At 39.7% G+C, this 57,671-nt stretch carries 49 protein-coding genes, 1 other RNA gene and 1 riboswitch (1 of these 51 running past the window's edge); of the genes, 15 read left to right on the forward strand and 35 right to left on the reverse strand.

Translation table 11 applies throughout. From position 1 onward, the window contains the following. The 17 genes from QM406_RS01630 to QM406_RS01710 all read right to left on the reverse strand — a co-directional run. On the reverse strand, positions 1-4,049 hold a 4,049-nt coding region (locus QM406_RS01630; protein ID WP_414273224.1), incomplete at its 3' end, for a Rib/alpha-like domain-containing protein. A gap of 692 nt (positions 4,050-4,741) precedes the next feature. Further along, complete coding sequence (locus QM406_RS01635) at positions 4,742-4,963, reverse strand: hypothetical protein (RefSeq protein ID WP_049549518.1); 222 nt, start codon at positions 4,961-4,963, stop codon at positions 4,742-4,744. Between the two features lie 198 nt (positions 4,964-5,161). Beyond that, complete coding sequence (locus QM406_RS01640) at positions 5,162-5,821, reverse strand: DNA alkylation repair protein (protein WP_414273225.1); 660 nt, start codon at positions 5,819-5,821, stop codon at positions 5,162-5,164. Beyond that, positions 5,822-6,454, reverse strand: coding sequence for a response regulator (locus tag QM406_RS01645; RefSeq protein ID WP_414273226.1), 633 nt, complete (start codon positions 6,452-6,454; stop codon positions 5,822-5,824). It abuts the gene before it with no gap. Positions 6,455-6,472: 18 nt separating this feature from the next. Beyond that, positions 6,473-7,462 (reverse strand): sensor histidine kinase, encoded by a 990-nt coding sequence (locus tag QM406_RS01650; protein ID WP_414273227.1) that lies wholly within the window; start codon positions 7,460-7,462, stop codon positions 6,473-6,475. Next, positions 7,459-8,157, reverse strand: coding sequence for a cell wall-active antibiotics response protein LiaF (gene liaF / locus QM406_RS01655; protein WP_414273228.1), 699 nt, complete (start codon positions 8,155-8,157; stop codon positions 7,459-7,461). Before liaF ends, QM406_RS01650 begins: the two co-directional genes overlap by 4 nt. A gap of 94 nt (positions 8,158-8,251) precedes the next feature. Then, positions 8,252-9,253, reverse strand: a complete 1,002-nt coding sequence (gene fni, locus QM406_RS01660) for a type 2 isopentenyl-diphosphate Delta-isomerase (RefSeq protein WP_248034635.1) — start codon at positions 9,251-9,253, stop codon at positions 8,252-8,254. After that, positions 9,231-10,244, reverse strand: coding sequence for a phosphomevalonate kinase (locus tag QM406_RS01665; protein ID WP_414273229.1), 1,014 nt, complete (start codon positions 10,242-10,244; stop codon positions 9,231-9,233). Before QM406_RS01665 ends, fni begins: the two co-directional genes overlap by 23 nt. Next, complete coding sequence (gene mvaD / locus QM406_RS01670) at positions 10,231-11,184, reverse strand: diphosphomevalonate decarboxylase (RefSeq protein ID WP_414273230.1); 954 nt, start codon at positions 11,182-11,184, stop codon at positions 10,231-10,233. Before mvaD ends, QM406_RS01665 begins: the two co-directional genes overlap by 14 nt. Beyond that, complete coding sequence (mvk, locus tag QM406_RS01675) at positions 11,166-12,044, reverse strand: mevalonate kinase (protein WP_414273231.1); 879 nt, start codon at positions 12,042-12,044, stop codon at positions 11,166-11,168. Before mvk ends, mvaD begins: the two co-directional genes overlap by 19 nt. A 205-nt stretch (positions 12,045-12,249) precedes the next feature. After that, the gene (locus QM406_RS01680; RefSeq protein WP_414273232.1) at positions 12,250-12,939 is read right to left on the reverse strand and encodes a response regulator transcription factor; all 690 of its coding nucleotides are present in this window, start codon (positions 12,937-12,939) and stop codon (positions 12,250-12,252) included. Positions 12,940-12,950: 11 nt separating this feature from the next. After that, the gene (gene gndA / locus QM406_RS01685; protein WP_003017375.1) at positions 12,951-14,375 is read right to left on the reverse strand and encodes an NADP-dependent phosphogluconate dehydrogenase; all 1,425 of its coding nucleotides are present in this window, start codon (positions 14,373-14,375) and stop codon (positions 12,951-12,953) included. A 76-nt stretch (positions 14,376-14,451) separates the two neighbouring features. Then, a complete protein-coding gene (gene mapZ / locus QM406_RS01690) occupies positions 14,452-15,915 on the reverse strand; it encodes a cell division site-positioning protein MapZ (protein ID WP_414273233.1) in 1,464 nt (487 codons plus the stop codon). A 12-nt stretch (positions 15,916-15,927) separates the two neighbouring features. Further along, positions 15,928-17,085, reverse strand: coding sequence for a THUMP domain-containing class I SAM-dependent RNA methyltransferase (locus QM406_RS01695; protein ID WP_414273234.1), 1,158 nt, complete (start codon positions 17,083-17,085; stop codon positions 15,928-15,930). An 81-nt stretch (positions 17,086-17,166) separates the two neighbouring features. After that, positions 17,167-17,547, reverse strand: an RNA gene (gene rnpB / locus QM406_RS01700) — RNase P RNA component class B. An 18-nt stretch (positions 17,548-17,565) separates the two neighbouring features. Then, positions 17,566-17,895 carry a cell division regulator GpsB gene (gene gpsB, locus QM406_RS01705; protein WP_311522587.1) on the reverse strand — a complete coding sequence of 110 codons (330 nt, stop codon included), beginning with the start codon at positions 17,893-17,895 and terminating at the stop codon, positions 17,566-17,568. A gap of 69 nt (positions 17,896-17,964) precedes the next feature. Further along, positions 17,965-18,492 carry a DUF1273 domain-containing protein gene (locus QM406_RS01710; RefSeq protein WP_414273235.1) on the reverse strand — a complete coding sequence of 176 codons (528 nt, stop codon included), beginning with the start codon at positions 18,490-18,492 and terminating at the stop codon, positions 17,965-17,967. Between the two features lie 67 nt (positions 18,493-18,559). Here QM406_RS01710 and recU point away from each other — a divergent pair, with 67 nt between their 5' ends. Together recU and pbp1a are read left to right on the forward strand one after the other, a co-directional pair. Continuing rightward, entirely contained in the window at positions 18,560-19,156 is a 597-nt protein-coding gene (gene recU / locus QM406_RS01715) for a Holliday junction resolvase RecU (protein ID WP_414273236.1), read from the forward strand. Further along, positions 19,153-21,315, forward strand: a complete 2,163-nt coding sequence (gene pbp1a, locus QM406_RS01720; RefSeq protein WP_414273237.1) for a penicillin-binding protein PBP1A — start codon at positions 19,153-19,155, stop codon at positions 21,313-21,315. Before recU ends, pbp1a begins: the two co-directional genes overlap by 4 nt. A 339-nt stretch (positions 21,316-21,654) precedes the next feature. Here pbp1a and QM406_RS01725 read toward each other — a convergent pair whose 3' ends face one another. Further along, positions 21,655-23,637 (reverse strand): peptide ABC transporter substrate-binding protein, encoded by a 1,983-nt coding sequence (locus tag QM406_RS01725; RefSeq protein ID WP_248034647.1) that lies wholly within the window; start codon positions 23,635-23,637, stop codon positions 21,655-21,657. A 202-nt stretch (positions 23,638-23,839) separates the two neighbouring features. Between QM406_RS01725 and QM406_RS01730 the strand changes: the two genes are divergently transcribed. After that, on the forward strand, positions 23,840-24,322 hold the full coding sequence (locus QM406_RS01730; protein ID WP_000032544.1) for an S-ribosylhomocysteine lyase: 483 nt from the start codon (positions 23,840-23,842) through the stop codon (positions 24,320-24,322). Positions 24,323-24,377: 55 nt separating this feature from the next. Here QM406_RS01730 and QM406_RS01735 read toward each other — a convergent pair whose 3' ends face one another. Continuing rightward, positions 24,378-26,480: an AAA family ATPase gene (locus QM406_RS01735; RefSeq protein WP_414273238.1), complete on the reverse strand. Its 2,103-nt coding sequence runs from the start codon at positions 26,478-26,480 to the stop codon at positions 24,378-24,380. 404 nt (positions 26,481-26,884) lie between these two features. Beyond that, positions 26,885-29,200 (reverse strand): formate C-acetyltransferase, encoded by a 2,316-nt coding sequence (gene pflB, locus QM406_RS01740; protein ID WP_000260625.1) that lies wholly within the window; start codon positions 29,198-29,200, stop codon positions 26,885-26,887. 237 nt (positions 29,201-29,437) lie between these two features. Between pflB and dinB the strand changes: the two genes are divergently transcribed. After that, positions 29,438-30,499, forward strand: a complete 1,062-nt coding sequence (dinB, locus tag QM406_RS01745; protein ID WP_153225775.1) for a DNA polymerase IV — start codon at positions 29,438-29,440, stop codon at positions 30,497-30,499. 34 nt (positions 30,500-30,533) lie between these two features. On the opposite strand, the gene QM406_RS01750 is transcribed toward dinB, so the two are convergent. Next, the gene (locus QM406_RS01750) at positions 30,534-31,379 is read right to left on the reverse strand and encodes an undecaprenyl-diphosphate phosphatase (protein WP_153225776.1); all 846 of its coding nucleotides are present in this window, start codon (positions 31,377-31,379) and stop codon (positions 30,534-30,536) included. A gap of 61 nt (positions 31,380-31,440) precedes the next feature. Beyond that, entirely contained in the window at positions 31,441-33,333 is a 1,893-nt protein-coding gene (locus QM406_RS01755; protein ID WP_414273239.1) for a DUF2207 family protein, read from the reverse strand. 130 nt (positions 33,334-33,463) lie between these two features. On the opposite strand from QM406_RS01755, the gene QM406_RS01760 reads away from it, so the two are divergent. After that, positions 33,464-35,029, forward strand: coding sequence for an ABC transporter substrate-binding protein/permease (locus QM406_RS01760; protein ID WP_414273240.1), 1,566 nt, complete (start codon positions 33,464-33,466; stop codon positions 35,027-35,029). Beyond that, positions 35,029-35,769 carry an amino acid ABC transporter ATP-binding protein gene (locus tag QM406_RS01765; protein WP_000081949.1) on the forward strand — a complete coding sequence of 247 codons (741 nt, stop codon included), beginning with the start codon at positions 35,029-35,031 and terminating at the stop codon, positions 35,767-35,769. The genes QM406_RS01760 and QM406_RS01765 overlap by 1 nt, the downstream gene beginning before the upstream one ends. Before the next feature lie 458 nt (positions 35,770-36,227). Here QM406_RS01765 and QM406_RS01770 read toward each other — a convergent pair whose 3' ends face one another. The 13 genes from QM406_RS01770 to QM406_RS01830 all read right to left on the reverse strand — a co-directional run bounded on the left by QM406_RS01770 (position 36,228) and on the right by QM406_RS01830 (position 46,770). After that, positions 36,228-36,443 carry a hypothetical protein gene (locus tag QM406_RS01770; protein WP_001140700.1) on the reverse strand — a complete coding sequence of 72 codons (216 nt, stop codon included), beginning with the start codon at positions 36,441-36,443 and terminating at the stop codon, positions 36,228-36,230. A 105-nt stretch (positions 36,444-36,548) separates the two neighbouring features. Further along, positions 36,549-37,445 carry an SPFH domain-containing protein gene (locus QM406_RS01775; protein ID WP_000243418.1) on the reverse strand — a complete coding sequence of 299 codons (897 nt, stop codon included), beginning with the start codon at positions 37,443-37,445 and terminating at the stop codon, positions 36,549-36,551. An 82-nt stretch (positions 37,446-37,527) separates the two neighbouring features. Next, positions 37,528-38,778, reverse strand: a complete 1,251-nt coding sequence (gene ilvA / locus QM406_RS01780; protein WP_414273241.1) for a threonine ammonia-lyase IlvA — start codon at positions 38,776-38,778, stop codon at positions 37,528-37,530. Positions 38,779-38,858: 80 nt separating this feature from the next. Continuing rightward, the gene (gene ilvC / locus QM406_RS01785) at positions 38,859-39,881 is read right to left on the reverse strand and encodes a ketol-acid reductoisomerase (protein ID WP_045763621.1); all 1,023 of its coding nucleotides are present in this window, start codon (positions 39,879-39,881) and stop codon (positions 38,859-38,861) included. Between the two features lie 65 nt (positions 39,882-39,946). Then, positions 39,947-40,423: an acetolactate synthase small subunit gene (gene ilvN, locus QM406_RS01790; protein WP_001253809.1), complete on the reverse strand. Its 477-nt coding sequence runs from the start codon at positions 40,421-40,423 to the stop codon at positions 39,947-39,949. After that, a complete protein-coding gene (locus tag QM406_RS01795; protein WP_281335139.1) occupies positions 40,416-42,116 on the reverse strand; it encodes an acetolactate synthase large subunit in 1,701 nt (566 codons plus the stop codon). Before QM406_RS01795 ends, ilvN begins: the two co-directional genes overlap by 8 nt. A 212-nt stretch (positions 42,117-42,328) precedes the next feature. Further along, positions 42,329-43,018: a 50S ribosomal protein L1 gene (rplA, locus tag QM406_RS01800; protein WP_001085672.1), complete on the reverse strand. Its 690-nt coding sequence runs from the start codon at positions 43,016-43,018 to the stop codon at positions 42,329-42,331. A gap of 96 nt (positions 43,019-43,114) precedes the next feature. Next, positions 43,115-43,540: a 50S ribosomal protein L11 gene (gene rplK / locus QM406_RS01805; protein ID WP_001085808.1), complete on the reverse strand. Its 426-nt coding sequence runs from the start codon at positions 43,538-43,540 to the stop codon at positions 43,115-43,117. A gap of 193 nt (positions 43,541-43,733) precedes the next feature. Beyond that, positions 43,734-44,216: a GNAT family N-acetyltransferase gene (locus QM406_RS01810; protein WP_414273242.1), complete on the reverse strand. Its 483-nt coding sequence runs from the start codon at positions 44,214-44,216 to the stop codon at positions 43,734-43,736. Continuing rightward, positions 44,191-44,610, reverse strand: coding sequence for a chromosome partitioning protein ParB (locus QM406_RS01815; RefSeq protein ID WP_414273243.1), 420 nt, complete (start codon positions 44,608-44,610; stop codon positions 44,191-44,193). The genes QM406_RS01810 and QM406_RS01815 overlap by 26 nt, the downstream gene beginning before the upstream one ends. A 27-nt stretch (positions 44,611-44,637) precedes the next feature. Continuing rightward, positions 44,638-45,288 (reverse strand): phosphatase PAP2 family protein, encoded by a 651-nt coding sequence (locus tag QM406_RS01820; protein ID WP_414273244.1) that lies wholly within the window; start codon positions 45,286-45,288, stop codon positions 44,638-44,640. Next, entirely contained in the window at positions 45,278-45,841 is a 564-nt protein-coding gene (locus QM406_RS01825; protein WP_045763707.1) for an ECF transporter S component, read from the reverse strand. The genes QM406_RS01820 and QM406_RS01825 overlap by 11 nt, the downstream gene beginning before the upstream one ends. Before the next feature lie 158 nt (positions 45,842-45,999). Continuing rightward, positions 46,000-46,218, reverse strand: a riboswitch (FMN riboswitch). A gap of 48 nt (positions 46,219-46,266) precedes the next feature. Beyond that, entirely contained in the window at positions 46,267-46,770 is a 504-nt protein-coding gene (locus tag QM406_RS01830) for a tRNA (cytidine(34)-2'-O)-methyltransferase (RefSeq protein WP_045763706.1), read from the reverse strand. A gap of 393 nt (positions 46,771-47,163) precedes the next feature. Between QM406_RS01830 and trkA the strand changes: the two genes are divergently transcribed. The 9 genes from trkA to QM406_RS01875 all read left to right on the forward strand — a co-directional run. Beyond that, positions 47,164-48,513, forward strand: a complete 1,350-nt coding sequence (trkA, locus tag QM406_RS01835) for a Trk system potassium transporter TrkA (protein ID WP_049527343.1) — start codon at positions 47,164-47,166, stop codon at positions 48,511-48,513. Between the two features lie 3 nt (positions 48,514-48,516). Beyond that, a complete protein-coding gene (locus QM406_RS01840) occupies positions 48,517-49,956 on the forward strand; it encodes a TrkH family potassium uptake protein (RefSeq protein ID WP_414273245.1) in 1,440 nt (479 codons plus the stop codon). A gap of 163 nt (positions 49,957-50,119) precedes the next feature. Beyond that, positions 50,120-50,752 carry a hypothetical protein gene (locus QM406_RS01845; RefSeq protein WP_281335143.1) on the forward strand — a complete coding sequence of 211 codons (633 nt, stop codon included), beginning with the start codon at positions 50,120-50,122 and terminating at the stop codon, positions 50,750-50,752. 61 nt (positions 50,753-50,813) lie between these two features. Beyond that, positions 50,814-51,506, forward strand: a complete 693-nt coding sequence (locus QM406_RS01850; RefSeq protein ID WP_075232049.1) for a CPBP family intramembrane glutamic endopeptidase — start codon at positions 50,814-50,816, stop codon at positions 51,504-51,506. Between the two features lie 357 nt (positions 51,507-51,863). Continuing rightward, positions 51,864-53,093, forward strand: a complete 1,230-nt coding sequence (gene arcA, locus QM406_RS01855; RefSeq protein WP_371559028.1) for an arginine deiminase — start codon at positions 51,864-51,866, stop codon at positions 53,091-53,093. 67 nt (positions 53,094-53,160) lie between these two features. Further along, on the forward strand, positions 53,161-54,174 hold the full coding sequence (argF, locus tag QM406_RS01860) for an ornithine carbamoyltransferase (protein WP_315640906.1): 1,014 nt from the start codon (positions 53,161-53,163) through the stop codon (positions 54,172-54,174). 258 nt (positions 54,175-54,432) lie between these two features. Next, positions 54,433-55,380, forward strand: a complete 948-nt coding sequence (gene arcC / locus QM406_RS01865) for a carbamate kinase (protein WP_414273246.1) — start codon at positions 54,433-54,435, stop codon at positions 55,378-55,380. Positions 55,381-55,450: 70 nt separating this feature from the next. Then, entirely contained in the window at positions 55,451-56,959 is a 1,509-nt protein-coding gene (locus QM406_RS01870; RefSeq protein WP_414273247.1) for a YfcC family protein, read from the forward strand. 17 nt (positions 56,960-56,976) lie between these two features. Then, positions 56,977-57,671: the 5' portion of a dipeptidase gene (locus QM406_RS01875; RefSeq protein ID WP_414273248.1), read on the forward strand. It continues 634 nt past the right edge of the window; 695 of the gene's 1,329 nt are visible here — the first part of the coding sequence; its start codon is at positions 56,977-56,979; the stop codon falls past the right edge of the window.

Here is a 57,671-nt window from a genome sequence, read left to right on the forward strand (position 1 = left end):
TTACCGATTGAATCTTCTGCTTTTGGTTCAGTTCCTTTATCTACAGTTTGAGCTTTTGGTGTTGGCTCGTTCTTATCTGCATCTGTTGGTTTTGAACTTGGGTCTGTAACAGTTACTTTAACTGGAACTTCTTCCTTAGAACCATCTGGGTAAGTTACAACTGCTGTCGCAGGTTTTTCACCTGGTGTTGTTGTATCTACTGGATCCTTGAAGGCTACTGTTGTACCCTTAGGAAGATCTTTCAAGTTACCGATTGAATCTTCTGCTTTTGGTTCAGTTCCTTTATCTACAGTTTGAGCTTTTGGTGTTGGCTCGTTCTTATCTGCATCTGTTGGTTTTTTAGTTACAAATTCTGTTAGTGGTTTTTTATCTGTAGAACCATCTGTGTAGGTTACGACAAGATTTCCATCTGCATCTTTTGTGACTGATTTAATCTTACCATCTTTATTAACTGGAGTATCTTTTGCGATATTCGCATCGTCATTGTTCTTGTTGTACTCAAGTTGAAGTTTTTCTTTGATTTTATCTAACTCAGCGTCTGTTACTTTCGTTGGATCTGCTACAGTAACTTTTTCAGTTGGAGTAGCAATGTCATATTTTTGAGTTTGGCCCTTAAGCATGACACGGAATGCACCTGGGTCAGTTGGGTTTGAAGCACTTGTTGCTCCATTCTCAATTTTCGCACCATCTGTATCCGTTGCAGTTGCATAACGCCATCCTAAAGCTACACCTTTTGGATTTTCACCTCTAGTGGCAGCATCTAAGTCGTTTTGTGTAAATTTCCCTTCTGGTGCTGGAGTACCTGAATAAGTAATGACTGCTGGTGTTTCTGCTGTTGCTGGAGTTTCAGTAGAGATAACATTTGCTTTAAATCCAAATTGAGTGTTAATTTTATTTGCTTCACCTTCAACTGGTTTAAATGCTTGGTTTCCTCCAGCGTTTACAGTAGCACTTGCAATTTTTCCGCTATCATCTTTGAATTTGATATCGAATGAGTTTGCTTCTCCACCGTATACATAAACTTCTTTAGTAGCTTTATTAGAGTAAGGAATCTCTACTGTTGGAGCTACGTTGTCACGTGCAGGAGTTGTTGTATCTTTCGTTACAAATTCTGACAATGGTTTCTTATCTTGAGAACCATCTTTATAGGTTACAACAAGATTTCCATCAGCATCTTTTTCGACTGATTTAATCTTAGCATCTTTGTCAGCTACAGGTTGACCTTTTTTATCTGCCAAGTTAGCATCATCATTGGTTTTAGAGTACTCAAGTTGGAGTTTCTCTTTGATTTTAGCTAAGTCGTCATCTGTTACATTCGTTGGGTCTGCTACAGCAACTTTTTCTGTTGGAGCTACAATGTCATATTTTTGAGTTTGTCCCTTAAGCATGACACGGAATGCACCTGGGTCAGTTGGGTTTGAAGCACTTGTTGCTCCATTCTCAATTTTCGCACCATCTGTATCCGTTGCAGTTGCATAACGCCATCCTAAAGCTACACCTTTTGGATTTTCACCTCTAGTGGCAGCATCTAAGTCGTTTTGTGTAAATTTCCCTTCTGGTGCTGGAGTACCTGAATAAGTAATGACTGCTGGTGCATCTGCTGTTGCTGGTGTTTCAGCAGAGATAACATTTGCTTTAAATCCAAATTGAGTGTTAATTTTATTTGCTTCACCTTCAACTGGTTTAAATGCTTGGTTTCCTCCAGCGTTTACAGTAGCACTTGCAATTTTTCCACTATCATCTTTGAATTTGATATCGAATGAGTTTGCTTCTCCACCATAGACATAAACTTCTTTTTCAGCTTTATTAGAGTAAGGAATTTCTACTGTTGGTGCTACGTTGTCACGTGCAGGAGTGACAACTACAGTAACTTCAATCTCATCTGACTCTTTACCTTGGCTATCAACAGCTTTATACTTAACTGTATAAGTGCCTGGAGTATTTGTGTCAACTGTCTTAGTTGCTGTGTTACCATTTACTGAGACAACTTCAGCATGAACCTTATCACCTAGGGTTGCTTGAGCATCATCTTCTTTATCTGCTACTGTCACAAGAGATGCAAGGTCAAGTTGAGCACCTTGAGCAACAGTTTTTTTGTTTCCTTCAACTGCTGATGCAATAGTTGGAGCTTGGTTTTCTACTGAGCGTGGTTGCCAGTCAGCCACACTTGAGAAGCCACCCTCTACCACGTTTGAGATTGCTGCTACTTCTGTACCTGCAATCTTGTCAGCCATGGTAAGAACGATCGTATCTTGGAACTTACCGTGCTCAACTGATTTGACAGTTGCCTTATCTGATTTTTGTGATGTCCATGCAGATGAGGCATTATCACGTTTGACTGGAATCTCAACAGTCTCTCCAGCAGTATTTGTATAGCGCATGTAGGCAATTCCTGCATCATGAGGAACCTTAAGAGTAACCTCTTTTTGTCCTGCTACAACTGCAGCTTGGTTAGTAGTCAAGCTTGAAGGTTCAACAGTTGTTACACCAACAGATACTGGTACAGTACGACGGCTACTTTCTTCACCGTTAACTACTTGGCTTACCTCTACTGTTTGACGTGGTTTGATAGTTGTACCATCACCTTGGTTGTTGTTCAAGGCTGTTGGAAGCTCACCTGTAGTCCAGTTACCGCTACTGTCAACAGTGACATTGCCGATGTTTTGCTCTTGACCATCGATATAAATCTTAATAGTTGCACCTGGAACCCCTGTTCCTGAAAGAGTGCTTGAAGTTGAAGCTACAGTTTGAACAGGAACGTTGACAGAGGTGTTGGTCAAGTTTGGAGTCACACTTGGTGCAGCAACCTGACTAACCAGTTGCTTATCATATTTACCTGAGATAGCATACCAGTTGTTTCGTGGTAAGCCTGTTTTAGATTCAACTCCAGCAATATAAGAAATGGTCTGTGATGGGTCTTCAACTACAGTACGGTACTTAATAGTAACCATGCGCGCCTTAGTGTTGTTACCATAACTAAGGACATAAACCTTTTTAGTGTTGTTCATGACACCGCTAAGACCATTTACGTTGTTGTAGTCTCCCCCAACGGTATTCTTGACACGCCACTCAAGTTTATTACCAGCATCGATAAACTGCTGACCTTCTGCAGACGGCGAACCACCTGGTGTAACATTTCCATCCACCCAGCCATCGCGGGGGCCGTAAGCGCCGTTGTTATATTCTGTCACAACTTTATAAGGATCAGATACATTTTTAGGGATTGTAAAGTAGTAGTATCCTCCCATCTTATCGTACTGAGCCTCGTTAAAGGTTACCGTCCACTCCAAGACTGGACGACCTTGACCAGATGGGTCTGTAGCCACTGTTTTTCCATCGACTACCTCATAGTCTCCCAGCTGTCTGTACTCGATCTTAGCACGTTGAGTTGGATCTCCATCGTTTACTGTAGCAGTTCTGTCTTTATAAACGTACTTGATGTCTTTCTCTTCCGAAGAGCGATCTTGAGCACGTTCTTGTCCTGCTGCTCGACGGCTTCTTGACTTAGGTTGAGTGGCTGAAGTTTCTGCTGGAGCTGCCACTTTAACAGTTTGACTTGCTGTCAAGTTTGCAGTTGAACCATCTGCAAAAGTAACAACTACTGATCCATCTGCTTGGATTTGAACATCAGTCGCAGTAGGATTTTCCCCCTTAACAGCTTCCACTACATTTGCTTTTTCTTCATCTGTCAAAGCTGAAGAATTTGCAACTACTGTCAATGAAGGAAGCTGAACTCCATCTGCTTCCTTAGCTGTTTTTGCTGAGGTAGCTTCTGAACTTGTAGGATGTTCGGCAACCACTGGTGAAGTTGTTGATACCTCCACTGCTGGTGCTTTATACGTTCCTACTTCGTCACTAGAGCTTGCTTCAGCAGCTGAGTTGGCAGTTTTAGTCTCTACCTCCCCAGTATCAGCTGTGTCGGCCTTAACCGTTGGAGCTACCAAGGCTGCACCAACTGCAAAGACAAGCGAACAACCAAAAAGGAAATGTTTTCCTTTTTTAATCATACGCCAGTTCTTCTGCTCTGCATTTTTACGATTAAAATACATCACATTATCTCCTTTGTTTAAAAATAACTGCATGTCTTTTACATACAATTCAATTATACATCTCTTCTAGAAAATAGTCAATTAAAACAATTTTTGAACTTTCAAGTATTTTATAAACCCAAAACTACATATACACTGCCTTTTATCACTTAATATAGTTATCTAAAAATTAAGTAAAACAGGATTCTACACACACAGTTTTCTTCACTGGACCTTTTAAGACACAAAATTTCAAAAAAACAGAAAATTTACATTAAGTTTTCAGAATGAAAGAAAAAATATATGAATGGAGTTTTTATCAAAGAACATGAGTAACCCTAAATATTCTTGAATCTTTTACTACTCAAGAAAAATCAACCTACACTTTTTATTGACAAACCACTTAAGAAAGATGCTAGTCCAAGTATATATTTTTAACAAGACAATCGATAGACCTTCTTATGTTCTAGGAGGGTAAGGAAAGAGTTTTTAATGAATCCCATACTATAGGTGATCGCACACTAAAAATTTTTGCTTTTTTTGATTTTATAGGCTTAAAATGGTGTTTTCTTTTAAAAATTATGAGATAGCACCGAGGGATGCCATCGATTACACCTGTGAGAGTCAAATATAGTAGATTGAAATAAGATATGAACAAAGAGATTAGAAAAGTCAAAGTAATTTCTAGAAATATTTTTAGCAGTCATAGTGTACTATTCCAGATTCAATCCACTATAAAAGGACTTATACTCTTCGAAAATCTCTTCAAACCACGTCAGCTTCACCTTGCCGTAGGTATGGTTACTGACTTCGTCAGTTCTATCCACAACCTCAAAACAGTGTTTTGAGCTGACTTCGTCAGTTCTATCTGCAACCTCAAAGCAGTGCTTTGAGCAACCTGCGGCTAGCTTCCTAGTTTGCTCTTTGATTTTCATTGAGTATTAGTCTTCTAGCATACTGAACTAAATCCTTGGTCTAAATCATTTGTCTCTTTTTGCAGTCTGAACAACAGCGCTAGGCTCATTTGACAGACATCCTTCTCGAGATGATACTCTCTACTATTCTTGTTGTTAACAAGTTCTACTAGCTACCGCCTATTATGGTTTTTTCAAGTCAGAACCGAGTTTTCAGGACTACTTGAGATACTTGCTTGCTTCTTTGATACTAAGTTCAGCCATTCTTTTCTTGTTTTTTTCGATGAAACTTGCTACCCATTCTGGATTGGTCTTAGAGTAGTCTCTCAGAGCCCAGCCAACGGCTTTATTGATAAAAAATTCTGTCTGGTTCAGATTGTTTAGTAGGATTTTTTCCATCAGTCGGACATTTGTTTTTTCTTTTCTTAACAACTGGTGATCAATAGCGACTCGTCTCAGCCAGATATTGTCTGATAGGCTCCATTGGAGGATGATTTCTCCTAATTCCGGCTTGTCATATACCAAACTTCCTACTACTCGATCTAGAATATCTATCGTATCCCACCAGGATTTTGTCACGATTAACTGCTCTAGCTTAGACAAATCGGTGTCCTTTAGATAAGACTGCATGTTTTTCAAATAATTGGCAGCCACATACTGGTATTCTCTTGGCTCCTTTTTCCAGCAAGTGTCCACAAAATCCCAATCGATGATCTTTGTTTTTTTCTCGCTTGGAAAGTATTTTCTATAGAGCGCATTTCTTTCAGGTGCCGCAATACCTAGAAAGGAAAATTGCTGGCGCATATAGGCTTCCATAGGCCCTGCCTTTTTCGGATCTTTTGCCGCTTCTAGCTCCACAAGTAAATCTGCTAAACTCATCTAAAAATCCTCATGCCCTACCAAGTGATGCTGAAAGGCATAGACTGCTGCCTGGGTGCGGTCGCTAACCTGAAGTTTAGCAAGGATGTTTGAAACATGAGTTTTTACAGTTTTGAGGGAAATAAACAATTCATCTGCGATCCGCTGATTTTCATAGCCCTTTGCAATTAGTTGAAGGACATCGCGTTCACGCGCAGTTAATTCTTCGTGAAGTTCCATATGATTGCGGTGGTATTCTACTTTCTTACTCACCTCTTGTTCGATGGCTAGCTCTCCAACCGCCACCTTACGAACAGCGTGTAACAATTCATCTGCACTGGACGTCTTGAGCATATATCCTCTAGCCCCAGCATTCAAAACCGGCATGATTTTTTCATTGTCTAGGTAAGAAGTCACAATCAAGATTTTAGCCTCCGGCCATTCTTTGAGAATAGCTAGAGTTGCATCAATCCCATTGACTTCAGGCATGACAATATCCATGACAATCACATCTGGCCGAAGCTTCAAAGCCATGGAAATTCCTTCCGCACCATTGGTTGCTTCTCCTACAACCTCTACATCATCTTGTAGTTCAAAATAACTTTTTAAACCCAGACGCACCATTTGGTGGTCATCTACCAATAATAGTTTCATTTTATTTCCTTTTGTTAGTCAATCAAGCAAGGGGATCCGAATATCCACTGCCAAACCCTGCTTGGGAGCTGTTAATAATTGTATAGTCCCAGCCATATCTTCCACCCGTTCTTTGATATTGCGTAAACCATAGCTTAATTCATCAACATCATCTAGCTGAAAACCTCGACCATTGTCTACTACCTTTAACTGCAAGCCTGTTTCCGTTTGATAAAGATAAACATCTAGACAAGAAGCTTGGGCATGACGGAGAGTATTACTAATCAATTCTTGGACGATACGAAAGACATGCTCCTCAATCTTTTTAGGTAATTCGTCTACCTGATATTTAAAACTGACTTTGAGTTCACTTTTTTCTTCCAATTCTTTGAGAAGCAACTGAATCCCCTCAACCAGACTCTTTTGTTCCAGTTCTATCGGTCGCAAATGTAAGAGTAGGATACGCAAATCTCTCTGGGCTGTCTCCAAAATAGCTGTCACACTCTGGAGTTGTGTCTGCATCTTCTCTTTGTCTAATCTGGAAGCTTGTTGACTGAGTCCTGATAAAATCATATGGGCAGCAAAAATTTCTTGGCTAACCGTATCATGCAAGTCACGCGCGATTCGCTTACGCTCCTTTTCAATAGTCACTTCTTCTTTGAGCAAGGCCTGATTGTCAGCTTTTTGAATGGCTTCTGTCAATAAACCAAGTTTGCCTGATAAGTTTTTAAAACTTGCATCTAAGTCAGCATCCCCAAGAATTTTAATATCTTTGCCAGCCAACAGATTCTTAAGATTTGCTTGGATTTTTCTACGTGAAATCTCGTCAACCATTGTCCAAAACAAGACCAATAAAAAGGCTAGAGCAAGACTAAACATCAAAGCTAGAAATAGGACTTTTTCTGTCTTTTCTAAATCTTGGAAGAGAGAAGTCCATTCCAAATCTAAGACCTTAAAAATGCTTCGAAATAGAAAAGCAACAAAGAGAAATGAGGTGAGACCAATTAAAATATAGGGTTGCTTTTTCATCCTCTCACCACCTCAACATCTCCAACCATAGTTGTCAAAAGAATCTTAACACTCTTGGGACTCTTGAGATAATCTCTGGTTTCTTGATGAAATTGCTCATTACGCAAAGCACGTTTAGGCTGGTCAAAAAAGGTTAAATCTCCGTACAGAGAATTGACACTTAGACTGACTTCAACATCCACTGGTACGATAATTCTAGTCGTACCGACCAGTTTTCTCAAGATGATGACATTATCATGATTGCTCAAAATCACGTGCTCTAGATGAATGGTATCCTTCCCCATAAGGCGAAAGAGATTGATATCATCAAAACGACAGGTCTGATAGCTTGAGAAGTGATGAAGATTTCCAAACCAACGATTTTTCTCCTTCTTTACGGTCACAACATCTTCAAAGACCAGATTGGTGTCTTCTCTTTCCTGATTCATCATAGGATAAAGCAAGAAGAGACTATAAATCAAAGCCACAAAGATAGCCATGATGACAAAGGGATTGAGCATGATGATAAAGAAAAATAGAATGCTCACTGCCACTAAAATGAAGTTATTCCCCTGTCTACCAGTATAGTATCGAATCAGCAGTAAAAACAAGAGCAAGATCAGCAGAAAACGGGAAAAATGCTCTGATACCATCATAATCAGAGCTCCTGTCAATAAACAAGCTTCAATAAATAGAAAAATTTGAAATTTTCGCATGTATCCGTCCTCTCTATTTTATTGTATCACAAAACCAAAATGTCACATCAGTCTGAGGAATGATAAAAAGACCGGGACCAAAATCCCGACCTCCTTATAGTTGATCTTTTGCTTCTTTTAATTTTCCATACAGGAGATAGTCAACCTCTTGCAAATCCTCAATTCTTTTACAATTAAGGGCGCACATAATCAAACGTAGGTCTTCCTTCCAGCTTTCAACAATAGAGATAACGACATCTACTGGGTAGTTTTCGACCAACTCTAACATGGTGCGTGATAGCCCAACTGCCTTTGCTCCAAAGACCAAGCATTTGATAATATCTAGTGGATTGCGAACCCCTCCGCTTACCAGAAGCTCCATCTTATCTTTCCAGTCTTGGGCATTTAGAAGGGTTTGCATGGTCGATTGCCCCCAATCATTGAGGTAGTCCCGTTGACCGCTACGACGATTTTCGATATAGGCAAAGCTAGTTCCCCCACGACCAGACAAATCAACCGTACGTATCCCCATCTCATATGCCTTAGCAATGGTTTTCACATCCATGCCAAAGCCGACCTCTTTTAAAACAAGGGGCACAGAGATTTGCTCAGCATAATCTTTCAGATTATTTTGCCACAATCTAAATTGCCGCTCGCCTTCTGGCATGAGCAATTCTTGCATGACATTCACATGAACTTGCAGGAGAAGGGGATTCATCTCTTTGACCGTTTGTAATCCTAGTTCAACAGGTTTGTCCAAGCCAATATTGGTTCCAAGTAGTAGGTCAGGATGATTTGACTTGACGGAGAAAGAGTCATCTGATGGATCCTTAAGTGCCACACTGTAAGAACCCGTCACAAATAAAATTCCACAGGCCTCTGCCACCTGGGCCAATTTTTGATTGATTTCTCTGCCCTTGTCACTACCGCCTGTCATGGCATTTATATAAAAAGGAAAGTCCCATTTGCGCCCTGCAAATTCTGTCGAAAGATCAATCTCATCTATGTCATATAAGGGTAGTGAGGAGTGGATTAACTCCACCTCATCAAAACTATTATAAGAACTTTTTTGTTCAAGGGCATAGCGGATGTGCTCATCCTTCCGATTTGTCGTCATGTCCTATCCTTTCTTGATACAAGAGCTCAATCCCTAAATCAGCCCAGCGTTTTTTCAGTAATCTGGTCGAATCTTGGTCAAAACTGAGAGCTATCCCACAGTCTCCACCACCAGCACCACTACTTTTTGCAACAGCTTTCAAGTCTCGGCTGGCATCTTTTAATTGTCTGAGTGAAGGTGTGTAAATATCTGAACTCAAACCTTCTAAAAGTTGGCTGGCTTGTTCTAGCAAGTCAATAATCATTTCTTCTTGACCTGCCTCCAAAGCCTTTACCAAGCTAGTGACAGTTTCTTTTGAAGCCTGCAAAAAGCTAGCGTTCATATTGTTCTTGATTTGCTTGACCATATGACTAGACACAGCTACTTCCTTGGTCCAACCCACCAGAAAATCAAATGCCAAGACCGGTTCAACATTCCTAATAGAAAAGCCCCAATCACGTGCCAATACAGTTGGCAAGTCTTCCTTTTCTAGCCATTGTGACACTTTCTCACGGTCAAACGACTGATAGAGGACGAGGTCTTCTGAAACGATACAGGCAATATCCCCCATGGAACCATTGTCTCCACGTTTGAGAAGGACTGCACTCGCCAGTTTAAACAAGAGGTCTCTTTCAGCTGGTCTTTCATAGAAAGCAAGCATAGCCTTGATAACCAATACAACGACGCTACCACTAGAACCCAGACCAAACTTCTTGCCCTCACGCTCCATTTTCCCTCGAATATCTATGGAAAAAGGCTGCAGTTCAACTCCTTGGACAGTTAGACACTCCTCCACCAAGGCAACTGTTTCTTGAATCAAGGCATAAGAAGAATCCGGTCGCAAGTCTACACTATAGGAAAACATATCTGAGTAGAGTTGATAAGCATCAGATGCTGTAATCTCAGCCGTCATATAGATGGGAATAGCTTTTATTAGTGCCAACTGTCCTGGTTCTAAAATGGCATACTCACCAGCCCAGTAGAGCTTCCCACAAGTTTTAACAATCGTCATCTTGGCTCAAATCCTTTGTCTTTGAAACGATTAAGCGATAGCGTTGACCTAAAAGTTTTGATAGATGTTCCAAGTCTTTTTCTAAACAAAGAACCTTTACATTAGGCCCCGCATCCATGGTAAAGTAGCAAGCTTCTCCTTGTTCTCTAAGCTGACGAACGAAATCCATAGCCTCATAACTCGCATCTGTCAGATAAGAGAAAGGCGGATTTGCAGTTTTTGTCGTAGCATGCATTGCAAGAGCGTTCTTCTCTGTTAATTCTCCAACTTTCTTAAAGTCATTTTCCTTGAGGTAGACCAGCATATCCTTGTAGTCTTGTTCAGATTGACGAATCCACTCATCAAATGTTGTCGAAGTTTCCACACAGAGTTTCATACCATCCCGACTAGAGATTGGTTTTTTCTGGTCTTCCAAGACCAACATAATCATAGCTAGTTTCAAGTCAGTTTCAACTGGATAAATCTCTCCACTATCCTTATCCCAAGCTGCCAAAGGTCCATAAAAACTACGAGATGAAGAACCCGATGCAAATTTAGCTTCCAAGGCCAATTCTTTACGATCTAGTCCTAATTGGAAATAGGCGTTGCAGGCTTTGACCAGGGCAGATAAGCCACTGGAACTTGAAGAAAGACCTGCTGCTGTCGGCATATTGTTCTTGGTATCGATACGAACAAAACCTGCTCCTTCAGGACGGTAGCGATCAATGATTTTACGCATCTTGGCATGCTCTGCCTCGTTTTGCAACTGATCATTGATGTAAAACTCATCTGCCCTAGCATCTGCTGGCAAAGGTGAAAGTGTTGTCTCCGTATACATATTTTCTAAGGTTAGAGAGATACTGCTAGTCGCAGGAACCATCTCTTTTTCTTTTTTCTTACCCCAATATTTAATAATAGCAATATTGGCATAGGAACGTACTGTTACAGGCTTTCGATCCATGTCTGAACAGCTCCTTTCTCTTCTAATCTTTCTGCGAGTTCTTGCGCTTGGTTGACATTTGCAACTAAGGCGATGATACAACCTCCTAGACCACCACCACTCATCTTGGCCCCTAGAGCACCATGTTCAAGGGTAGTTTCAACCAAGGCATCTGCCTCAGGGCTACTAACTCCGATTTCTTTTAGATTTCCATGAGCTTTGGTTAGAATTTCTCCCAGCTTCACGGCATCTTTTGTTTTTATTGCTTCTTCTGCTTCTTGGGTCAACTCTCCTAGCGCATGCAAGAAAGGTAAGGCATCCTTGCCCTTGCTCTGCACGACCTGGATAGCTTCACGAGTATGCCCATAAACACCAGTATCGGCAATGACCAGATAAGCTGACAAATCCATGGCTAATTCTTCAAAACCAACATTCTTGATAAAACGGATAGGTTGGTCACTAAGACAGGTCTTAGCATCCAATCCACTAGGATTCATATGGGCAATCATCTCCGCCCGATTGACCAAAATCTCTAACACGTCATGTGGAAGTTCCGCTTGGTAATAATCAAATACCGCTCGAATGGCCGCAATGCTAATAGCCGCTGAAGAACCCATCCCACGTTTTTCAGGAATAGCCGAGTCAATTTGACAACGAATGCACGCATCTTTGATATTTAGATACTCGAGAGAAGCATAAACAGCCATAGACAAGGTGTCCTCTTCAAACAGACGCCATGGTGTCGCTGCTGGAACCACCCTACAAGTCACTTCAACCTCTAAAAGAGGTAAAGAGATTGCTGGGTAGCCATAAACCACCGCATGCTCTCCTATTAAAATAATTTTACTATGTGCCTGACCGACACCAACTTCTTTTGTCATTTAATCCTACTATCAGATGAAAATCATCTGTTTCTAGATAAAATTTTAGAACTTTATTCCTTTCTATTTTATTATATTTTCACAAAAAAAGCGATTGTTTCCTTTCAGTTTCACAAAGCAAGGGATATATTTATGATTTTAATTAAGAAAAACGATTGTCCTTGTTTAAATATTAAAAAAGCAGTTACAAAACTGCAACTGCTTTTTATTCCTGCATGGTATAACCAACACCACGCACTGTTTTAATGTAACTCTTTTGACCTTTCACGTCAAGTTTGCTACGTAGATAACGGATATAAACATCCACAATATTGGTTTCGGTCGCACTTTCATACTTCCAAACACTTTCCAGCAACTGCTCTCGAGTTAAAACCTTCTTACTTCCCATAAGGGTAGCCAAAAGATCATATTCACGACGTGTCAGAGCAATCATCTCCTCGCCACGATAGACGGTATGATGTTCTACATCCATACGCAGATTGCGATAAGCTGTCGGAACTTTCATCTGACTACAGTGTTGGTCGATGAAATCTCGACCTCGGAAGATAGCTGAAATACGAGCCACCAAATCATCGATAATGATTGGTTTATAGATGTATGAAACAGCGAAACGCTGAATTGTTTCAAGTTGGTCTTGCAATTCTTCTCGATGGTCCAAGACCATGATTACCGAAGCTGGCTTGGTCCGACTCAAGTTATCCGCAAAATCCTGGGCTGTCATATCCCCTAGATGAGCATTCAGTAAAATCAAGTCATAGTCAGTCTGAAGAGCCATGGAGAGGGCTTTTTGTCCCTCTTCTACCTGATCAACTCGGTATTGCTCTTTTTGGAGTTCCAGACTTAAAAAATGAGCTAGATTTCTTTCTTTCTCAAGTAATAAAATCCGTTTCCCCATGGCTGACCTACTTATTTTTCGTCATACCAAGAGTAGTGGAAGGTTCCTTCTTTGTCTTTACGTTGGTAAGTGTGGGCACCAAAGTAGTCACGTTGTGCTTGGATCAAGTTAGCTGGAAGGTCAGCTGAACGGTAGCTATCAAAGTAAGTAATGGCTGCTGAGAAGGTTGGTACTGGTACACCAGCTTGAACAGCAAGAGCTACGATATCACGAACTGATTGTTGGTACTTAGCAGTTACGTCCAAGAAGTACTCATCCAAAAGAAGGTTAGCAAGATCTGCATCACGGTTGTAAGCATCTGTGATCTTTTGCAAGAAACGAGAACGGATGATACATCCATCGCGCCAGATAGATGCGATGTCCGCAAATGGCAAGTTCCAGTTGTTTTCTTTAGAAGCTACACGCAATTGCGCAAAACCTTGTGCGTATGAGATGATTTTTGAGAAGTAAAGGGCTTGACGGATTTTTTCAATCAATTCAGCCTTATCGCCTTCAAATTTGAAAGCGGCTGGTTTTGGAAGCACCTTGCTTGCATGAACACGTTCTTCTTTGTAAGTTGAGATGTAACGGGCAAATACTGACTCAGTAATGAGTGACAATGGCACACCAAGGTCAAGAGCTGATTGGCTAGTCCATTTACCTGTTCCCTTGTTTCCTGCAGCATCCAGGATGTAGTCTACGATTGGTCCATCTTGACCTTCATCATCTTTACGTCCAAGGATATCAGCAGTGATTTCGATCAAGTAGCTGTCCAATTCACCCTTGTTCCACTCAGTAAAGATTTCAGCCATGTCTTCTGCAGAAAGACCAAGCAAGTGTTGCATAAGATCGTAGCTTTCTGCGATCAATTGCATATCACCGTACTCGATACCATTGTGGACCATTTTTACATAGTGACCAGCTCCATCAGGACCGATGTAAGTTACACATGGTTTACCATCTTCTGGAGCTTTAGCAGAGATTTCTTCAAGAACATCTGCTACCAAGTCATAAGCTTCTTTTTGTCCGCCAGGCATGATAGATGGTCCTTCAAGGGCACCTTTTTCACCACCAGAAACACCTGTACCGATAAAGTTGATACCTGAGTTTGCCAATTCTTCATTACGACGGATGGTATCTTTGTAGAAAGTATTCCCTCCGTCGATCAAGATATCACCTTTATCCAAGTGTGGAAGAAGGGCTTGGATGGTCGCATCTGTACCAGGTCCTGCTTGAACCATAAGCATGATACGACGTGGTTTTTCAATTGAGTTTACGAAGCTTTCGATATCATAGCTTGGCACGAAGTTTTTATCAGGGTGGCAAGCAATCACATCTTCAGTTTTTTCTTTACTACGGTTATAAATAGCAACTGTATAACCACGAGATTCAATATTAAGGGCAAGGTTACGACCCATTACGGCCATACCAACAACACCAAAGTTAGCTTTTGTCATGTGACACTCCTCTTGTTTAATATGTTTTATTTTATCATGTTTATCTGTGAAAAGAAAGAATTTTGTAACAATTTGACTAGTAGTCTAAATCATCCGCATGTCCAGAACCATTCCCTACAAAGTAACCTGTCTTACAATTAAGGGTAAAGAGATAGGTACCGTCTGGTTTATAAAGATTATAGTAGCCATTACCATTAACAATATTCACAGGTTCCAAAATGTATTGGTTGCCTGTAATGTAGCCACGCGCACGCGAAGTCTCAAGAATGCGTTCAAGGACACCATCTGCAAAAGTCCAAGCAGGATCACTACTATCACTTACAGCTGCTTGATTGTACGGTACTCGACTGACACTTCTTTGTAGGTTCACACCATTGCTTGTTAGTCCACTATTTAGGATATTACTTGCTGAGGCTGTTTCACCTGCTGAAGTTGATGCATTAGCAGAGCTGCTAGCATTGCTTTCAGTTGCAGAACTTGACTCTGCTTGGCTTGATGAACTTGACTGACTACTGCTTGAGCTTGTAGAACTTGAAAGTTGACTTTTACCGAGACTAATAGCCTTAGCTAGCAGTTTATCAATTTCAGTATTCCCAGTCTTAACTTCGGTAAATTTAGCATCTGCCTTTACTTTAGCATTGGTATTTAGAACACCATCTGTAATAGCTGGTGTTTCAAATCGAGCATTAACATCTTGTACCGCTTTGATTTGTGTTTCAAGACTATCGTATTTTGATTTGGCAAGAGTATGCTCACTAGCTCCCTCAAGTTTATCTAAAAGCTCTTTGAGCTGACTCAGCTGACTAAACTGACTATTTTTTAGGGCAGTTTTATTCTCATCAGTATAAAAAGTGTCATAGAGACTGTTAAATTGATTGAGAATTGCTTGATTACTTACCAAACCTGCATCAGATGACTGAGACTGAATTTCTTGGGAAGAACGCGTAATCTGACGATAAACATAGTAACTACCCCCAATAATCAAGACAATAATCGCTAAAAGAGCTGACAAGATGACCCACAGTTTTTTGTTTTGTGGCTCATCTTCTGCTTGAGCAGAGCGAGATAAAGATTGATGTTCCTCTTGCAAAGCTTCTTCATCCTCTGCAACAAGGGGCTCAGTTACAGGTTCCACTAGATTTTTATCCATAACCAAGGTTTCCTCTAGTGGCGGAAGGAAAAATTCTTCCGTTGCTACTCCCTCTTCTTCAGCAGCAATCTCTAAGTCAGGGACTTCTTCTACTGGTTCAACCTCTTCATCAATTGTTTCTTTGGCGTCTTGAAGCAAATCATCTAGACTTCGAAGTTCCTCTTTCTTCGCCTGAATGTTAGTAAATTTATCAGCTTCGATTTCTTCACGATGTTGTTTAATGTATTTGTCCAAAATCGTATCATCAGGAGTTACTCCTGCTTCGATTTCTTCATTTTTTCGAATAACCTGTCCAACTGTCAGATCCTTAGCTTCTTCAAAATCAAACTGAGGTTCCTGAAAGGTTTTCTCAGGTTCTAACAACTCTTCTTTTTTATCCTTTGGATCCATGGCAACTCCTTTCTAATCTGTCAAATTTCTTTTGACACGTTGACCAAAATATTGATATAAATCAACTTTCAAAGTACCATTGTAGAGTTTTCGTTTTTTGTCCGCCTGACTACCATATTTGCTTTCAAAGACTTCGTCACTAGTCAGGATAAACTTACTCCACGTCTTGAGAGGCTCAAAAACCTCACCCATTTCAGCATAGAGCTTGGTAACCCCTGCATCATCTGACAGACGTTCCCCATATGGTGGGTTGGAGATAATAACTCCATTAATCTTGTCTGAACGTAAATCCTGCACGCGCATCTGCTTAAAGGTAATATCTCCTGCAACCCCTGCTGCCTGGGCATTGGCCTTAGCAATTTCCACCATGCGTCCATCGATATCACAGCCCATGATATCCAGTTCAATCTCTCGATCTATTTGCTTACTAGCTTCTGTTCTGACTTCTTGAATCAAGCGGTCACTGACCCAGTTCCATTCTTCAAAAGCAAAGGAACGACGCAAACCTGGCGCCATCTTACGTGCAATCATAGCAGCTTCAATACAAAAAGTTCCAGAACCACAGGTTGGATCAATCAAAGGCTTATCTGGATACCAGTTTGACAGTTGCAAAATCGCCGCTGCCATATTCTCCTTGATCGGAGCTCCACCTTTTTCAGTACGGTAACCACGTTTAAAGAGACTTGACCCAGTTGTATCAATCATAAGAGTCGCTACATCTTTCAAAATGGAAACTTCAATCTTGAACTCTGGACCATTTTCCATGAGAGGAACGCCCTCTGGTCGTGCATAATGTTTTTGTAATTTCTTAACAACTGCCTTCTTAGAAATCGCCTGCACACTTGGCTCATTGTGTAATTTTGACTTGACACACTTAGCCTTTGCAATTGGGAAACGTGCTCCAAGCGGGAGATAGTTCTCCCAATCTAGAGCAAAAACACCTTGGAAGAGTTCTTCAAATGTTTTTGCAGGAAAAGTTCCCACAACGATTTTGATTCTATCCGCAGCTCTTAGCCACAAGTTTGTTTGGATGATTGCTTTCACATCACCTTGAAAACGAACACGGCCGTTTTCAACCTGACAATCATAACCCAAATATCTTACTTCACGCCCAACTACAGCTTCCAAACCCGCCGCAGCAGTCGCAATTAAATTAAATGTTGTTTTCATTTCAGTCTTTTATAGACCTTTCTTTATTCACTTTAAAAAATGAGGTTGAGAATATATCTCAGCCCCAACCTATATGCAATTTTCTATAAGCCATGTTTTGTTCCAGAAGTGACTAGGACCACTTCCTTCGATAATCATCTGTCTACCACTAGCAGCTCTAGCTGATAGCAGTCAGAGTACTACGTTCGTTTCCGCGCACTCCATGCCCCGACCAAAATTTGGGTTGCTAGCTTGAGGGGTTTACCGCGTTCCACTCTCTCCGTTTCCAGAGAGACTCCGTCACTGTGGCACTTTCAAGCCTACTCTGACCTATCAAAAGACTTAGCCATTTCAACTGCCGTAACGATTTCTCGTCCCTAGGCTTATGGTTTCGCCTAGCACAAACACTACAGGCATCACAGCCTGTGCTAGCATGGACTTTCCTCATGAAAAGAAATTCTCTTCACGCGATTATCCAAAAATTGCACAACAAAATCATTCTTAGAAATCAGAATTATCCAAGATTTGTTTGCCAAATACTTCTTTTTCAAGACGATTCAAACGTTTCAAAATATCAAAGTTTGTCATAGAAGTCGTACTTCCATGATCTGCTGATTCAGAAGTTGCTGGTGCCACTTGAGGTTTTTTCGCCAATTCTTCTTTGAGCTCCGCGATTTCTGAACGCAATGATTTTACTAATGCTGCATAAGTTTCATAATCCTTGATGACATCATCCAAGAATTCATCAACCTCTGCTTTACTATATCCACGTACTTCTCTTCCAAAATCCTGCTCAAAAATATCTTTTGCTGTAAAAATAATACTTGCCATGTCTCTCTCCATTCTCAGTTGCTAGTATTATTATATAAAAAAAGGCAAACAAAAAGCAAGGTCAAAGGCTCAATTTTCGGAAAAATTTTCAGCTACTTCGTTTAATTCCTCAAATGTTAATCTTTTTGTAATATAGTTGTCTTTCTTTTTCATCAGTTCGTAAAAATACTTCAGTTTTGTTTCATTTTCTTCATCATAAAAAAGATAGGCTCCATCTGTATTTTCAAGTAAGAAAAGTTGATAATCTCGTAATTGACCCTTGTGCTCGTAGTTTGGATAGGCGTACTTAACAAAATCAACTTGTTTAAATTCACTCAGTTTGACCTGATTCCCCTCATTCCAGTTTGCCCCATGAGTCTCAAAATCAAAGATAGTTGCAAGTTGGAAACCAAAGTCATCTTTCATATCTCTGGCCACCTCTAAAACCCAGTGTTCAAATCCCAGAGTTCCCGTAAATACCAACCATTTCAACCCTTCGTCTGCCATTTTTTCCAAATTTCTACGAATGGCTTTTTTAATAATTTTTAAACGAATATCTTTTTCATTAAACAATCCTAAATCAAAGCTAGAATAGCCTAAAACCAAGGCTGTATGCATTTTTCCACCCTTTCTGTACACTTTTATGGTATAATAGAGTGATGTTATTGTACCAATAAGGAGAATTATGGTCAACTATCCTCATAAACTTTCATCAAAAAAAAAACAAGAAGTCACCTCACAAACTAAAAATTTCGCAAATCGTGGGATGACCTTTGAAAAGATGATCAATGCTACAAACGAGTATTATCTGACACACGGTTTGGCTGTTATCCACAAAAAACCAACTCCTGTTCAGATTGTCCGCGTAGACTATCCTCAGCGTAGTCGGGCTAAGATTGTTGAAGCTTATTTTAGACAAGCATCAACTACCGATTATTCTGGAGTTTATGAAGGGTTTTACATCGATTTCGAAGCCAAGGAAACCAAGCAAAAACATGCGATTCCGATGAAGAATTTCCATCCTCATCAGATTCGGCATATGGAACAAGTCCTTGAACAAAAAGGGATTTGCTTTGTCCTTCTTCATTTTTCTTCTTATCAAGAAACGTATTTATTGCCGGCACTTGACCTCATCCGTTTTTATCATCAGGATATGGGTAAAAAGTCAATGCCGCTTGACTATATCAAAGAATTCGGTTATGTGATTGAGCAGTCTGCTTTTCCACAAATTCCTTACCTTGATACAGTCAAACAACATTTACTAGGTGGTAAAACAATATGAACAAACAAACTATCTTGCGCATCGTTAAATACCTCAGCATTGTTACGATTAGCTTATTTATCGTAGCTTTCCTACTTGGCGGTGGTGTATTTCTTCACTATGCAAACAAGGCTCCTGAACTCTCTGAAAGCAAACTTGTTGCAACTACATCAAGTAAAATTTATGATAGCAAAAATGAACTCATCGCAGATTTAGGTGCTGAACGTCGTGTCAATGCTCAAAGTAGTGACATTCCTACTGATCTTGTCAATGCGATTGTCTCTATCGAGGATCATCGCTTCTTTAACCACAGAGGAATTGATAGCATTCGAATAGCAGGAGCTTTCCTACGTAACCTCAGTAGTAATGGTGGTCTTCAAGGGGGATCAACCTTGACCCAGCAGTTAATTAAGCTGACTTATTTTTCAACATCAACAGCTGATCAAACCCTATCCCGTAAAGTTCAAGAGGCTTGGTTGGCTATCCAGCTAGAGCGAACTGCAACTAAGCAAGAAATCTTGACCTATTACGTCAATAAGGTCTACATGTCAAATGGTAACTATGGTATGCAGACAGCTGCGGAAAACTATTATGGTAAGGACCTCAAAGACTTGTCCATCCCACAACTTGCACTCTTAGCAGGTATGCCACAGGCTCCAAACCAATACGATCCCTATTCTCATCCCGAAGCAGCCCTTGAAAGACGAAACCTCGTTTTGTCAGAAATGCAAAAGCAGGGCTACCTTACCGCCGAGCAATATGAAACAGCAATCAATACCCCAATCACAGATGGACTTCAAAGTCTAAAATCTGTTAATAGCTATCCACAGTACATGGATAACTATCTTAAAGAAGTTATTGACCAAGTAGAGCAAGAGACAGGTTATAATCTATTAACAACAGGTATGGAAGTCTATACAAACGTCGACCAAGAGGTACAAAAACGCCTTTGGGATGTTTACAATACAGACGAATATGTTGACTATCCAGATGATGACCTTCAAGCTGCTTCTACTATCGTTGATGTTACAAATGGTAAAGTCATCGCTCAACTTGGTTCTAGACACCAATCAAGTAATGTTTCATTCGGTATCAACCAAGCCGTCGAAACAAACCGTGACTGGGGTTCTACTATGAAACCTATCACAGACTACGCTCCTGCACTTGAGTACGGAATCTTCGACTCTACTGCAGCAACGATTAATGATGCCCCTTATAACTATCCTGGAACAGACATTCCTGTCTATAACTGGGATAAGACCTACTTTGGAAATATCACTCTCCAGTACGCAATTCAACAATCTCGTAACGTACCAGCCGTTAAAACACTTGAAAAAGTTGGATTAGACCATGCTAAGACCTTCTTAAATGGTTTAGGAATTGATTACCCATCAATGGTATACGCAAATGCTATCTCAAGTAATACAGTTGAATCTCATAAACAGTACGGAGCAAGTAGTGAAAAAATGGCTGCTGCCTATGCTGCCTTTGCTAACGGCGGTATCTATCACAAACCAATGTATATCAATAAAGTTGTCTTTAGTGATGGCAGTTCAAAAGAGTTTTCAGACCAAGGTACTCGCGCCATGAAGGAAACAACCGCCTACATGATGACAGAAATGATGAAAACCGTATTAACTTACGGAACTGGTCGTGGAGCCTACATGTCATGGCTTCCACAAGCTGGTAAAACTGGTACTTCAAACTATACAGACGATGAAATTGAGAACTACATTAAGAACACTGGGTATGTTGCTCCAGATGAAATGTTCGTAGGATATACCCGTAAGTATTCAATGGCCGTTTGGACTGGTTACTCAAACCGTCTTACTCCAATCGTAGGAGATGGATTTAGAGTCGCTGCAAATATCTACCGCTCAATGATGGGATATCTGTCAGAGGATGATCATCCTGGTGATTGGACAATGCCTGAAGGTTTGTATCGTAACGGAGAATACGTCTTTAAGAACGGTGCTCGTAACAACTGGATTCCACAGTCAACTCAAGCAAGTTCGACAACAGAGAGCTCAAGTTCAAGTACAACTTCAACAACTGAAAGTCCAATCTCTTCGAATGATAATACGAATGGCACTACCAATCCAAATGCCTCAGTACCAAACACAACTACAAATAGTCAACAACAAAATCCAGCCCCACAAAATACACAAGGGCAGCAATAAAATATAAAAAACTGAGGATTTATTCTCAGTTTTTTGTATGCAGTTTTTTATGGTGGAATCTTAATTTCTACCAGGTCAAACTTTTTAAAAATATGTAGAGAAACAACTGAACAGGTTAATATCTCAATCGCAACCTTATCCCAAACACAAGTTAAATAGTCGGGAAAACTGTTTAAAATTATAGATAAAAGATATCTTACTTTTATGTAATACTGGAGCGTGACTTAGAATGTCTGTTCTACTACTTCAATGCAGTGCTTGAACTAATAACCAAAATATCAAACTGATGTCTCAGCAATGATATCAAAAGACCAGACTTTTTGTCCGGCCTCTTTTTTCTTATTTGACATGATTTGCAAGATCTTCTTGCGCTTTTTTATTAGATTCTTCTTTTTCTTTCTTCCATTTATCTTGAGCTTTTTGATATTCATCAGCAGTTACTGGTTTATCTTGAAGTTCAAGGTACTTGTACAAGAGGGCTTCACTCATACCCTTGTTACCTGAGTATGCAAATGGAAGGGTGAATGGTACCATCTTAGACAACATTGGACGTCCAGTTTTAGAAGTTGTTGGAATAATCAATGCACTATCTGTCAACCAAGCTTGGGCTGCAGCATATTTATCATAACGTTTTGAAACGTCAGTGTCTTCATTTCCAGCTTCAACAACCATCTTTTCGTAATCTTCCAAACCAACTTGTTTGGCGGCAGCGTTATTTGTACCTGAATCAAATCCTAGGTAAGTCTTAGTATTTTCACCTACTGATGGTTTGATGATATCAAGGTATGTAGATGGGTCGATGTAGTCCGGAGACCAACCAACGTTATCTGAAAGGTCCCAATCTTCCCCAGCAGCTGATTCTGCAAAGTAAGTGACATTGAGAACTTCATCTTTTTGAAGTTGTTGGATATCAATAACGACATTGTCAGTTCCTAATGTTGCTTCAAGCGATTGTTTCAATGATTGAACACGTTGAACTTTTGTAGTATTGGTTTGGTCAACTGGCATATCCAAGTGGATTGGGAATTGAACACCCTCCGCTTGGAGAGCTGTCTTAGCCTTAGCAAACTCTGCTTTTGCTTTTTCAGGATTGTAAAGACCGTCTTGAGCGTCTTCTAGATTAACATCTTTCCACTCATCACCATAGGTCACTAATTTTTCCTTAACTAAGTCACCAAAGTTTTTACCATCTGCTTGAACAAATGTTGGTGGTACGAACAAGTTACGAAGGAGTTTGCTTGCTCCACTTGCTCCATTAACTTGAGAAGCATAAGCTGTTCTATCAAAACCAAAGGCGATGGCTTGACGGAAGTCTTTGTTAAGAAGAGCTTTCTTAGTTGAAGTCTTTTGCTCGTCTGTAGTCTTAGAAGTATATTTGTAAGACTGACGGTCAATATTCGTACCGACTAAGAAAGTTGTAGAATCTTGTGTTGTATAAACGATGTTATCCTTAAACTCTTTTTCAAGTTCAGAGTAGCTTCCACTTGTTGGGAAGAGAAGGGCCATTGAGAAACCACCATCTTTAAAGGTTTCTGCAAGTTTGTTATTGTCTTGACCATCCCAGAATGAAAGTTTTACTTTATCAATATGAACATTGTCCTTATCCCAGTAGTTTGGATTCTTTTCAAATTCTACTGAAGATTTTGCTACCAATGATTTCAACAAGAAAGGACCGTTGTAAAGAATACTGCTTGGATCTGTTGCTTTAGCAAAGTCACTTCCTTTAGAAGTAAGGAATTCTTCATTGACTGGTGCAAGAATTCCCATGGTTGTCTTAGAGTTCCAGAAGCTTTCTGGTTTGTTCAAAGTGTATTGAACTGTTTGATCATCTACAGCCTTGATTCCAACTTCTGAGAAGTCTTTAACTTCACCTTTTACATAAGCATCCAAACCTTTAATAGATTCTTGAACAAGATAAAGGGCTTCTGACTTATTGTCAGCAGCATACTTAAGACCTGTTACAAAGTCTTGCGCTTTAACTGGTGCATACTCTTCGCCTTCAGAAGTGTACCACTTAGCATCTTTACGGATTGTGTAAGTGTAAGTCAACCCGTCTTTAGACACTGACCAATCTTCTGCCAAAGATGGCACGAAGTTACCGTAGCGGTCATTCTCCATCAAACCGTCAACGACATTACTTGTGATATTAGCAACCGCAGCCTTACCAGTTGTCAGATAGTTGAGACTATCTGGATCTGTTTCATAAACATAAGAAAAAGTTTTCTCACCCTTTGCACTAGAGCCTGAACCTGAACAAGCTGCCAAAACACCAGACGCTAACAGAGTCACCCCTGCTAGGGCCATTACTTTTGAAAATTTCATAATAAACTCCTTTTTGACTTTTTATACATTATAATCCCTTTTCAGCCAAGTGTCAATACAATTTTCAGAATTTTTCAAATTGATTTAAAAACATTTTTATGAGAAACTTTTCTAAAAACCAACTGAGAAAAAGTTCTTTTATTGACAGTTCTCAAACAAATCTTTATGATATAATGAAAAGAGAAAATTGAAAGGAAATACCATGTCAAAAGAAGTTATTGTTGAAAGTTTTGAACTCGATCACACCATTGTTAAAGCACCGTATGTCCGTTTAATCGGAGAAGAAACAGGTCCTAAGGGAGATATCATTTCTAACTTTGATATTCGCTTGGTTCAACCAAACGAAGACTCAATCCCTACTGCTGGTCTTCATACGATAGAGCACCTCTTGGCCAAACTCATCCGTACTCGCATTGACGGGATGATTGATTGTTCACCATTTGGCTGTCGTACAGGTTTCCATATGATTATGTGGGGACGTCATACTAGCGCAGAAATCGCTGCTGTCATCAAGGATTCACTCAAAGAAATCGCTGAAACAACAACTTGGGAAGATGTCCCAGGAACAACCATTGAATCTTGTGGTAACTACAAGGATCATAGCCTATTTTCAGCTAAGGAATGGGCAAAATTGATCCTTGAACAAGGAATCTCAGACGATGCCTTTGAACGTCATGTCATTTAACATAAAAGAACCAGTTTTTTCAACTGGTTCCTTTTTTGATTCGCAAAACTTTGATTTAGGCTTTTTCACGAATGACCAAGACACCATCTTCCATGTCGGCTTCAAGGTGTTTAGCATCAAGATTATCCAAATGGAAGTCTGTTACTTTGTCACGGATTTGTTGTTCAACTACTCGACGGAGTGGACGAACACCCATGACTTCATCATAACCTTCTTCAGTCATGTATTCTTTGGCAGCTTCGCTCACCGCCAAGTCGATTTCTTTCTTAGCAAGTGTCTTATTGACATCAATCAACATCAAATCGACAATCTTAGAAAGGTCTTCCTTGCTCAAGTGTGAGAATTCAATCACAGCGTTGAAACGGTTCAAGAATTCTGGACGGAAGTAAGGTTTCAAACGATCCATCAATTCTGGTTTGTCCGCATCTTCTGTCAAGTTGGCTTCATAACCAAAGCCAGCATTTGAAGTTGCGATAATCACTGTATTCTTGAAGTTTACTGTGTTACCTTGACCATCTGTTAAACGACCATCATCCAATACTTGAAGAAGAAGAGTAATCACTTGAGGATCTGCCTTTTCAATCTCGTCAAGAAGGACGATTGAGTAAGGGTTACGGCGAACACGTTCAGTCAAGGTATTGTTATTATCATCGTAACCAACATAACCTGCTGTTGTACCAATCAATTTAGAAACGGCTGTACGGTCGCTGTATTCTGACATGTCCAAACGGATAATGGCATCTTTAGTACCGAACATATCAAGAGCCAATTGTTTAGCTAACTCAGTCTTACCAACACCAGTAGGACCTACAAAGAGGAAGCTACCGATTGGACGATTCCCTTCGTCAAAGCCTGCACGGTTCCGACGGATGGCACGTGCTACTGCTTCAACAGCCTTATCTTGACCAATAACCTTAGTTTGCAAACGGTGACCCATATCTTTCAAACGTTCAATATCAGTTGCACCCATTTGTGATACTGGAATTCCTGTCATACGTTCTACAGACTCAGCTACGTCATTAACAGTCGCTGTAACCTTGTGATCTTCTGTATGGTTGGCAATTTGCTTTTCAAGTTCTTCGATACGAACTTTTGCATTTAATGCTGCTTCGTAATCTTCTTTAGCAGCTGCAGCTTCTTGTTTAGCTTTTTCTTCTTCAATTTCATGTTCCACTGCATGCACATCTGTTACTGGATGTTGTGCAGCCAAGTGAGCAGCTGTCACATCGACAAGGTCGATAGCCTTATCAGGCAAGCTACGTTGTGGAATATATTGAACAGAATAATCAACAGCAGCTTTCAATACTTCATCTGGCAAGATAACATTGTGGTGTTGTTGATAAAGATCACGGATCCCTTGGAGAATCTTGAAAGTATCTTCAGCAGATGGAGCATTTACTTTCACTTCGTTGAAACGACGAGCAAGGGCAGCATTTTTCAAGATGGTATTACGGTATTCATCTTGAGTTGTTGCACCGATCACTGTTAATTCCCCACGTGAAAGAGCAGGTTTCAAGATATCAGCAAGCCCCTTAGATCCTTGACCATCCCCTGTGCTACCTGCACCAAGGATTTGATGAATTTCGTCGAAGAAAAGGATAATATTTCCAGCTTCTTTAACTTCTTTTACCAAGTTTTGAATATTTTCTTCAAAGCTACCACGATATTGCGTACCTGCTTCAAGTCCAGAAATATCAATTGAGATGATTTCCTTGTTCTTGATAGCAGCTGGGACATCACCATTTACAATGGCTTGTGCCAAACCTTCTACTACTGCAGTTTTACCAACACCAGCATCACCGACAAGAACTGGATTGTTCTTAGTACGACGAGAAAGAATTTCAGATGTTTCTTGAATTTCCTTATTACGTCCAATAACTGGATCTAACTTACCTTCACGGGCTTCAGCTGTTAAGTTACGTCCAAGTTTTGCAAGAATACCATCTTGTTTCATGGCTTTACCTTGAACATACTGTGCTTGATCACTTCCTTCACTTGGAAGTTGACCAGTTTGACGGTAAATCGCGAACTCTTCCGGAGTTACCTCACGACCGTTAATCAAGTAACGACGATTTTCAGAACTATATCCACGCATACCGCCCATCAATTGGTTAAATAAATCATCCATATTGTTAAAGTTATTAAAGTTGTTATTCATATTTCATACCTCGTTTGTTTTCAAATTTACTTGTCAAAATAATTTGACTTTCTCTGACCTTTGTTTCAAAAAATTTAGACTAGCTATTTGCTACTCTACGTATAATTTCAGGTTTTTCTTTATCCAATACAGGTTTTTCGATTGGACTTCTAAAAATACTAATGTTAACCATAGGTTGTACCTCTTTTCTAGGTTTTACCCATACTTTGACCTTAAGATAAATTACACAATCACCTTAAAATCAAGGTTTTCTAAGGATTTCCTTATCCTTATGTTCTTAGTATATCACTTTGGTCAGTATTAGTCAATATATTTGACCAAATTTGACTAACTTTTTTAAAATATTTTTTTATAGCAAAAAAACCAGTCAAAGTGACTGGTTTTTGATTTATTATTTATGAATCTTAGCTCAATGCGTCATCCATTGAAAGAACTTCGTGGAAGACACGTTGTGTCAATTCAGTTTTTTGTTCTGGAGTGAGGTATTTAGTGTTTACACAGTATCCAGAGATACGTACGATTACGTCTTCACCTGACATGATCTTTTCGTAAACATCGTTCAAGTCCATAACGTTCAAGTTAACGTGTTGTCCACCGTTTTCGAAGTAACCATCAAGGATTGTTACCAAGTTATCAACTTGTTCGTCACGAGTTTTACCAAGGGCACGTGGTGATACTTGAGTTGTCAATGAGATACCATCAGCTGCGTAACCAAAGTCAAGGCTAGCAAGTGAGTTCAAGTTTTGCAACCATCCACCTTTAGCTTTGTTAGATGGGTTAGCACCTGGTGAGAAGAATTCCAATTTAGACAAGTTCACTGAACCATCTTCGTTGAGGTATACACCTTTGTGAACTGGTGAGTTACCAGTTTGTTTAGAGTAAGCAACGTTAGATGTGATTGTCAAAAGTGATACAGTAGCTTCTGCATTCTTGTAAAGTTTGTGGCTACGTAGACGAGTTGTGTAAGCTTCGATCAACCATTCTGCCAATTCGTTTGAACGTGGGTCATCTTCACCCCAACGTGGGTATTCACCGATTGTTTCGTAATCGTAGATGTAGCCATTTTCATCACGGATTGGTTTAACTGTAGCGTACTTGATAGCTGACAATGTATCAACAGTGTTAGCGAATCCACAGATACCGAATCCCATGTTTGCACGTTGTTTAGTTGGCAAGAAGGCCATTTGAACAGCTTCGTAGTTGTACTTATCAGTCATGTAGTGGATGATGTTCAAAGCATCTACGTAAGTGTCAGTCAACCAGTCAAGAGATTTTTCAAAGTTAGCTTTAACTGATTCGAATTCAAGAACTTCATCACGGATTGGTTCGATATCAAATACTTTGTAGTCTTTATGAACATCATCGTAACCACCGTTCAAACCAGTAAGAAGAGCTTTAAGAACGTTAACGCGAGCACCGAAGTACTGGATGTTGTGACGTTGTTCTTCGTTTTCTGGGTCAAGTGGAGATACACAACATGAGATACAGCTCATTTCACCATATCCATCTTTAGCCATTGTTGTAACACCTTCATATTGGATTGAAGAGTGTTTGTGGCTCATGTGCATACAGTAGCGACGGAAGTTGTATGGCAATTTGTCAGTCCAAAGAACTGTCAAGTTTGGTTCTGGAGAGTTACCGATGTTGTCAAGAGTGTTCAAGAAACGGTAGTCCATCTTAGTAACACGGTGACGACCGTCGTTACCCATACCTGCCATAGAAGTTGTGATGAAGGTTGGGTCACCTGAGTACAATTGGTCATAAGCTTTTGTACGAGCAAATTTAACTGTACGAAGTTTCATAACGAAATCATCAACAAATTCTTGGATTTCTGATTCAGTAAATGTACCACGAGCAAGGTCACGTTCTGCAAAGATATCCAATACGATTGGCACACGTCCTAGAGATGTAGCAGCACCGTTGATAACACGGCAGACAGACATGAAAGCGATGTTAACCCATTGAATAGCTTCTTTAACGTTCATCGCTGGTTTACGAACATCAACTCCGTAAAGATCACCCAAGCGTACAACTTGTTGCAATGCTTGATATTGAAGGTTGATTTCTTCACGAAGACGGATTGTTTCTTCATCGATTTCTTCGATTGAGTTCCAGTCGTTAACTTTTTCTTGCATCAAGTAGTCTGCACCGTAAAGAGCAAGACGTGCATAAACACCGATGATACGTCCACGTGAGTATGCATCTGGAAGACCAGTTACAGTGTGAGCGTGACGAGCACGACGAATGTTTGAAGTGTAAGCACGGAAGATACCATCGTTAACAGTTGTTACGTATTTAGTGAAAATTTCGTGAACAGCTGGATCTGGCTCGTATCCATTTTCTTTCAAAGTAGTTTCAGCCATACGGATACCACCTTTTGGCATGAAGTTCAATTTGAAGAGTTCATCATTTTGGATACCATAAATCAATTCGTTTTCTTTGTCGATAAATCCAGCAGGAATATCAGCAATAGAAGTTGGACGAGTGTCCATTGGGAAACGAGTTTCTTCGTAGTGTGCTTTAGTTTCTTCTACGATTTTTTTGATGTGGAGTGAACGTTCTGTTGGTCCTGCAAGGAAGCTTTCATCTCCATCATAAGGTGTGTAGTTAGCTTGTACAAAGCGTGATACACTTGCTTTTTCTTTCCAGTCAACACCTTTAAAGCCTTCCCAGGCTTTGTCAAAAATGTCCTGTGCTTCAACAACTGTCTTAACAACCATGTTAATTCCTCTTTTTTCTTTCTAGTAACAGTCATCTGTTACATTCATGTATTCAGTATAACACACAGTAAACGATTTCAACAACTAAAAACTCACTTTTTTAACACTTTCTTTTCTAATACAGTTCAAAATTTGCTACAAACTGTATTATATTTTTGAAAGAGGTTATTTTGATTTTCATTTTTTCAGAAAAAGAGTATAATAAAATTAAACAAACTAGCACTGAGAGGTTTCTCCATGTTGATTTTTCCACTAATGAATGATTTATCTCGTAAAATCATCCATATTGACATGGATGCCTTTTTTGCTGCTGTTGAAATTCGCGACAATCCCAAACTTAAAGGGAAGCCAGTTGTGATTGGCAGTGACCCTAGAAAAACTGGTGGTCGAGGAGTTGTTTCTACCTGTAGTTATGAAGCGCGAGTCTTTGGCATCCACTCAGCTATGAGTTCTAAAGAAGCCTATGAACGTTGCCCTCAAGCTGTTTTCATTTCTGGAAACTACGAAAAATATACTGCTGTCGGTCAACAGATTCGAGCTATTTTCAAACGTTATACGGATAATATCGAGCCTATGAGTATTGATGAAGCTTATCTAGACGTGACTGAAAACAAACTCGGTATCAAGTCAGCTGTTAAAATCGCTCGACTAATTCAACAAGATATTTGGCAAGAACTTCATCTGACCGCTTCTGCTGGTGTGTCTTATAATAAATTCTTAGCTAAAATAGCCAGCGATTACCAAAAACCTCGAGGTCTGACAATTATTCTCCCTGATGAAGCTGAAGATTTTCTCAAACAAATGGATATCGCTAAATTCCATGGTGTAGGTAAGAAAACAGTTGAGAAATTGCATCAAATGGGGGTATTTACAGGTGCTGATCTTTTAAATATTTCTGAAATTAGTCTCATTGATCGTTTTGGTCGACTCGGTTTTGACCTGTATCGCAAGGCTCGTGGCATTGATAATTCTCCCGTCAAATCCAATCGCATTCGTAAGTCTATCGGAAAAGAAAAAACTTATAGTAAGATTCTCAATCTAGAAGAGGATATCAAAAAAGAGCTAACTCTCCTTTCGGAAAGAGTTGCCCTAAGTCTTCAAAAACATGAAAAATCTGGAAAGATTATTATTTTAAAAATCCGCTATGCTGACTTCTCTACAATGACTAAGCGGAAAAGCTTATCTCAAAAGATCCAAGATGCTGAAACTATTTCACAAATGGCTATCCAACTTTACGAATCTCTGACAGATAAAGATAAAGACGTTCGCTTATTGGGTATCACTGTGACTGGATTTTAAAACCTTGAAGGAAGCTTCCCTCAAGGTTTTTTTCTTATACAAATAATCGTACAAAGCTATAAAGTATCAAGATACTACCAAGGACAATACGGTATTTACCAAACATCGTAAAGTCGTGTTTTTTCACATAGCTGGTCAAGAAACGAATAGCGATCATGCTGACTGCAAAAGCGACTACCATGGCAACTAAAAGTAAGAAAAATTGACCAAAGCTCAAGACTTCTCCTGCTTTGATGAATTTAAAAATCTTCAAAGCACTGGCTCCAAACATAACTGGAATTCCTAGGTAGAAGGTAAACTCAGTTACCACCGAACGACTGGTTCCATTTAACAAACCACCGACGATAGTTGCTCCCGAACGGCTAGTCCCTGGTAAAAGAGCCAAGACTTGGAAAAGTCCGATATAGAGGGCCGTTTTATAAGGCAACTTGTCTAGCTCTGTGACTGTTGGCTCAATTGCTTGCGCTTTGTTGCGTTTTTCAAGATAAATAAAGGCAACCCCATAAACAATCAACATAATGGCTACTGAAACCATATTATGGAAGTGAGTATCAAACCAATCATCAAACTTAAAGACTAAAAGAAGAGGAAGAGTCGCTACAAAAACTTTGGACCATAACTGCCAAGTTCTACGGATTTCCACTTTATCCTTACCTGGTTTGAAAGGATTAAGTTTGTTAAAGTAGATAACCATAACGGCTAGGATAGCACCCAGTTGAATCACTACGTTAAACATAGACATGAAGGCTTCACTCTGGTCTTTATATTGGATAAATTCTTCTGCTAAAATCAAGTGACCTGTACTTGAAATCGGCAACCATTCCGTAATTCCTTCAACAATACCAAAAAAGATAGATTTTAAAATTTCAATAAGATACATAGATAACTCCTTTTTCTATCCTCCATTATATCATACTTTTATAAACTGTGTTTAGTTTTCTTTAAAAGGCACCGATGCTACCGCCACCACCGCCTCCAGAGAATCCACCACCAGAACTTCCACTACTAGAAGATACTGAGTAAGTACTTGCCGTATTTGCGACACTGGCATAATGGCTCATTTGCGCTGTTGAATGATAAAACATACTGTGCCAGCCATAAGCTACATAGAGATTGATATCTGGATTTTCCACTTGAATCTGATGCACCTTCATCAAACGGCTAACCTTATCAGCATAGCCAAATAAGGTTGCATATACCAATAGGCGATTCCAGACAACAATACTTTCCAATTCAACCTGATCAAGTTGTGCAATCTCACGTAACATATTTTCAAAACTGGTCCAGAGATAGTAGACTTCTGCTCCTGCTTCATTTAGGACACCATCACGATTATCTAGTCGAATCTTCCAATAGTAGAAAGCAGCCAAAACTAAACCTATTAAGCCAAGTATTGGCAAGGGGAAATAAAGATAGCCATGAACGTCCAAGCTGTACAAGAACAAACCAAATCCGATGATTAGTGGGAAAATAGTAGAAACACCCATGCTCACTTGTAAGACCTTTTCCACGCTAGTCAAGGGACGATAATAAGCTGGTAGCCCCAAGAAAGAGACTCGGTCCTTCACCCCTTCTTGCATCTCTTTCAATGCTCTTTCAAAAGAATATTTGAGCTTACAGCCTTTTGTTTGAATCCGTTTTTCATCAGTAGCTTTCGCTCCACGGTAAAGGCTCTCAGAGACCTTATAATCTGCAAACAAATCGGAAACAGCAACGTCTTTTTTACCTGAAAAGGCCAGATTTAGACAGGTCCTCTCAAAGCTTGCCAAGCCATCTTCTTTTACCAACCTTAAAGTAACTGCATCTCCTTCTGAAATAATAGAGACATTACCACGGTCGATTACATCTAGTAAGGTAGCCTGAATAAGTTGGTCAAAGGTGAATTTTCCTGCTCCTTTGGTTAGAGGACTCACTTCCTCCAAGGAGGTCGAGTAAACGGCTTCAGATAAAACCATAGGCTCTAATTCCATCGGCGGTTCATAGAGACGATGATTCTTGGCATATTTGACGGAAGGAGTGGTTTTTCTTCTATAGATAAAATAGAAGCAGATACTCAATAACAAGGAGATGGAAAGTATTGAAGGAAACACCCAAGTAACGAGTTGTTTACTCTGATCTTTTTCTCTAACAATCGAGTCTTCTATCTTATTAAACTCTTCTAAACGATTCCCTTTTAAGCCCTGATCTGTAGCGCTAGCAAAATCAGTTCGAGGCCAGTAGGCATGCAACTCAACTCCGCGCTTAGACGGAAGATTGTCGAAACGAATCGTATAGTCATGACCACTCTGTTCAATCCTTCCCTCTCTATAGAGTTGCCCTGTGTGGAAAAAGAGTTTTTCGGCCCCATTATCTCCCATCACATGAAACTCAAATTTTTCAATAGATTCTGAACTATCTGTTAAGGGTTGCCAATTTAATTCAGCGATATCATTATACAAGAAAAGAAGGTTTTTCAAATGCCAGGTAAGTTCCACTTCAACCCTATCCCCTTCCTGACCTGGATTATAAACTTTAACAGTATAACCATTCGTTTCTTCTGTCACTTCGCTAGTAAGATTTTCGATTTTATGACCATTTTTAAAGGCCTCAACCTTTGGATGAGGATCAATTTCAAATCCGCTAGGCATCTTGCCTGCACGACCAAGACCCACGATTTGGCCATTAAAATCATCCTCGAACTGGTAAACTATCTTCTGCCTAAATTCCGCTGTATTGTCTGCATGAATATACAGTTCTCCTTTATAGGATGGAATGCTGAAATCCACGGCAAAAACCAATTTTGGAACAATTATCAGACAAGTAAATATAAGTACTATTAACCATCTTTTTTTCATAATATAGCCTCTTTTGACCTTTTTATCATTATATCATTTTTTTCCAAGTAAGGGTTTACTAGGATTGAAAAACTTGCTAATTTTCGATACAATAGAGAGAAGCAATTTTAGACTAGAAATAGGAGAAAACATGAAAAAATTATGCTTAACTATCCTTGCTAGCCTGGCCCTTACTTTAGGACTAGTTAGCCAGGTCCAAGCCGATGAATATTTACGCATCGGTATGGAGGCAGCCTACGCACCCTTTAACTGGACTCAAGATGACGACAGTAACGGCGCTGTCAAAATCGATGGAACCAACCAATATGCTAATGGTTACGACGTCCAAATAGCTAAAAAGATTGCTAAGGACCTAGGCAAAGAGCCCTTGGTTGTTAAAACCAAGTGGGAAGGACTTGTTCCAGCCCTTACTTCTGGTAAGATTGATATGATCATTGCAGGTATGAGCCCAACTGCTGAACGCAAACAAGAAATTGCATTTTCAAGCAGCTACTATACTAGCGAACCAGTACTTTTGGTCAAAAAGGATTCTGCCTATGCAAACGCCAAATCACTAGAGGACTTTAGCGGAGCAAAAATCACTTCTCAACAAGGTGTTTACCTTTATGATTTGATTTCACAAATCTCAGGCGCTCAGAAGGAAACTGCCATGGGAGATTTCGCCCAAATGCGTCAAGCTCTTGAAGCTGGTGTCATTGATGCCTATGTTTCTGAACGACCAGAAGCTCTCACCGCCGAATCAGCAAACGCTAAGTTCAAAATGATTCAGCCTGAACCTGGTTTTAAAACTGGTGAAGAAGATACATCTATCGCTATTGGACTTCGTAAAGATGATGACCGTATCAGCCAAATCAATGCCAGTATTGAAACCATTTCTAAAGATGAACAAGTTGCGCTCATGGATCGTATGATCAAAGAGCAGCCAGCAGAATCTACAACGACAGAAGAAAGCAACAGTAATTTCTTTGGTCAAGTCGCTAAAATTCTGACTGAAAACTGGCAACAACTCTTGCGTGGTGCTGGTATTACCCTTCTCATTTCAATTATCGGTACCATCGTTGGTCTCACTATCGGTCTTGCTATCGGTGTTTTCCGTACTGCACCTCTATCTGAAAACCAATTTATCTTTGGTATCCAAAAACTAATCGGTTGGATTCTCAATATCTATATCGAAATTTTCCGTGGAACACCTATGATTGTACAATCTATGGTTATCTACTATGGAACTGCTCAAGCTTTCGGAATCAACCTAGACCGTACGCTAGCTGCTATCTTTATCGTTTCAATCAACACTGGTGCTTACATGACTGAAATTGTTCGTGGTGGTATCCTAGCTGTTGATAAGGGACAATTTGAAGCAGCAACTGCACTTGGTATGACTCATAACCAGACCATGCGTAAGATTGTTTTGCCTCAAGTTGTTCGAAATATTCTACCAGCGACTGGTAATGAGTTCGTCATCAACATCAAGGATACTTCTGTATTGAACGTTATCTCTGTTGTAGAACTTTACTTCTCGGGAAACACGGTGGCAACACAAACCTACCAGTACTTCCAAACCTTTACCATCATCGCAGTTATCTACTTTGTCCTCACCTTCACAGTAACGCGTATCCTACGCTTCATCGAAAAACGTATGGATATGGATACTTATACAACAGGTGCTAACCAAATGCAAACGGAGGATTTGAAATAATGAGTCAACCAATCCTTGAAATCAAACACCTCAAAAAATCCTACGGGCAAAACGAGGTCCTAAAAGACATCTCTTTAACTATTCATAAAGGAGAAGTGATTTCTATCATCGGTAGTTCCGGTAGTGGTAAATCAACCTTCCTACGTTCTATCAACCTTCTCGAAACACCAACTGAAGGTGAAATCCTTTATCACGGTGAAAACGTACTTGAAAAAGGGTATAACCTCACTCACTATCGTGAAAAACTAGGCATGGTTTTCCAATCCTTTAACCTCTTTGAAAATCTCAACGTTCTTGAAAATACAATTGTTGCACAGACAACCGTTCTCAAACGTGAACGATCAGAAGCAGAGAAAATTGCTAAAGAAAACCTTGAAAAGGTTGGAATGGGAGAGCGCTACTGGCAAGCTAAACCAAAACAACTTTCTGGTGGTCAAAAGCAACGTGTAGCCATTGCTCGTGCACTTTCCATGAATCCTGATGCCATTCTCTTTGACGAGCCTACTTCAGCCCTTGACCCTGAAATGGTCGGTGAAGTTCTTAAAATCATGCAAGAACTAGCTCAAGAAGGCTTGACAATGATCGTTGTAACCCACGAAATGGAATTTGCTCGTGACGTATCACACCGTGTCATCTTTATGGACAAAGGTGTGATTGCAGAAGAAGGTAAACCTGAAGATTTATTTACAAATCCTAAAGAGGAACGTACAAGAGAATTTTTACAACGCTATTTAGGATAAGACAAAAGCGGTTGGATAAACCTCTTAAACCAAGAGTTGTTTTCCTATTCAATCCCCAATCAACATTGAGTCAAAAGCTCATAAACATAAAAATCAAGGTCGGAGTTTTTTATCCCGACCTCTTTTTATATACTTTAAAAATCAGCTTTATCCCTTCTTCTGTTTCCTGAGCAAGTATTGCTTGTAGCTATATTCCTAATCTTTTATTTGATTTTCATGAGTGATACTCAATGAAAATCAAAGAGCAAACTAGGAAGCGAGCCGCAGGCTGTACTTGAGTACGGCAAGGCGAAGCTGACGTGGTTTGAATTTGATTTTCGAAGAGTATGAGATCACTCAGCTCCCTGTCAACCTAGCTCATTCTAACAAATAGATTTGTTGAGTAGGTCATAGCATGGCTATTTCGCCGTTCCATAAATAAAAGCAGACCCTAATTAGAGTCTGCTTGTATCCAAAGATTAATCTTCAAATTTTTCATGATTTTTTTCATAGAAATCAATTAATCCAAGGGCTGTTTCAAAGGAAATATTTTTAACTTTTGCACGTCCTTGAGCTAGAGCAATGATAGACATTTCACGTGCATTCGTTTCTTTAGAAATACGATAACCAGTGATCTTCTTATCACGAACCCAGCTAACAACTGATTCTACTTTTTCAAAGTTAGTCTTAGCCATGTTTTTCTCCTATTTTATTCTTTACGATATTTAATTGTATACGTTTTTATGGCATTTGTCAATAAAAAAACATATATCCAATCAAATAAGACGTTAAGATTTAGTTTACTTGGCTTTTAAAGCCGATAATATATGGGTTCGTATATCTTCAACTCCGTTAGGATTTGCTGGTAAGAAAATTGTATTATTACCTTGTTTTTCTGCAAAATTATTCAATGTATCTAAATACTGGTTAGTTAACAAGATTGACATGATTTGCTCTTCAGTTAATTCAACATTGGCTCCTTTTAACTCTTTAATAGAATCAGCAAGTCCATCAACAATTGCTTTTCGTTGCTCTGCGATCCCCACACCATGTAGGCGATCCTTTTCTGCCTCTGCTTCGGCCGCTGTTACGATCTTAATTTTATCTGCTTCGGCCAATTCTTGTGCTGCTACTCTCTTACGTTGAGCAGCATTGATTTCATTCATTGATTGCTTGACTTCCGCATCCGGCTCTACTTTGGTAATGAGCGTTTTGACGATAATGTACCCATACGTTGACATTTCTTCCGCTACTTGTTTTTGAACTTCTAATGCAATTTCATCCTTTTTCTCAAACAATTCATCCAAAGTTAACTTAGGAACTGATGAGCGCAATGCGTCTTCAATATAAGATTTGATTTGAGCCTCAGGTCTCATTAGTTTATAGTAAGCATCTGTAACATTTTGTTCATTTACTCGGTACTGTGTCGCAACATTCATCGTCACAAATACGTTATCTTGAGTCTTGGTTTCCACAACGATTTCACTTTGCAAGAGACGCAGTTGTACACGAGCTGCAATTTTATCAATTCCAAATGGTGCTCTTAGGTGAATACCACTATTGCTCAATTTTTGATACTTACCAAATCGTTCAATGATAGCTACTGATTGTTGTCGAACAACATAGATTGAGCTCATTAATATAGCTCCTACAATAAGCATTAGAATAATTAGAACAAGTATAACTTTTAAAACCATGGGAATCTCCCCCTTTCTTCACTTACATTATAGCACTCGTAAATAGGTTAGGCAAATAATATGATAAAAATTTCATAGCATATTAAACAAGCATATTATATAGGGTCTCATTCCCATTCAAGTTAATATAAGACGGGTCGAATTTTTCCATCCGGTGAATCAATCCCGCATAATCATGTTTATCAGCAAGTGCAATCCCTATTAGTACTGGACCAGTTCCCTTGCTAGCTCGTTTGATATATTCAAAACGAGTAATATCATCATGAGGTCCTAAGATATCATTTACAAACTCTCGAAGTGCTCCCGGACGTTGTGGGAAATTCACTACAAAGTAATGCTTGATACCATCATAAATCAAGGCACGTTCTTCCATCTCTGGCATACGGTTAATGTCATTATTCCCTCCAGAAATGATACAACAAATAGTCTTGCCCTTAATATAATCGGATAATACTTCTAGAGCTGCAACACTAGCAGCACCCGCAGGTTCTGCTACGATACCTTGTTTAGAGTAGAGATCAATTAAGGTCTCAGAAATCAAGCCTTCATCTACTCCGATAAGAGTTTCTACATGTTTGCGTGTTGCTTCATAGGTCAACTGTCCTACCTTTTGCACAGCAATTCCATCCGCAAACTTGTCAATTTCTTTAAGTTTAACCGGTCCCCCAGCTTCAAAGGCAGCCTTCATAGAACGAGCACCTTCAGCCTCTACTCCAATGACCTCAATCTGAGGATTTGTTTCTTTAATATAAGTAGAAACACCTGAAATGAGACCTCCGCCTCCAACAGGTACCAAGACAGTATCAAATTCAATAGATTCTTTACGAGCTTCTTCTAAAATTTCATAGGCTACCGTACCCTGACCAGCTTGAACATAGGGATCATCAAAGGGGGCAATAAAAGTACGATTTTCAGCTACGGTAAAGTCTTGAGCAGCCTTGGCTGAAGCATCAAAAGTATCCCCTACTAATTTGATCGTAACAAAATCTCCTCCAAAGAAACGAACCTGACCAATTTTCTGTTGAGGTGTCGTAATTGGCATAAAGATTGTTGCAGGAATCTTCATCTCATTACATGTGTAGGCAACTCCTTGAGCGTGATTTCCCGCTGAAGCACACACTACACCACGTTCACGTTCCTCTTTTGTCAATTGGGAAATTGCGTAATAAGCCCCACGAATTTTAAAAGAACGGACACGTTGAGCATTTTCCTTTTTAAGATAAATTTTCGCTCCGTATTTTTCGGATAAATAATGATCGTAGTCAAGTGGCGTATTGGCTACTACACCACTCAAAACCTTGTGGGCTTTCACCACATCTTTTGCACTTAGCATAATCTCCTCCTAGATGAGTTTTCAAGATAAAAAGCGAGTTAGGTTCCCCCCAACTCGCCTTCTGTTTATATTCTTAAAAATTAGTTGTAGATCTTGAATGCATCATCGTCGTTTTTACCGACAAATGGCATTGCTTTACGCAATTCTGCACCAACTTTTTCAATTTCAAGGTTAGCTGCTTGTTCACGGTAGGCAGTCAATTTTGGACGTCCAGCTTTGTAGTCATTTACAAAGTCGTTGGCAAATTTACCATTTTGGATGTCCGCAAGAACTGCTTTCATATTTTCTTTGACTTGTTCAGTGATTACACGTGGACCTGAAACATAGTCACCATATTCAGCAGTGTTTGAAATTGATTGACGCATTTTCTTGAATCCACCTTCATAGATCAAGTCAACGATCAATTTCATTTCGTGAAGAACTTCAAAGTAAGCCAATTCTGGAGCATAACCAGCTTCTGTCAAGACTTCAAAACCAGCTTCAATAAGGGCAGTCAAACCACCACAAAGTACTGCTTGTTCACCAAACAAATCTTCTTCAGTTTCTTCTTTGTAAGTTGTTTCAAGAAGACCTACACGAGCTGCACCAACACCTTTACACCAGTCCATAGCGATGTCTTTAGCATTTCCTGTTGCATCTTGGTAGACAGCGTAAAGCGCTGGAACACCAAATCCTTCTTCGTAAGTACGACGTACCAAGTGTCCTGGTCCTTTAGGAGCACACATGAAGACATCAACATCTGCAGGAACTTTGATGAATTCGAAGTGGATGTTGAAACCATGTGCAAAACCAACTGCATTTCCAGCTTCCAAGTTTGGTGCAATTTCTGCTTCGTACAATTCTTGTTGGATTTCGTCTGGAGCCAAGATCATGATAACATCAGCCAACTTAGTTGCTTCTGCTACTGTGTAAGTGTCAAAACCATCTTCTTTTGCTTTATCAAAAGATTTACCTGGACGTACACCGATGATCACATCGCGACCTGAATCACGCAAGTTTTGAGCGTGAGCATGACCTTGTGAACCATAACCGATAACGGCGATTTTTTTACCGTCAAGTGCTGCTACTTTTACATCTTTTTCGTATTCCATTTGAACTGCCATAGTTTTTCTCTCTTTTCTATTATTTATTGCCTTTTAGGCTAGTTTAACAAATTTAAGTTGGATTTTTAGTCGCGGGTAAATCCAGTTGCACCCGTACGAGCGATATTCTTAATACCATATGGTCGAATCACTCGAATTAAGGCTTCACTCTTTTCTGCATTCCCAGTCATCTGAATGGTAATGGAACTTGGAGCTACATCGACTACTGTTGCACGGAAAGGTTGGATAATAGCCAAAATTTCTGCACGTTTTTCAGCAGGAGCTGAAACCTTTATAAGAATCACTTCTCGTTCTAAGTGGGGTTGATCCGTGATATCACGAATGCGAATCACATCAATCTGACGATTAAGTTGTTTGATAATTTGCTCCACTTCATCATGTGAGGCAACATCAATGATAATGGTAATTCGTGATACATTAGGATTTTCCGTTGCGCCAACAGAAATGCTTTCGATATTGACTTGACGTCTCGATAAGACTCCTGTGAAGCGATTGAGAACACCTGAACGGTTTTGAAGTTTGGCTGTTAACATTCTACGCATTAAACTTCACCCCCAACATCTCATGATTACTCTTACCAGCTGGTACCATCGGTAAAACATGTTCTTTCCGAGAAATATCTACTTCGATGAACATTGGTACATCTTCCATGATGACTTCCAAATCCTTCTCAAGAGTTTCAGGATTATCGAACTTATAATTTTTAATCCCGTAGGCTTGAGCCATCAATTGAAAGTCTGGCAAGCTTTCAAATACCGACTCTGAAGTTCGACCATCATAGAAGGCTTCTTGCCACTGGCGGACCATTCCAAGTGAGTGGTTGTTAAGCATGATGACCTTGATTGGAATCTTGTAAATATTTAAGATTGCTAATTCTTGATTGGTCATCTGGAAACCACCATCTCCGACAAAGAGAACAACTTCTTTATCTGGATTGGCAATCTTAGCACCAATAGCTGCAGGGACTCCGAATCCCATAGTTCCTAAACCACCTGACGTAACCAATTGACGCTCGTTTTGGTAAGGATAGTATTGAGCCGTCCACATTTGGTGTTGCCCAACGTCTGTTACGACAATGGCGTCACCATTGGTCAACTCACCGATACGTTCAATAACTGCTTGGGGTTGTACAACACGTTCTTTCTTATCATATGAACGAACACGATTCTTATCTTTGGTAACTTTTTCAATCCATTTTTCAGTATTGTTTCGAACAATTGGCTCAGCTAGCAACTGCTGCAAAGCCTTTTTCGCATCACCAACAACCGGAATATCAACTGCGATAATCTTACCAATCTCTGCAGGATCGATATCTATATGCGCTACTTTTGCATTCTTAGCAAAGGTTTTAGGATTTCCTGTCAAACGGTCATCAAAACGACAACCAATAGAAATCATAAAGTCAGCCTCAGTCATGGCAATATTAGCTGCAAAGGAACCGTGCATTCCACCCATTCCCAAAAATAGTGGATGGCTAGTTGCGATTGTTCCCTGTCCCAAAAGACTTGTCACAACAGGAATTTGATAACGCTCTGCGAATTCATTTAACTCTGCTGCAGCCTCAGCATAACTAATCCCACCACCAGCTAGCAAAACTGGCTTTTTAGCCTTAGACAACTGTTTCAAGATTTTCTTGATCTGCATGTCATTTGGCTCAAGTGTTGGCTGATAACTTGGTAAATCTATCTCTGGAGAGTAAATAAAGTCTGTCTCAAGCGCAGAAACATCTTTTGGAAGGTCAATGACGACTGGCCCTGGACGACCTGTAGTCGCAATATGCACAGCTTCCGTAATAATCCGTGGAATATCCGCTGTTTCTCGAACCTGATAATTATACTTAGTGATTGGCATGGTGATACCAACGATATCAGCTTCTTGAAAAGCATCTTTCCCAATTCCAGCACGTGCTACTTGGCCAGTAAAGACTAAAAGGGGAACACTATCGCTCATAGCATCTGCGATCCCTGTAATGGCATTTGTAGCTCCTGGTCCGCTTGTGACGACTGCTACACCCAGTTTTCCTGTTGACTTAGCATAACCTTCAGCTTCGTGAAGACAGCCCTGCTCATGGCGACCTAGAATATGGCGGATTCCCTTAAAATTATAAATAGCATCATATAAAGGAAGTACCGCTCCACCAGGATAACCAAAAATCGTATCGATTCCTAAGTCACGAAGTGTTTCCAAAACAAGATCCGATCCCGACTTAGGTGAGTCTAAAATGATTTTCTCCATCGTTCCCCTTTCTCTTCTCTTAAAAATAGCTTGTTACTATGATACCATTTTTTCAAAAATTTTCAAGAGAAAAGAGCAAATTTTCTGAATTTTCTATCTAGATACTTTACAATATCAAATAGATTAGAAAGTTTATACGTATTTTTATTTTTTTAATAGAAAAAAGGTTGAGACAAACTTGTCTTCAACCTTTTATGTTAAATTATTACTAATTAAAGTGAGTTAACGTCAACCTTGATACCAACACCTTGAGTAGTTGTGATTGTCAAGCTTGTTACGTAAGTTCCTTTAGCAGTAGCTGGTTTAGCTTTTTGGATTGTTTCGTTGAATGCTTTGAAGTTTTCAACCAACTTGTCAGCTTCAAATGAAACTTTACCGATGATGGCTTGTACGATACCTGCACGGTCTGCACGGTAAGTAATTTTACCACCTTTAGACTCTTCAACTGCTTTAGCAACATCCATTGTTACAGTACCAGTTTTAGGGTTTGGCATCAAGTTACGTGGTCCAAGGACACGTCCAAGACGTCCAACAAGAGCCATCATATCAGGTGTAGCGATAACTACGTCGAAGTCCAACCAACCGTCGTTGATTTTAGCAACAAGGTCGTCTTCACCAACGAAGTCTGCACCAGCAGCTTTAGCTTCTTCAGCTTTTGCACCACGTGCAAATACAAGAACGCGAGCTGTTTTACCAGTACCGTTTGGCAATACCATTGCTCCACGGATTTGTTGGTCAGCTTTTTTAACGTCGATGTTCAAGTTGTAAGCAACTTCTACAGTTGCGTCAAATTTTGCGAAGTTAGTTTCTTTTGCAAGAGCTACAGCTTCTTCTACGCTGTATGCTTTTGTGCTGTCGATCTTCTCAAGAGCAGCACGAAGTTGTTTGCTTTTTTTAGCCATTTTCTATTCTCCTTGTAAGTGGTTCAATCGATTTTCATCTCCCACGTCACTTCTCGAAATGATGAAGTCTTGCGGGTTATATAGGGATGTTATTGATTAGTCAACAACAGTGAATCCCATAGAACGAGCAGTACCTTCGATCATACGCATTGCAGACTCAATGTTTGCAGCGTTCAAATCTGGCATCTTAGTTTCTGCAATTTCTTGTACTTGTGCACGAGTAACTGTAGCAACTTTAGTTTTGTTAGGTGTACCTGATCCTTTTTCAACACCTGCAGCTTTTTTCAAAAGAACAGCAGCTGGTGGTGTTTTTGTAACGAAAGTAAATGATTTGTCTTCGTATACTGAGATAACAACTGGAATGATCATACCAGCTTGGTCAGCAGTACGAGCGTTGAACTCTTTTGTGAATCCCATGATGTTGATACCAGCTTGACCAAGAGCAGGTCCAACCGGTGGAGCTGGTGTAGCTTTACCAGCAGGGATTTGCAATTTTACAAGTTTTTCGACTTTTTTAGCCATTTTTAAATCCTCCTTTGTGGTTTTGGCGGTAATTTAGAGATTTCTACCTCCCACAAGTATGCTTTACACATACCCATCTATTATACACTATTTTTTAAAAAATGCAAGAGAAATTTTTATTTTTGATATTTCTTTCTGTTACACTTTTTTGGTGAAATCAATCTTCAGAATCTTCTACCACGATGGAAAGAATTCATTCGCTCAAAGTCAGTACAAAACTCACTCCATTTTCAGTAGTACCACTTTCCACAAATCCAAGAGACTCAAAGCATCTTCTAGAAATCCGATTGAAAGTGTAGATTTCTTGAACTTTCAATTGTTCCCACCCCTTTTGCCGAGCTAGATCAATCAAAGCCTTCAAAACCTTGCGTCCAAGTCCTTGATGTTGATAAGTTGGATTGCCAATCACAATAGGAAGATTTCCCTGAGATAAGGTTACATCCCCAATTGGAAGCCACTCTCCCTTTTCTCTAAACTCAATCCAAAACAAATCCCCGTGTTTTTCTAAATAGGAATACATATCATTCAATTTTTCTACATTATAGGGGATTCTGACTCCATCTACAAGTTCAACCAAGTCCACATCCTGATACCAAGTCAAAGCTACATCACGATGATCCGCTAAAAAATAAGGAACTAAACGTAAGGAATCATCTATCTGAATGATTTTTGTCATCATTTTCTACTACTAATACTAGCTCCGCTGCTTGATTAAAACCATCACACCAGTTATACCATCTTGCTTCATATTCATCTTGAGGTAAGATATGATTTTTTAAATCAAGAACAGAGTATATCTTTCTTTTCTCACAAGCTTGCGCATAGAGATGATATAGTTCATCACCTCCATCTCTATCAAACTCAGCAGAAATTGTATCCTGGCCTAGCAACAAAGCCTGATAAGCCCTGTGATGCCCATCTGTAATCAGCAAACGGTCTCCAAATGCAAGAACACTGATTGTATTTATATTAAAAGTTTCTGCTGACTGATAAAGATTCTGGATATCTTGTAATTTCTTTTCTGATAAGTATAGTTGACTCGGATGAAGATCTTTTATGTTGACTTCCATTTCTTCCTCCTCAAGAAGGGTTAATGCCTACTTCTGCTTTCCTTTGAAGCGCCATTGAAAACGCAGTTTATCATAGAAAGGAAACTCCATAAACAAAACTCCTAGGCCTACACAAAGGCTGGCAATCACATCTGACGGGTAGTGAACTCCCAGATAAATTCTTGATACCAATACACTGAAGATGTATAAACTTAGCAAGATTTGAACGATTTTTCTCCAGACTGTATTCTTAATCCTTTGGCTTAAAATCACAATCAAAGTTCCAACCATAATCGTTACTGCCAGAGAATGTCCACTTGGAAAAGAAAAACCTTTTTCTTCTACCAAGTGTAGAATTTCTGGTCGTGGTCGTTGGTAAATATTTTTAAAAGTTACGATTAAGATTCCAGCTAAAGTCAAATTCCCCAGCATGAGATAACTTTCCATCTTCCATTGCTTACGATAAAATACAAAAGCTACAATTAAAACCCAGCTAATAATGACTGGGATATCAATTAAGTGCGTAATTGCCCGAAAAAGAAGCGTTAAGGTCTCAGGTAAATCACCTCTAATGACAGTCTGAATCGGCTGATCAAAACTGACCAGCATTTCTGGATAAAATTTGACAATATAGCCAATAATCATAAAAAGTAAAAGGGCAAAAGAGCCCTTCATCATAAATGTTTGTTTATCTTTCATAGTATTTTAAAGTTGGTTTCAAAAGGACAAACAACAACCAGAAAGAGACAGCAAAGATAATACCTTCAATCAGATTAAAAGGCAAAACCATAGTCATCAGGTAGTTGCTCAATCCTAAGATTTTCTCAATATCAAAATTAGCAAACTTAGCGTACAAAGGAACAGCATAAACATAGTTTAGAACTAGCATAGCTAGAGTTAAACCAAGCGTACCAGCTAGTGAAGCTAGGACGAAACGCATGGTTGTTCGCTCTTTTTTCCAAATCAAACCAAAAGCAAGTACAAAAACTCCCAAGGCAACAATATTCATCGGTAAACCAATATAGGTACTAACCCCTTGATTGTTCAGAAGGATTTTCAACAAGGACCGAAGGAAAAGCACTCCAAAAGCTGCTGGTAAATCCAAGACCACCAAGCCCACAAGGACCGGTAAAATACTGAACTCAATCCTCAAGAAGGATGCCGCTGGCAAAAGCGGAAAGTCAAAGTACATCAACACAAATGAAAGTGCTGATAAAATTGCAATGGTCGAAAGTCGACGTGTGTTTGTCATAACAGGTTCCTCCAATTTTCTATAAAATCAGAAGAAGTTGGAAAGGATTCCTCTATCTATCCTTTATTTTTATATTCCAAAAGTTCCCCCTCACTCTTTTTTTAGCAAGCGGTTGCAATTTACCTATAAAAAATCAATTAGAATAGACAAAGCCATTCTTTCGTCTTCTCCCATCCAGACTATACTGTCGGTTGTGGAATCTCACCACATCAGCTTGCGCTCGCGGACTTATTTGGCTAAGATATTTTAGATTTATCTAGGCGTCGTAGTCGAAGATAATACTTAAAGTATATCGAGACAAGACAACGACGAGAAAGCTAAAATAGCTAGTCAAATTTACCGCCGGTCGGGAATTTCACCCTGCCCTGAAGACCCCTTTATGATAACAAAAAAAGCTTGCAAGCGCAAGCATTTTATCTAAGTGTTTATTTTAACTTATCTGTTTCGTAAGTGTGAACCAGTTCGAGACCCGCAAAGTTTTGTTGACGAAGTGCTTCATAGACAATCATACAAACTGTATTTGAAACATTGAGACTACGAACATGCTCATCATTCATGGGAATTCGGAGAGCTTTTTCTGGATGCTCACGCATAAATTCCTCAGGCAAGCCCTTATCTTCTCTCCCAAAAAGAAAATAATGATCTCCTTCTGTCGTGAAATCTGCATCTGAATAGACTTTTTCTGCAAACTTGGAAATCAAGTAGAGCTGACCATCCATTTTTTCCATAAAATCAGCCAAACTATCATAAAAATGAATCTCAAGCTTGTCCCAATAATCTAGACCTGCTCGCTTCATCTTACGGTCATCGATAGGAAAGCCCATCGGTTTAATAATATGAAGGGGCGCATTCGTTGCTGCGCAGGTACGAGCAATATTACCCGTATTTTGTGGAATTTGGGGTTCAAATAATACAATGTGATTTGCCATGCCTTGTTTCCTCTCACTAGTGCAAAAAAATAGCCACACTGCCCGGAGTCTAGCTCAGCAAACAGCGTGGTTAAGGCATCGTTAACTTACCTCACAACAGGTTTGAAGTAAATCAGCGAAACTACTGTTTTAGTATATCACTTTCAGCTTGATTGTCAATAGAAATGACTTGTTTTTTTCAATTTTTTTACAAACATATTTACATTAGTTAAAAATGTTTCTGTATTCATTAGAATTAGACGAAAATAGCTGATTTATATCTTAAATTTTTAATAAGGAAGATTATCAATGGGACAATTTTCCTCCCTAATAATGAAAAGAGTCGGTTGCCGAGTGCATTTTATTCTAAAAAAGAGTATGATAGATATATATTGAAAAAGTAGGTTATATAACATGAAGATTATTCTTGTCGGAGGGGGGAAAGTTGGTTCTGCCCTTTGTCGCTCACTTGTCGCTGACAATCATGATGTTGTCTTAATTGAACAGAACGAAACCGTTCTTAATTACATGACAAGCCGTTTTGATATTATTGGAATTGCAGGTAATGGGGCTGACTTTGCCATGCTAGAAGCTGCCAATGTTCAAGACTGCGATATTTTCATCGCTATGACTCAATATGACGAGGTCAATATGGTCTCTGCTGTCTTAGCTAAAAAGATGGGGGCTAAAGAAACCATCGTCCGTGTCCGCAATCCTGAGTATTCCAACCCCTATTTCAAAGAAAAAAATATTCTCGGATTCTCTCTCATTGTCAATCCAGAACTCCTAGCGGCTCGTGCTATTGCTAACATCATCGACTTCCCAAACGCTCTTTCTGTTGAGCGTTTTGTAGGTGGTTTGGTTAGTTTGATGGAATTTGTTGTCCGTAAGGATAGCAATATCTGTCAGATGTCTATCGCAGACTTCCGGAAAAAGTTTGGCAATGTGATTGTTTGTGCTATTGAGCGCGATCATAAACTGATGATCCCTAGTGGCGACCTTATTTTAGAAGATAAAGACCGTATCTTTGTAACAGGTCATCGTGTCGATATGATGCTTTTTCATAACTATGTCAAATCTCGTGTCGTTAAGAGCTTACTCATTATCGGTGCCGGCAAAATCGCCTACTACCTTGTTGGTATTTTGAAAGATAGCCGTATTGATACCAAGGTCATTGAACTCAATCCAGATCGCGCAGCATTTTTCAGTCAAAAATATCCAAAACTCTACATTGTACAAGGGGATGGGACTGCAAAAGATATTCTCCTGGAAGAAAGTGCACAACACTACGATGCTGTCGCAACCCTTACTGGAGTTGACGAAGAAAACATTATTACATCTATGTTCTTGGATAGTGTTGGTGTTCAGAAAAACATCACTAAGGTCAATCGAACTAGTCTCTTAGAGATTATCCATGCACCTGAGTTTTCTAGTATCATCACACCGAAAACCATTGCTGTAGATACGATTATGCACTTTATCCATGGTCGTGCCAATGCCCAATATTCAGATCTTCAAGCGATGCACCACCTAGCAAATGGACAGGTTGAGACTCTTCAATTCCTTATCAAGGAAGCTAACAAGATGACTGGTAAACCTTTGTCTCAATTGAAACTCAAAAAAGATATTTTAATTGCTGCTATTATCCGCAACGGAAAAACAATTTTCCCAACTGGTGAAGATAGCCTTCAAGTCGGTGATAAGTTAGTTGTCATCACACTACTATCAAATATCACCAAGATCTATGATCTGTTAGAGAGGTAAGCTATGAATAGAAGTATGGTACGATTTCTTCTTGCAAAGCTACTCTTGATCGAGGCTGGTCTACTCTTAGTCCCAGTTAGCATTGCTATTTATTATCGAGAATCGAGTCAAGTTTTTACAGCACTTTTCTCTACCATCGGAATCCTTGTTGTGCTAGGTCTTCTCGGCATCATCAGCAAGCCTAAAAAACAGCGAATCTATGCAAAAGAAGGGGTCTTAATTGTAGCCCTCTGTTGGATCCTCTGGTCATTCTTTGGTGCCCTTCCCTTTGTCTTTTCAGGGCAAATTCCCAATATGATAGACGCCTTCTTTGAGATTAGTTCTGGCTTCACAACAACGGGAGCAACCATTTTAAATGATGTTTCTGTCTTAAGTCGTTCTCTTCTATTTTGGAGGAGTTTTACCCACCTCATCGGAGGGATGGGAGTACTGGTTTTTGCCCTAGCTATTATGGACAATGCTAAAAATAGTCACCTAGAAGTTATGAAGGCTGAGGTTCCAGGACCAGTATTTGGCAAGGTTGTATCTAAGCTAAAAAATACAGCTCAAATCCTTTATATCCTCTACCTGGCTATGTTTGCCCTCTTTGTGGTTATTTATTACCTTGCTGGTATGCCACTCTACGATAGTTTTGTTATCGCTATGGGTACTGCTGGTACTGGTGGATTTACTGTTTATAATGACGGAATTGCCCACTATCACAGTTCTCTCATCACCTATCTGACAAGTGTCGGGGTTTTGATGTTTGGTGTGAATTTCAATCTCTACTACTACCTCATGCTCCGTCGTATCAAGGAATTCTTTTTTGATGAAGAACTCCGAGCATATCTCTTGATTGTGGCCATATCAACTGGCCTAATCACGCTTAACACGCTCCACCTCTATAGCGGAGTTTCTCAAAGCTTTGAGATGGCCTTCTTCCAAGTATCTAACATCATTACCACTACCGGTTTTGGATATGGAGATATCACGAACTGGCCTTTGTTCTCTCAATACATCTTGCTAATGCTGATGGCAATCGGTGGTTCTGCTGGTTCTACCGCTGGTGGTCTCAAGGTCATCCGTGGAGTCATCCTATCTAAAATTGCTAAAAATCAAGTCTTGTCTACTATATCACCTCACCGTGTGTTAACCCTTCAGGTTAATCAAACGGTCATTGATAAGGATACCCAGCACAAGATCCTGAAGTATTTTGTGGTTTATATCATGATTCTACTCAGCTTGATTTTCATCGTCAGTTTAGATACCAATAATTTAATGGTTGTCACGAGTGCTGTTTTCAGTTGTTTTAACAATATCGGTCCTATTTTAGGAACAACTGCAAGTTTCTCAATTTTTAGTCCATTTTCAAAACTTCTACTATCTTTTGCAATGATTGCAGGACGTCTGGAAATCTATCCAATCATACTGCTCTTTATGAAGCGAACCTGGTCTAAACGTTAGAACAATCAACTGTACACCCTATCTTCTCTCTTCAAGGAACCCTTGAAGGGGGATTTTTTAGTTTCAAAAGACAAGACAGCTCTAAAAATCGACAATTGGGAATTTAAGGATTTTTCTCTCCTATCTTTTAGCTATAATAAGAAAAAAATATAGGGGATACTTTATGGAAAAAGTCATGAAATCAATTCGACTACTCTTATTCTTTGCCTTAATCCAACTGGCACTTTGTAGTTGTATCTTTTGGTCTGGAACCTCTCTAGCCCTCAAACAATCCTGTTTTTATTTTCTACTAGCTTTATTGGGCTTATCTGGGTCTTGTGCCTTTATGCATTATTTATCTAGTCACAACCTGAAAAGAGATAGACTGATTGATAGGAGTCGCTTTATCTTTTTATTGTATAGTATGATGGTTATTGTCAATCTCTGTGGTGTCGGACTTGTTCTGTCAGAGAGTATCGTCACTGTTAACTTACTTCAAAAAGAAGCTGTAGAACTCATCCTTCCCTCCTTCTTTTTTCTCTTTGGAGTTGATCTCGTTACCTTTCTCCCCTTGAAAAAATGGAGAAGGTTACAAAAAGATTCCAGTAGCAAGGAAGTGAGATTTTCCGTCATCATCATTTCTATTTTAATCTTCCTACGTAATCCAATCACCATTTTATCGATTGCTTTTTATATTGGCCTTGGTGCTCTATTTCTCAGTTTTTTATTCCCAAAAAATTTGAGACAGGAGGTATCATTCTACGGTCATTTGATTCGGGATATTCTATTTGTCGTCTGTACTTTGCTCTTATGGTAACAAATAGAATCTTCTCAGCAATTGTGCTATAATTAGATAAAATTTTTTAGGAGACATATCAATGAACTTTTTTAAGGATTTTCGTAAACGACTCGCTTGGTTTGGGATCTTGTTAGTAGCTATCTTTCTCTCTCAAATCCCGATGCAAACTCTAGCTCTACTAGCACTAAGTCAGATCGATCCTATCTGGTCAACACTTATCGTAGCTCTTATTTCGATTCTTGTCATCGCCATCTTTTTGTTCGGTGCCCATAAGAGCAAGTTGCTGGTATTTAAACCTAAACTCTTAGCGATTAATGATGTCCCTCGTATTGTTTTGAGTTATTTGACAATCTTTGTTGGAAATCTTGTAGGTGGCATCTGGCTACAACTCATAAAACAAACAACAACTTCTAATCAGCAAGTAATTAACAACCTTATTTCTGAAAGCTCTCTGATTAGCAGTTTCTTCCTCATCGTTTTAATCGCACCTATTTGTGAAGAAATTATTTGTCGCGGGATTATTCCTACCAAACTCTTCCAAGGCTACGAAAAGTTTGGCTATGTCATTGGTTGGTTGATTTTCCTCCTTGCGCACAGACCTTCTAATCTCCCTTCCTTCTTGATTTATGGCTGGATGTCTGCCGTCCTCACTTGGACTGCTTATCGTACACGACGTTTGGAAATGTCTATCTCGGTCCATATGCTACTTAATAGTATCAGCTTCATCTTACTGGCACTCTTCACAATTTTTATGAAGAATTTCGGTATCTAATACCCAACTATCCATTCCCTTAGACTAGAATGTTTCGTTCCAGTCTAAGGGATTTTTTTATTTCAACAAACTTTTCACCTCAAAAAATCCACCTTTTTCTACTATCTCAAAAATTTTTTTAAAAAATTTTAAAAATATTTTTATGCATAAATTTTATAGAATATAAAAATAAGTTAACTTAACATGTATATTTGTGAATATTCTTATAAAAAAATGTAAGAAATCCTTTAAAATAGCCATTTTAAAGCCTTTTAGGCCTTATCATATCCCTTGTAATGCATATTAATTTGTGATACTATTAGCTTGTAAGCGATACCAATATCATTTGGTACACACGAGAAAAAAAGGAGGATCCACATGTCTTCACATCCAATTCATGTTTTCTCAGAAATTGGGAAACTGAAAAAAGTTATGTTGCACCGTCCGGGTCAAGAATTAGAAAACTTGATGCCAGATCACCTTGAGAGGTTGCTCTTTGATGACATCCCATTTTTAGCAGATGCCCAAAGTGAACACGACGCCTTTGCTCAAGCACTCCGTGACGAAGGAATCGAAGTGCTCTATCTTGAACAATTGGCTGCTGAATCATTAACTTCTCCAGAAATACGCGACCAGTTCATCGAAGAATATCTCAACGAAGCAAATATTCGTGGTCGACAAACTAAAAATGCCATCCGAAAACTGCTTCATGATATTGACGACAACCTTGAACTGATTAAGAAAACAATGGCAGGTGTTCAAAAAGTTGAATTACCTGACATCCCTGAAGAAGGCAAAGGATTAACAGACTTGGTTGAATCTGACTATCCGTTTGCCATCGACCCAATGCCAAACCTTTACTTCACTCGCGACCCATTTGCGACTATCGGGAATGCAGTATCACTCAACCACATGTACGCCGATACACGCAATCGTGAAACACTTTATGGTAAGTACATCTTTAAGTATCATCCAATCTATGGTGGTAAGGTAGAGCTCATCTATAACCGTGAAGAAACTACTCGGATTGAAGGTGGAGATGAACTTGTTCTTTCAAAAGATGTCCTAGCAGTTGGGATTTCTCAACGGACTGATGCCGCTTCTATCGAAAAACTTTTGGTTAATATCTTCAAAAAGAATGTTGGCTTCAAGAAAGTTTTGGCTTTTGAATTTTCAAACAGCCGTAAGTTCATGCACTTGGATACTGTCTTCACCATGGTAGACTATGACAAATTTACAATCCACCCAGAAATCCAAGGCAATCTTCGCGTCTATTCCGTCACTTACGAAAATGAAGAACTCAAGATTGTTGAAGAAAAAGGAGATTTGGCAGAACTTCTTGCTCAAAACCTTGGTTTAGAAAAAGTTACACTCATTCCTTGTGGTGATGGGAATATCGTTGCAGCTGCTCGTGAACAATGGAATGATGGTTCTAACACACTCGCTATCGCACCAGGTGTCGTAGTCGTTTATGAACGCAACACTGTGACCAATAAGAAACTTGAAGAATATGGACTTCGTCTCATTAAGATTCGCGGCAGGGAGTTGGTACGCGGTCGTGGTGGACCTCGTTGTATGTCAATGCCGTTTGAACGCGAAGACATTTAGATTCTTCCTATTTCTGCCTAGCATCTGCTAGCAGAATCATGCTTGTTAGAAAAGGATATATAGAATGATACATTCAGTATTTCAAGGAAGAAGTTTTCTAGCTGAAAAAGATTTTACCCGTGCAGAGCTCGAATATTTGATTGGACTTTCAGCTCACTTGAAAGATCTTAAAAAACGAAACATCGAACACCGCTATCTAGCTGGTAAAAATATTGCTCTTTTATTCGAAAAAACTTCTACCCGTACACGCGCAGCCTTCACAACTGCTGCAATCGATCTTGGTGCACATCCAGAATACCTGGGGGCAAACGATATCCAACTAGGTAAAAAAGAAACTACGGAAGATACCGCAAAAGTTTTGGGACGTATGTTTGATGGTATTGAATTCCGTGGTTTTAGTCAAGATATGGTTGAAGAATTAGCTAAATTCTCTGGTGTTCCTGTTTGGAATGGCTTGACGGATAAATGGCACCCAACTCAAATGCTTGCAGACTACTTGACAGTACTAGAAAATTTCGGACACCTTGAAGGTTTGACATTGGTTTACTGTGGTGACGGTCGTAACAATGTTGCCAATAGCCTTCTAGTAACAGGAGCCATCCTTGGTGTGAACGTTCATGTCTTTTCACCAAAAGAACTCTTCCCAGATCAGGCAGTTGTTGCACTGGCTGAGGGATATGCCAAAGAAAGTGGGGCTCACATCCTCATCACAGAAGATGCTGATCAAGCTGTAAAAGGGGCTGATGTCCTTTACACTGATGTTTGGGTATCTATGGGCGAAGAAGATAAGTTTGCAGAACGCGTCGCTTTGCTAAAACCTTACCAAGTCAATATGGATCTTGTTAAGAAAGCAGGCAATGAAAACTTAATCTTCCTCCACTGCTTACCAGCCTTTCATGATACAAACACAATCTATGGCAGACAAGTAGCTGAGAAATTTGGTGTAAAAGAAATGGAAGTAACTGATGAGGTCTTCCATAGCAAATATGCTCGTCAGTTTGATCAAGCAGAAAATCGTATGCACACCATTAAAGCCGTTATGGCTGCTACACTAGGAAATCTCTACATTCCTAAAGTGTGATACAAACTATAAGAAACAGCTTAGGGGCTGAGACTAGTGTTTTAGTCCGGTCCCTTTTTGTAATAGTTACGAGCTCTGAGTTGGAATTCACCACTAGTCACCATTCAAGCAAAAACCTCATAACAAGTAACTGCTTTCCAGTTATTCGCATTTCGAAATTCCAATTCAACTCGTCCCTACAAAGTCTTTCTTCTCAACTTCCAAATCCAAGCCTTTAACCAAAATTGGCTTTTGTTCATCCAAAAGAAAGGAGCGCTCATGTCTCATCGTAAAATCGTTGTCGCTCTTGGAGGAAATGCCATTCTTTCCACAGATCCATCTGCTCAAGCTCAAGAAGCTGCTCTGGCAGAAACAGCACACCATCTGGTGAAACTCATCCAAAATGGTGATGAATTGATTATCACCCATGGCAATGGACCGCAAGTTGGTAACCTTCTCCTCCAACACCTAGCAGCCAATTCCGAAAAAAATCCTGCCTTTCCTCTCGATTCACTTGTTGCTATGACTGAGGGTAGCATCGGTTTTTGGCTCCAGAATGCTCTGGAAAATGCTTTACAGGATATTCATCTTGATAAAACTGTCGTTTCTGTTGTCACACAAGTTGTCGTGGACAAGAATGATCCTGCCTTTCTCAATCCAAGTAAACCCATTGGTCCATTCTACTCAGAAGAAGAGGCTAAAGCAGAAAGCGAAAAAACTGGGGCTAACTTTAAAGAAGATGCAGGACGTGGCTGGCGTAAGGTAGTGGCTTCTCCAAAACCTGTTTATATCAAAGAAATCGATAGTATACGCGCACTCTTAGATAAGGGACAAATTGTCATCGCAGCAGGCGGTGGAGGTATTCCTGTAATCAAAAATGAGAACGGTTACTTATCAGGAGTAGAAGCTGTCATCGATAAGGATTTTGCATCGCAATGCTTGGCAGAGCTAGTCGAAGCAGATCTCTTCATCATTTTAACTGGCGTCGATTATGCCTATATCAACTATAACAAACCAAATCAAGAAAAGTTGGAGCGAGTAACTGTTAACCAACTCCAAGAATACATCAAAGAGGGGCAATTTGCTCCTGGTAGTATGCTACCAAAAATCCAAGCTGCCATTGATTTTGTGACCAATCGTCCAGCAGGAAAAGCCGTCATCACTTCCCTCAGCAATTTGGGATCCTTGATTGAATCTGATAGCGGAACAATCATCGTGAAAGAATAATAGTTTAGTTAGCACTCTTGCCACATCATTCGTTTTTATACTGTGTGACATAGTTTAGGAGGAAAAACAAATGAGTGAAAATAAAAAAAGGTTTCAAATGCCCTCATCATACACTGTTTTGATTATCATCATTACCATCATGGCATTTTTAACCTGGATCATTCCAGCAGGTAAGTATGATACCAATGAAGCAGGTAACCTCATCGCAGGTACCTATCAAACTGTTGACTCAAATCCTCAAGGGATTTACGATGTCCTCATGGCACCAATTCGTGCCATGCTCGGTCACGAACCAACTAGCGCAGCCATCGATGTTGCCTTCTTTATCCTTATGGTCGGAGGTTTCCTTGGTGTCGTAAACGCTACTGGTACACTCGATGTAGGGATTGCCTCCATCGTTAAAAAATACAAGGGCCGCGAAAAAATGTTGATTCTCATCCTCATGCCCCTCTTCGCACTTGGAGGAACTACCTATGGTATGGGAGAAGAAACCATGGCCTTCTACCCCCTTCTTATCCCTGTAATGATGGCAGTTGGTTTTGACAGTATCACTGCCGTCGCCATCATCTTACTAGGTTCTCAAGTTGGTTGTTTGGCATCTACATTGAATCCATTTGCTACTGTTATTGCCTCTGATACTGCGGGAATCTCTTCTATGGATGGGGTTATTCTCCGTGTTATCTTCTGGTTTGTAATGACAGGTATCAGCACTTACTTTGTTTATCGTTATGCAGAAAAGATTCAAAAAGATCCTACTAAATCGCTCGTTTACGCTCAACGCGAAGAAGATATCAAACACTTCAATGTTTCCGAAAACGATGATGCACCATCTACCTTGAGCAAGAAACAAAAACATGTCCTCGCTTTATTTGTATTAACCTTTATCATTATGATTGCAAGTTTCATCCCTTGGGTTGATTTGCATGTTACTGTATTTGAAGACTTCAAGAATTGGTTAACCGGCCTTCCTGTAATTGGAGGAGTTATCGGTTCAGATGCTCTACCATTTGGTAGCTGGTACTTCCCAGAAGGCGCTATGCTCTTTGCCGTTATGGGGATTTTGATCGGTGTTGTCTATGGTCTCAAAGAAAGCAAGATTGTCTCAACCTTCCTAACTGGTGCTGCAGATTTGCTTTCAGTAGCCTTGATTTGTGCGGTTGCTCGTGGTATCCAAGTTATCATGAACGATGGTATGATTACTGCAACCATCCTACACTGGGGTGAAGTTGGCCTTCAAGGTCTTTCTCCTCAAATCTTCATCGTATTGACCTATATCTTCTACCTACCTATGTCCTTCCTTATTCCTTCTTCATCTGGTCTTGCTAGTGCAACTATGGGTATCATGGCTCCTCTTGGAGAGTTCGTCAATGTTAAAGCAAGCCTTATCGTCACTGCCTACCAATCTGCATCTGGTGTCCTTAACCTTGTAACTCCTACTTCAGGTATTGTTATGGGTGCTCTTGCTCTTGGTCGTGTTAGCCTTGGAACTTGGTGGAAGTTTGTTGGAAAACTCGTCATCGTCATTGTCGTTGCAAGTATTCTACTTCTTATCTTAGGTACCTTAGTGCCATTCTTATAATAAAGAGGGAAATACGGATGAAATCCTATATTACAGAATCAATCAAAGAGGATTTTCTTCAAAGTTTGAAAACAATCATCTCTTATCCTTCTGTTCTCAATGAAGGTGAAAATGGCACTCCCTTTGGTCAAGCAATTCAAGATGTCTTGAAAAAAACGCTGGACTTGTGTCAAGAACTTGGTTTTAAAACCTATCTTGATCCTCAAGGATATTATGGGTATGCAGAAGTTGGTGAGGGGGATCTCCTTGCCATCCTCTGCCACCTAGATGTAGTTCCTGCAGGTGATTTGACAGACTGGGAAACTCCTCCATTTGAAGCTAGTATCAAAGATGGGCGGATTTATGGTCGGGGTTCCCAGGATGATAAAGGACCTTCTCTTGCAGCCCTTTACGCAGTCAAAAGCCTGCTTGACCAAGGAATTCAATTCAAAAAACGGGTTCGGTTCATATTTGGTACTGATGAAGAAACCCTTTGGCGTTGTATGGCAAGATATAATGCCATTGAAGAACAAGCCAGCATGGGATTTGCTCCTGACTCATCATTCCCATTAACCTATGCAGAAAAAGGGCTCCTTCAAGTCAAACTTCATGGACCTGGATCAGAACAACTCGCCTTAGATATAGGTGGAGCCTTTAATGTCGTACCTGATAAGGCAACTTATCAAGGACCACTTATGGAACAACTCCAAGAAGGTCTAGTAGTTGCTTGTTA

The organism is Streptococcus infantis (assembly GCF_047465035.1).
Lineage (GTDB): Bacteria > Bacillota > Bacilli > Lactobacillales > Streptococcaceae > Streptococcus > Streptococcus infantis_T.

What these genes read in the sequence shown, in the direction of transcription:
- QM406_RS01870 (WP_414273247.1), top strand. Translation starts at nt 55,451, where the DNA reads ATGAGTGAAAATAAAAAAAGGTTTCAAATGCCCTCATCATACACTGTT.
- liaF (WP_414273228.1), bottom strand. Translation starts at nt 8,157, where the DNA reads ATGCGAAAATTTCAAATTTTTCTATTTATTGAAGCTTGTTTATTGACA.
- QM406_RS01650 (WP_414273227.1), bottom strand. Translation starts at nt 7,462, where the DNA reads ATGAAAAAGCAACCCTATATTTTAATTGGTCTCACCTCATTTCTCTTT.
- mapZ (WP_414273233.1), bottom strand. Translation starts at nt 15,915, where the DNA reads ATGGATCCAAAGGATAAAAAAGAAGAGTTGTTAGAACCTGAGAAAACC.
- recU (WP_414273236.1), top strand. Translation starts at nt 18,560, where the DNA reads ATGGTCAACTATCCTCATAAACTTTCATCAAAAAAAAAACAAGAAGTC.
- gndA (WP_003017375.1), bottom strand. Translation starts at nt 14,375, where the DNA reads ATGACAAAAGCTAACTTTGGTGTTGTTGGTATGGCCGTAATGGGTCGT.
- QM406_RS01750 (WP_153225776.1), bottom strand. Translation starts at nt 31,379, where the DNA reads ATGTATCTTATTGAAATTTTAAAATCTATCTTTTTTGGTATTGTTGAA.
- QM406_RS01635 (WP_049549518.1), bottom strand. Translation starts at nt 4,963, where the DNA reads ATGAAAATCAAAGAGCAAACTAGGAAGCTAGCCGCAGGTTGCTCAAAG.
- QM406_RS01680 (WP_414273232.1), bottom strand. Translation starts at nt 12,939, where the DNA reads ATGGGGAAACGGATTTTATTACTTGAGAAAGAAAGAAATCTAGCTCAT.
- rplK (WP_001085808.1), bottom strand. Translation starts at nt 43,540, where the DNA reads ATGGCTAAAAAAGTCGAAAAACTTGTAAAATTGCAAATCCCTGCTGGT.
- QM406_RS01830 (WP_045763706.1), bottom strand. Translation starts at nt 46,770, where the DNA reads ATGGCAAATCACATTGTATTATTTGAACCCCAAATTCCACAAAATACG.
- arcC (WP_414273246.1), top strand. Translation starts at nt 54,433, where the DNA reads ATGTCTCATCGTAAAATCGTTGTCGCTCTTGGAGGAAATGCCATTCTT.
- QM406_RS01710 (WP_414273235.1), bottom strand. Translation starts at nt 18,492, where the DNA reads ATGCATACAGCCTTGGTTTTAGGCTATTCTAGCTTTGATTTAGGATTG.
- QM406_RS01820 (WP_414273244.1), bottom strand. Translation starts at nt 45,288, where the DNA reads ATGAAAGATAAACAAACATTTATGATGAAGGGCTCTTTTGCCCTTTTA.
- QM406_RS01730 (WP_000032544.1), top strand. Translation starts at nt 23,840, where the DNA reads ATGTCAAAAGAAGTTATTGTTGAAAGTTTTGAACTCGATCACACCATT.
- QM406_RS01775 (WP_000243418.1), bottom strand. Translation starts at nt 37,445, where the DNA reads ATGGTTTTAAAAGTTATACTTGTTCTAATTATTCTAATGCTTATTGTA.
- trkA (WP_049527343.1), top strand. Translation starts at nt 47,164, where the DNA reads ATGAAGATTATTCTTGTCGGAGGGGGGAAAGTTGGTTCTGCCCTTTGT.
- QM406_RS01815 (WP_414273243.1), bottom strand. Translation starts at nt 44,610, where the DNA reads ATGGAAGTCAACATAAAAGATCTTCATCCGAGTCAACTATACTTATCA.
- QM406_RS01850 (WP_075232049.1), top strand. Translation starts at nt 50,814, where the DNA reads ATGAACTTTTTTAAGGATTTTCGTAAACGACTCGCTTGGTTTGGGATC.
- fni (WP_248034635.1), bottom strand. Translation starts at nt 9,253, where the DNA reads ATGACGACAAATCGGAAGGATGAGCACATCCGCTATGCCCTTGAACAA.
- gpsB (WP_311522587.1), bottom strand. Translation starts at nt 17,895, where the DNA reads ATGGCAAGTATTATTTTTACAGCAAAAGATATTTTTGAGCAGGATTTT.
- mvaD (WP_414273230.1), bottom strand. Translation starts at nt 11,184, where the DNA reads ATGGATCGAAAGCCTGTAACAGTACGTTCCTATGCCAATATTGCTATT.
- QM406_RS01755 (WP_414273239.1), bottom strand. Translation starts at nt 33,333, where the DNA reads ATGAAAAAAAGATGGTTAATAGTACTTATATTTACTTGTCTGATAATT.
- ilvA (WP_414273241.1), bottom strand. Translation starts at nt 38,778, where the DNA reads ATGCTAAGTGCAAAAGATGTGGTGAAAGCCCACAAGGTTTTGAGTGGT.
- QM406_RS01665 (WP_414273229.1), bottom strand. Translation starts at nt 10,244, where the DNA reads ATGACGATTGTTAAAACTTGTGGGAAGCTCTACTGGGCTGGTGAGTAT.
- ilvC (WP_045763621.1), bottom strand. Translation starts at nt 39,881, where the DNA reads ATGGCAGTTCAAATGGAATACGAAAAAGATGTAAAAGTAGCAGCACTT.
- QM406_RS01795 (WP_281335139.1), bottom strand. Translation starts at nt 42,116, where the DNA reads ATGGAGAAAATCATTTTAGACTCACCTAAGTCGGGATCGGATCTTGTT.
- ilvN (WP_001253809.1), bottom strand. Translation starts at nt 40,423, where the DNA reads ATGCGTAGAATGTTAACAGCCAAACTTCAAAACCGTTCAGGTGTTCTC.
- QM406_RS01810 (WP_414273242.1), bottom strand. Translation starts at nt 44,216, where the DNA reads ATGACAAAAATCATTCAGATAGATGATTCCTTACGTTTAGTTCCTTAT.
- dinB (WP_153225775.1), top strand. Translation starts at nt 29,438, where the DNA reads ATGTTGATTTTTCCACTAATGAATGATTTATCTCGTAAAATCATCCAT.
- QM406_RS01825 (WP_045763707.1), bottom strand. Translation starts at nt 45,841, where the DNA reads ATGACAAACACACGTCGACTTTCGACCATTGCAATTTTATCAGCACTT.
- pflB (WP_000260625.1), bottom strand. Translation starts at nt 29,200, where the DNA reads ATGGTTGTTAAGACAGTTGTTGAAGCACAGGACATTTTTGACAAAGCC.
- QM406_RS01845 (WP_281335143.1), top strand. Translation starts at nt 50,120, where the DNA reads ATGGAAAAAGTCATGAAATCAATTCGACTACTCTTATTCTTTGCCTTA.
- QM406_RS01760 (WP_414273240.1), top strand. Translation starts at nt 33,464, where the DNA reads ATGAAAAAATTATGCTTAACTATCCTTGCTAGCCTGGCCCTTACTTTA.
- rplA (WP_001085672.1), bottom strand. Translation starts at nt 43,018, where the DNA reads ATGGCTAAAAAAAGCAAACAACTTCGTGCTGCTCTTGAGAAGATCGAC.
- QM406_RS01765 (WP_000081949.1), top strand. Translation starts at nt 35,029, where the DNA reads ATGAGTCAACCAATCCTTGAAATCAAACACCTCAAAAAATCCTACGGG.
- QM406_RS01695 (WP_414273234.1), bottom strand. Translation starts at nt 17,085, where the DNA reads ATGAAAACAACATTTAATTTAATTGCGACTGCTGCGGCGGGTTTGGAA.
- mvk (WP_414273231.1), bottom strand. Translation starts at nt 12,044, where the DNA reads ATGACAAAAGAAGTTGGTGTCGGTCAGGCACATAGTAAAATTATTTTA.
- pbp1a (WP_414273237.1), top strand. Translation starts at nt 19,153, where the DNA reads ATGAACAAACAAACTATCTTGCGCATCGTTAAATACCTCAGCATTGTT.
- QM406_RS01840 (WP_414273245.1), top strand. Translation starts at nt 48,517, where the DNA reads ATGAATAGAAGTATGGTACGATTTCTTCTTGCAAAGCTACTCTTGATC.
- QM406_RS01640 (WP_414273225.1), bottom strand. Translation starts at nt 5,821, where the DNA reads ATGAGTTTAGCAGATTTACTTGTGGAGCTAGAAGCGGCAAAAGATCCG.
- arcA (WP_371559028.1), top strand. Translation starts at nt 51,864, where the DNA reads ATGTCTTCACATCCAATTCATGTTTTCTCAGAAATTGGGAAACTGAAA.
- QM406_RS01735 (WP_414273238.1), bottom strand. Translation starts at nt 26,480, where the DNA reads ATGAATAACAACTTTAATAACTTTAACAATATGGATGATTTATTTAAC.
- QM406_RS01770 (WP_001140700.1), bottom strand. Translation starts at nt 36,443, where the DNA reads ATGGCTAAGACTAACTTTGAAAAAGTAGAATCAGTTGTTAGCTGGGTT.
- QM406_RS01645 (WP_414273226.1), bottom strand. Translation starts at nt 6,454, where the DNA reads ATGAAACTATTATTGGTAGATGACCACCAAATGGTGCGTCTGGGTTTA.
- QM406_RS01725 (WP_248034647.1), bottom strand. Translation starts at nt 23,637, where the DNA reads ATGAAATTTTCAAAAGTAATGGCCCTAGCAGGGGTGACTCTGTTAGCG.